The organism is Beggiatoa leptomitoformis (assembly GCF_001305575.3).
GTDB lineage: Bacteria > Pseudomonadota > Gammaproteobacteria > Beggiatoales > Beggiatoaceae > Beggiatoa > Beggiatoa leptomitoformis.
This window is the reverse complement of the sequence record NZ_CP012373.2, coordinates 1,960,833-2,018,503: the sequence shown is the minus strand read 5'-3', so window position 1 is coordinate 2,018,503 and position 57,671 is coordinate 1,960,833. Positions and strand designations below refer to the sequence as shown.

54 protein-coding genes and 1 pseudogene (2 of these 55 cut by a window edge) are annotated in these 57,671 nt (G+C 40.8%); 29 read left to right on the top strand and 26 right to left on the bottom strand.

Annotated features, from left to right (window positions below; translation table 11 throughout):
• A protein-coding gene (locus AL038_RS08475) for an NACHT domain-containing protein (RefSeq protein ID WP_062151737.1) crosses the window boundary here: on the bottom strand, nucleotides 1–1,550 show its 5' portion. It extends 1,465 nt beyond the left edge of the window; 1,550 of the gene's 3,015 nt are visible here — the first part of the coding sequence; its start codon is at nucleotides 1,548–1,550; its stop codon lies off the left edge, out of view.
• Nucleotides 1,551–1,845: 295 nt separating this feature from the next.
• Between AL038_RS08475 and AL038_RS08470 the strand changes: the two genes are divergently transcribed.
• On the top strand, nucleotides 1,846–2,832 hold the full coding sequence (locus AL038_RS08470; protein ID WP_062151734.1) for a vWA domain-containing protein: 987 nt from the start codon (nucleotides 1,846–1,848) through the stop codon (nucleotides 2,830–2,832).
• 103 nt (nucleotides 2,833–2,935) lie between these two features.
• Here the strand turns inward: AL038_RS08470 and AL038_RS08465 are convergent, their stop codons facing one another.
• From AL038_RS08465 to AL038_RS08455, 3 genes are all read right to left on the bottom strand, one after another.
• Nucleotides 2,936–3,535 carry a class II aldolase/adducin family protein gene (locus AL038_RS08465; protein ID WP_062151731.1) on the bottom strand — a complete coding sequence of 200 codons (600 nt, stop codon included), beginning with the start codon at nucleotides 3,533–3,535 and terminating at the stop codon, nucleotides 2,936–2,938.
• Nucleotide 3,536: 1 nt separating this feature from the next.
• Complete coding sequence (locus tag AL038_RS08460; RefSeq protein WP_062151728.1) at nucleotides 3,537–4,091, bottom strand: DJ-1 family glyoxalase III; 555 nt, start codon at nucleotides 4,089–4,091, stop codon at nucleotides 3,537–3,539.
• A gap of 102 nt (nucleotides 4,092–4,193) precedes the next feature.
• Nucleotides 4,194–6,068 (bottom strand): CHASE domain-containing protein, encoded by a 1,875-nt coding sequence (locus tag AL038_RS08455; RefSeq protein WP_062151725.1) that lies wholly within the window; start codon nucleotides 6,066–6,068, stop codon nucleotides 4,194–4,196.
• A gap of 720 nt (nucleotides 6,069–6,788) precedes the next feature.
• Here AL038_RS08455 and AL038_RS08450 point away from each other — a divergent pair.
• The 3 genes from AL038_RS08450 (at nucleotide 6,789) to AL038_RS08440 (ending at nucleotide 8,982) form a co-directional block, all read left to right on the top strand.
• Nucleotides 6,789–7,778 (top strand): PQQ-dependent catabolism-associated beta-propeller protein, encoded by a 990-nt coding sequence (locus AL038_RS08450; protein WP_062151722.1) that lies wholly within the window; start codon nucleotides 6,789–6,791, stop codon nucleotides 7,776–7,778.
• A 137-nt stretch (nucleotides 7,779–7,915) separates the two neighbouring features.
• Nucleotides 7,916–8,266 (top strand): CidA/LrgA family protein, encoded by a 351-nt coding sequence (locus tag AL038_RS08445; protein WP_062151718.1) that lies wholly within the window; start codon nucleotides 7,916–7,918, stop codon nucleotides 8,264–8,266.
• On the top strand, nucleotides 8,266–8,982 hold the full coding sequence (locus AL038_RS08440) for an LrgB family protein (RefSeq protein WP_062151716.1): 717 nt from the start codon (nucleotides 8,266–8,268) through the stop codon (nucleotides 8,980–8,982). Before AL038_RS08445 ends, AL038_RS08440 begins: the two co-directional genes overlap by 1 nt.
• A 102-nt stretch (nucleotides 8,983–9,084) precedes the next feature.
• Here the strand turns inward: AL038_RS08440 and AL038_RS08435 are convergent, their stop codons facing one another.
• Nucleotides 9,085–9,774 (bottom strand): P-loop NTPase family protein, encoded by a 690-nt coding sequence (locus tag AL038_RS08435; protein ID WP_062151713.1) that lies wholly within the window; start codon nucleotides 9,772–9,774, stop codon nucleotides 9,085–9,087.
• A 455-nt stretch (nucleotides 9,775–10,229) separates the two neighbouring features.
• Here AL038_RS08435 and AL038_RS08430 point away from each other — a divergent pair, with 455 nt between their 5' ends.
• Nucleotides 10,230–11,114, top strand: coding sequence for an NAD(P)-dependent oxidoreductase (locus AL038_RS08430; RefSeq protein WP_062151710.1), 885 nt, complete (start codon nucleotides 10,230–10,232; stop codon nucleotides 11,112–11,114).
• Nucleotides 11,115–11,177: 63 nt separating this feature from the next.
• Here the strand turns inward: AL038_RS08430 and AL038_RS08425 are convergent, their stop codons facing one another.
• Nucleotides 11,178–12,818, bottom strand: coding sequence for a CTP synthase (locus tag AL038_RS08425; protein WP_201800145.1), 1,641 nt, complete (start codon nucleotides 12,816–12,818; stop codon nucleotides 11,178–11,180).
• Between the two features lie 149 nt (nucleotides 12,819–12,967).
• Here AL038_RS08425 and AL038_RS08420 point away from each other — a divergent pair, with 149 nt between their 5' ends.
• On the top strand, nucleotides 12,968–13,228 hold the full coding sequence (locus AL038_RS08420) for a hypothetical protein (protein ID WP_145917076.1): 261 nt from the start codon (nucleotides 12,968–12,970) through the stop codon (nucleotides 13,226–13,228).
• Nucleotides 13,229–13,236: 8 nt separating this feature from the next.
• Complete coding sequence (locus AL038_RS08415; protein WP_062151705.1) at nucleotides 13,237–14,838, top strand: tetratricopeptide repeat protein; 1,602 nt, start codon at nucleotides 13,237–13,239, stop codon at nucleotides 14,836–14,838.
• Between the two features lie 381 nt (nucleotides 14,839–15,219).
• On the opposite strand, the gene AL038_RS08410 is transcribed toward AL038_RS08415, so the two are convergent.
• The 3 genes from AL038_RS08410 to AL038_RS08400 form a co-directional block, all read right to left on the bottom strand.
• Entirely contained in the window at nucleotides 15,220–15,597 is a 378-nt protein-coding gene (locus AL038_RS08410) for a hypothetical protein (RefSeq protein ID WP_062151702.1), read from the bottom strand.
• A gap of 131 nt (nucleotides 15,598–15,728) precedes the next feature.
• Nucleotides 15,729–16,952 carry an OmpA family protein gene (locus tag AL038_RS08405; protein ID WP_161575454.1) on the bottom strand — a complete coding sequence of 408 codons (1,224 nt, stop codon included), beginning with the start codon at nucleotides 16,950–16,952 and terminating at the stop codon, nucleotides 15,729–15,731.
• Between the two features lie 103 nt (nucleotides 16,953–17,055).
• Nucleotides 17,056–18,486, bottom strand: a complete 1,431-nt coding sequence (locus tag AL038_RS08400; protein ID WP_062151696.1) for a J domain-containing protein — start codon at nucleotides 18,484–18,486, stop codon at nucleotides 17,056–17,058.
• A gap of 268 nt (nucleotides 18,487–18,754) precedes the next feature.
• Here AL038_RS08400 and AL038_RS08395 point away from each other — a divergent pair, with 268 nt between their 5' ends.
• Nucleotides 18,755–19,225, top strand: a complete 471-nt coding sequence (locus AL038_RS08395; protein WP_062151693.1) for a prepilin-type N-terminal cleavage/methylation domain-containing protein — start codon at nucleotides 18,755–18,757, stop codon at nucleotides 19,223–19,225.
• Between the two features lie 76 nt (nucleotides 19,226–19,301).
• Here the strand turns inward: AL038_RS08395 and AL038_RS08390 are convergent, their stop codons facing one another.
• Nucleotides 19,302–20,066, bottom strand: coding sequence for an SDR family NAD(P)-dependent oxidoreductase (locus tag AL038_RS08390; protein ID WP_062151690.1), 765 nt, complete (start codon nucleotides 20,064–20,066; stop codon nucleotides 19,302–19,304).
• A 369-nt stretch (nucleotides 20,067–20,435) separates the two neighbouring features.
• Between AL038_RS08390 and trxA the strand changes: the two genes are divergently transcribed.
• The 5 genes from trxA (at nucleotide 20,436) to AL038_RS08365 (ending at nucleotide 24,995) form a co-directional block, all read left to right on the top strand.
• Nucleotides 20,436–20,762, top strand: coding sequence for a thioredoxin TrxA (gene trxA, locus AL038_RS08385; RefSeq protein WP_062151689.1), 327 nt, complete (start codon nucleotides 20,436–20,438; stop codon nucleotides 20,760–20,762).
• Nucleotides 20,763–21,174: 412 nt separating this feature from the next.
• The gene (gene rho, locus AL038_RS08380) at nucleotides 21,175–22,431 is read left to right on the top strand and encodes a transcription termination factor Rho (RefSeq protein ID WP_062151686.1); all 1,257 of its coding nucleotides are present in this window, start codon (nucleotides 21,175–21,177) and stop codon (nucleotides 22,429–22,431) included.
• A 33-nt stretch (nucleotides 22,432–22,464) separates the two neighbouring features.
• Nucleotides 22,465–23,376 (top strand): glycosyltransferase family 2 protein, encoded by a 912-nt coding sequence (locus AL038_RS08375; protein WP_062151683.1) that lies wholly within the window; start codon nucleotides 22,465–22,467, stop codon nucleotides 23,374–23,376.
• Nucleotides 23,377–23,444: 68 nt separating this feature from the next.
• Complete coding sequence (locus AL038_RS08370) at nucleotides 23,445–24,128, top strand: hypothetical protein (protein ID WP_062151681.1); 684 nt, start codon at nucleotides 23,445–23,447, stop codon at nucleotides 24,126–24,128.
• 118 nt (nucleotides 24,129–24,246) lie between these two features.
• Nucleotides 24,247–24,995, top strand: a protein-coding gene (locus AL038_RS08365) for an IS5 family transposase (protein ID WP_201800089.1) whose coding sequence is annotated in 2 segments (ribosomal slippage) — nucleotides 24,247–24,661 and nucleotides 24,661–24,995 — 750 coding nt in all. Because the reading frame shifts where the segments join, the coding sequence is not laid out codon by codon here.
• A gap of 212 nt (nucleotides 24,996–25,207) precedes the next feature.
• Here the strand turns inward: AL038_RS08365 and AL038_RS08360 are convergent.
• The gene (locus tag AL038_RS08360; protein WP_062151678.1) at nucleotides 25,208–25,531 is read right to left on the bottom strand and encodes a hypothetical protein; all 324 of its coding nucleotides are present in this window, start codon (nucleotides 25,529–25,531) and stop codon (nucleotides 25,208–25,210) included.
• A gap of 122 nt (nucleotides 25,532–25,653) precedes the next feature.
• On the opposite strand from AL038_RS08360, the gene AL038_RS08355 reads away from it, so the two are divergent.
• On the top strand, nucleotides 25,654–27,231 hold the full coding sequence (locus tag AL038_RS08355) for an RNA-directed DNA polymerase (RefSeq protein WP_062151675.1): 1,578 nt from the start codon (nucleotides 25,654–25,656) through the stop codon (nucleotides 27,229–27,231).
• A gap of 36 nt (nucleotides 27,232–27,267) precedes the next feature.
• Here the strand turns inward: AL038_RS08355 and AL038_RS08350 are convergent, their stop codons facing one another.
• The 9 genes from AL038_RS08350 to AL038_RS08310 form a co-directional block, all read right to left on the bottom strand.
• On the bottom strand, nucleotides 27,268–29,244 hold the full coding sequence (locus AL038_RS08350; RefSeq protein WP_062151672.1) for a ribonuclease catalytic domain-containing protein: 1,977 nt from the start codon (nucleotides 29,242–29,244) through the stop codon (nucleotides 27,268–27,270).
• A gap of 72 nt (nucleotides 29,245–29,316) precedes the next feature.
• On the bottom strand, nucleotides 29,317–30,243 hold the full coding sequence (lpxL, locus tag AL038_RS08345; RefSeq protein WP_062151669.1) for an LpxL/LpxP family Kdo(2)-lipid IV(A) lauroyl/palmitoleoyl acyltransferase: 927 nt from the start codon (nucleotides 30,241–30,243) through the stop codon (nucleotides 29,317–29,319).
• 65 nt (nucleotides 30,244–30,308) lie between these two features.
• Nucleotides 30,309–31,301, bottom strand: a complete 993-nt coding sequence (locus AL038_RS08340; protein WP_062151666.1) for an Rpn family recombination-promoting nuclease/putative transposase — start codon at nucleotides 31,299–31,301, stop codon at nucleotides 30,309–30,311.
• 36 nt (nucleotides 31,302–31,337) lie between these two features.
• The gene (accA, locus tag AL038_RS08335; RefSeq protein WP_062151664.1) at nucleotides 31,338–32,297 is read right to left on the bottom strand and encodes an acetyl-CoA carboxylase carboxyl transferase subunit alpha; all 960 of its coding nucleotides are present in this window, start codon (nucleotides 32,295–32,297) and stop codon (nucleotides 31,338–31,340) included.
• A gap of 8 nt (nucleotides 32,298–32,305) precedes the next feature.
• Entirely contained in the window at nucleotides 32,306–33,010 is a 705-nt protein-coding gene (locus AL038_RS08330) for a HugZ family pyridoxamine 5'-phosphate oxidase (protein WP_066246111.1), read from the bottom strand.
• Between the two features lie 5 nt (nucleotides 33,011–33,015).
• Nucleotides 33,016–34,092: an NAD(P)H-dependent glycerol-3-phosphate dehydrogenase gene (locus AL038_RS08325; protein WP_336603612.1), complete on the bottom strand. Its 1,077-nt coding sequence runs from the start codon at nucleotides 34,090–34,092 to the stop codon at nucleotides 33,016–33,018.
• The gene (gene secB, locus AL038_RS08320; RefSeq protein ID WP_062151658.1) at nucleotides 34,049–34,528 is read right to left on the bottom strand and encodes a protein-export chaperone SecB; all 480 of its coding nucleotides are present in this window, start codon (nucleotides 34,526–34,528) and stop codon (nucleotides 34,049–34,051) included. The genes AL038_RS08325 and secB overlap by 44 nt, the downstream gene beginning before the upstream one ends.
• 60 nt (nucleotides 34,529–34,588) lie before the next feature.
• A complete protein-coding gene (locus tag AL038_RS08315; protein ID WP_062151655.1) occupies nucleotides 34,589–35,059 on the bottom strand; it encodes a rhodanese-like domain-containing protein in 471 nt (156 codons plus the stop codon).
• A gap of 124 nt (nucleotides 35,060–35,183) precedes the next feature.
• Entirely contained in the window at nucleotides 35,184–35,507 is a 324-nt protein-coding gene (locus tag AL038_RS08310; protein ID WP_062155422.1) for an ArsR/SmtB family transcription factor, read from the bottom strand.
• 513 nt (nucleotides 35,508–36,020) lie between these two features.
• Between AL038_RS08310 and gpmA the strand changes: the two genes are divergently transcribed.
• From gpmA to AL038_RS08295, 3 genes are all read left to right on the top strand, one after another.
• Complete coding sequence (gene gpmA / locus AL038_RS08305; RefSeq protein WP_062151652.1) at nucleotides 36,021–36,767, top strand: 2,3-diphosphoglycerate-dependent phosphoglycerate mutase; 747 nt, start codon at nucleotides 36,021–36,023, stop codon at nucleotides 36,765–36,767.
• A 142-nt stretch (nucleotides 36,768–36,909) separates the two neighbouring features.
• The gene (locus AL038_RS08300; RefSeq protein ID WP_161575453.1) at nucleotides 36,910–37,059 is read left to right on the top strand and encodes a hypothetical protein; all 150 of its coding nucleotides are present in this window, start codon (nucleotides 36,910–36,912) and stop codon (nucleotides 37,057–37,059) included.
• A 103-nt stretch (nucleotides 37,060–37,162) separates the two neighbouring features.
• The gene (locus AL038_RS08295) at nucleotides 37,163–37,783 is read left to right on the top strand and encodes an NUDIX domain-containing protein (RefSeq protein ID WP_062151649.1); all 621 of its coding nucleotides are present in this window, start codon (nucleotides 37,163–37,165) and stop codon (nucleotides 37,781–37,783) included.
• 36 nt (nucleotides 37,784–37,819) lie between these two features.
• On the opposite strand, the gene rep is transcribed toward AL038_RS08295, so the two are convergent.
• The 3 genes from rep to gspF form a co-directional block, all read right to left on the bottom strand.
• Nucleotides 37,820–39,856: a DNA helicase Rep gene (gene rep / locus AL038_RS08290; RefSeq protein ID WP_062151646.1), complete on the bottom strand. Its 2,037-nt coding sequence runs from the start codon at nucleotides 39,854–39,856 to the stop codon at nucleotides 37,820–37,822.
• A 209-nt stretch (nucleotides 39,857–40,065) separates the two neighbouring features.
• Nucleotides 40,066–40,860, bottom strand: a complete 795-nt coding sequence (locus AL038_RS08285) for a hypothetical protein (RefSeq protein WP_062151643.1) — start codon at nucleotides 40,858–40,860, stop codon at nucleotides 40,066–40,068.
• Between the two features lie 31 nt (nucleotides 40,861–40,891).
• Nucleotides 40,892–42,100, bottom strand: coding sequence for a type II secretion system inner membrane protein GspF (gene gspF, locus AL038_RS08280; RefSeq protein ID WP_062151640.1), 1,209 nt, complete (start codon nucleotides 42,098–42,100; stop codon nucleotides 40,892–40,894).
• A gap of 729 nt (nucleotides 42,101–42,829) precedes the next feature.
• On the opposite strand from gspF, the gene miaA reads away from it, so the two are divergent.
• The 11 genes and pseudogenes from miaA to AL038_RS08225 all read left to right on the top strand — a co-directional run bounded on the left by miaA (nucleotide 42,830) and on the right by AL038_RS08225 (nucleotide 51,656).
• Nucleotides 42,830–43,762, top strand: coding sequence for a tRNA (adenosine(37)-N6)-dimethylallyltransferase MiaA (gene miaA / locus AL038_RS08275; protein WP_236839501.1), 933 nt, complete (start codon nucleotides 42,830–42,832; stop codon nucleotides 43,760–43,762).
• Nucleotides 43,763–43,834: 72 nt separating this feature from the next.
• Entirely contained in the window at nucleotides 43,835–44,080 is a 246-nt protein-coding gene (hfq, locus tag AL038_RS08270; RefSeq protein ID WP_002683997.1) for an RNA chaperone Hfq, read from the top strand.
• Between the two features lie 86 nt (nucleotides 44,081–44,166).
• Entirely contained in the window at nucleotides 44,167–45,471 is a 1,305-nt protein-coding gene (gene hflX, locus AL038_RS08265; RefSeq protein ID WP_062151634.1) for a ribosome rescue GTPase HflX, read from the top strand.
• Between the two features lie 38 nt (nucleotides 45,472–45,509).
• A pseudogene (locus AL038_RS18875) lies at nucleotides 45,510–45,803 on the top strand (BrnT family toxin).
• Nucleotides 45,800–46,015 carry a hypothetical protein gene (locus AL038_RS08255; RefSeq protein WP_062151631.1) on the top strand — a complete coding sequence of 72 codons (216 nt, stop codon included), beginning with the start codon at nucleotides 45,800–45,802 and terminating at the stop codon, nucleotides 46,013–46,015. The pseudogene AL038_RS18875 and the gene AL038_RS08255 overlap by 4 nt, the downstream one beginning before the upstream one ends.
• 113 nt (nucleotides 46,016–46,128) lie before the next feature.
• Nucleotides 46,129–46,434, top strand: a complete 306-nt coding sequence (locus tag AL038_RS08250; RefSeq protein WP_145917075.1) for a hypothetical protein — start codon at nucleotides 46,129–46,131, stop codon at nucleotides 46,432–46,434.
• Nucleotides 46,435–46,585: 151 nt separating this feature from the next.
• A complete protein-coding gene (gene hflK, locus AL038_RS08245; RefSeq protein ID WP_062151621.1) occupies nucleotides 46,586–47,788 on the top strand; it encodes an FtsH protease activity modulator HflK in 1,203 nt (400 codons plus the stop codon).
• The gene (gene hflC, locus AL038_RS08240) at nucleotides 47,788–48,672 is read left to right on the top strand and encodes a protease modulator HflC (RefSeq protein ID WP_062151620.1); all 885 of its coding nucleotides are present in this window, start codon (nucleotides 47,788–47,790) and stop codon (nucleotides 48,670–48,672) included. The genes hflK and hflC overlap by 1 nt, the downstream gene beginning before the upstream one ends.
• 130 nt (nucleotides 48,673–48,802) lie before the next feature.
• Complete coding sequence (locus AL038_RS08235) at nucleotides 48,803–48,991, top strand: DUF2065 domain-containing protein (protein ID WP_201800144.1); 189 nt, start codon at nucleotides 48,803–48,805, stop codon at nucleotides 48,989–48,991.
• The gene (locus AL038_RS08230; RefSeq protein WP_062151618.1) at nucleotides 48,991–50,163 is read left to right on the top strand and encodes an ATP phosphoribosyltransferase regulatory subunit; all 1,173 of its coding nucleotides are present in this window, start codon (nucleotides 48,991–48,993) and stop codon (nucleotides 50,161–50,163) included. The genes AL038_RS08235 and AL038_RS08230 overlap by 1 nt, the downstream gene beginning before the upstream one ends.
• A gap of 197 nt (nucleotides 50,164–50,360) precedes the next feature.
• On the top strand, nucleotides 50,361–51,656 hold the full coding sequence (locus AL038_RS08225) for an adenylosuccinate synthase (protein WP_062151616.1): 1,296 nt from the start codon (nucleotides 50,361–50,363) through the stop codon (nucleotides 51,654–51,656).
• A 749-nt stretch (nucleotides 51,657–52,405) separates the two neighbouring features.
• On the opposite strand, the gene AL038_RS08220 is transcribed toward AL038_RS08225, so the two are convergent.
• Entirely contained in the window at nucleotides 52,406–53,713 is a 1,308-nt protein-coding gene (locus tag AL038_RS08220) for a DUF58 domain-containing protein (protein ID WP_062151614.1), read from the bottom strand.
• A gap of 3 nt (nucleotides 53,714–53,716) precedes the next feature.
• Entirely contained in the window at nucleotides 53,717–54,424 is a 708-nt protein-coding gene (locus AL038_RS08215; RefSeq protein ID WP_062151612.1) for a DUF3108 domain-containing protein, read from the bottom strand.
• A 136-nt stretch (nucleotides 54,425–54,560) separates the two neighbouring features.
• On the opposite strand from AL038_RS08215, the gene rtcA reads away from it, so the two are divergent.
• Nucleotides 54,561–55,592: an RNA 3'-terminal phosphate cyclase gene (rtcA, locus tag AL038_RS08210; protein WP_062151610.1), complete on the top strand. Its 1,032-nt coding sequence runs from the start codon at nucleotides 54,561–54,563 to the stop codon at nucleotides 55,590–55,592.
• Nucleotides 55,593–55,668: 76 nt separating this feature from the next.
• Here the strand turns inward: rtcA and AL038_RS08205 are convergent, their stop codons facing one another.
• Nucleotides 55,669–57,671, bottom strand: the 3' portion of a protein-coding gene (locus tag AL038_RS08205) for an ExeM/NucH family extracellular endonuclease (RefSeq protein ID WP_062151607.1). The gene runs 4,465 nt beyond the window's last position; 2,003 of the gene's 6,468 nt are visible here — the last part of the coding sequence; the start codon falls outside the window, past its right edge; it ends in the stop codon at nucleotides 55,669–55,671.

Below are 57,671 nucleotides of genomic sequence, written 5' to 3'. Positions count from 1 at the left end.
GTTAAATGCGCAAAATGCCAAGAATTCAACTCTTTTTCTAAGACTAGTCCACTACTTTCTTGAATATCCCGTAAAAAATTCCCCATTGCTTCATCGGTGAGTCCTACTCGTTTTAAGGGCTTATTAATAACCTCTAACGCATCTTGGGAACTAATATCACGAATATTTTTATTCATCATATAGGCGGCCAGCGGTTGTAAGGCAACTCTTTTTTGTGCAGCGGTTAAATTATCATGAATACCAATAGATTGTCGCCAATGTCCCAGAAAAACATCACAAATTTCTGCATATAGCTCTACTCGCCGTCCGGGTAGTTGTCCACGATAACGATGTACCATAGCAATCATCGTCAACAATAAAGGATTAACGGTTAACGCACTCAGGGCAGGAATTTTGTGCAAACGGGTTAATAAATCCTCAGCTTCTTGGCGGGCTTTTTGTTTTACCCCCATGTCTTCTTTACCAAAGCTGATAACTTCATTTGCCAAATACCACGCATGAACAAAGGCGCGTACTTGTTCCATATTAAAGGGTTGCACTTCTAAAATATTTGCCTGTTGCAATGGCGCGCTTCTATACCCGTGTGGGCGAGCCGTGATAATAAAATGACAGCGTGGATAACTATCAATCTGTGCGTCCACCCACTGAGCAATTTTTATCCGTTGTGTCACATCGCCAACCTCGTCTAAGCCGTCAAACAATACAAGACATAGCCCCATTTGAAGTTGACGTGCAAACCAATCTTCAGGTGGTTTTAACTCGGGATACTTTTTAGGATGGCTAAAATGTTTGTAGGCTAACTCGGCTAACGTTGGTGAGGTGTCCACAGAAAACGGTTTTGCAGGGTCAATCGCTTCTTGCAAAATATCTTCAACATGATTACGAAACGCGAGGAAAAGCGGAATTTTTCGTGATAACCGATAACGGTGTTGACGATGATGCGCCAATACCAATGCAATATGTTGTAATAAAGTAGTTTTTCCACAACCGGGTGAGCCTAACACCGCTAACACCAAACGGTTGCGCTGTTTATCACCGTGTTGGAGAAAATCCCAAATAGACCGATTGCCTGCTAACGCTTTGTCAGACAATGGATTAACGTTTGCCTGATTAGGATTAGAAGAAGGTGCAATCCGTAACTCGACAAATACTTTGTCCAACTCAAGCGTAAATGTTCCCATCACCCGTAAGCCACGTACATTAAACACCCGATGTTTATACAAAATATCGCGACAATAACGCATCTCAAAACTAAAATGGGCAAATAATTTCGTTGATAAACCAAACAAGCTATCAAAGGCTTTATCAAATAAACCTGAAAAACGTTCTTCTAACTTCTTACGAATTAGAACCATAAGGACTAGAAATAAGGTTAATAATGCGTAAAAAGGTTTGTCGACAAACCATTCTAATGTTTTCTGTATGGTTTCTACTAAACCGCTGGCTTTTTCCTCCCAACCATCCGTTGTTGCGGTTGCAAACACCGTGTTGATATAGAAATTACAACCTAATAACAAGATAAATAAAGTTTTCTTTAAGAGAGTAACCATAATTGTTTATAGGATTAGTGAGTTTGCAGGGGTATGTCAGGAAGTATAAGGCGGGGAAGAAGCGAAGGGAATTATTCTATCTACATCAGAACTCACCAACATGCAGAATCTTCAGATAGAAAAATGTTATTTTTCCTGTTTTTAAAGGTTAAAAATTCAGCTAATTCTGAAAATTCTGATTCAGACCGTTTTTAAGTAGTCAACAGTGTTACATAACTGTCATTAAACACCTCTTTAATTCCCCTGCAATAACACACATAATTGAGCTGTTTTTCACCCACACTGATAAAATAAAATGCTTGAATTTGAATGGATTTGGCTATTTTTGGTGTTACCACTGCCCTTAATCATCCGTTATGGATTAAAACCTGCGGCTCCTGTGCGCACTGCCGCTATTCGCGTGCCATTTTTAGAGGACTTTAGCAGCTTAACACGCAATGCCCCAATAACGACTAAATATCAACGATGGCAATTAGTTGTTGCTGCGTTAGCGTGGTTATGCCTCGTTATCGCGGCGGCTCGTCCACAATGGTTAGATGAACCGATAGCCTTGCCTGTTAGTGGGCGGGATTTAATGTTAGCGGTTGATTTATCAGGGAGTATGGAAATAGGTGATTTTCAACTGCAAAATCGGATGGTTGACCGTTTAACAGCAACTAAAGCTGTTGCAGGTGATTTTATTGAACGACGAGTTGGCGACCGTGTTGGTTTAATTTTATTTGGTGAACAGGCCTATCTACAAACGCCACTCACGTTTGACCGCACCACTGTACGTGCATTGTTGTTAGAATCGGCGATTGGATTAGCCGGGCAAAAAACGGCCATTGGTGATGCAATTGGTTTAGCCGTAAAACGCTTGCGTGACCAACCTGTACAAAGTCGGATTGTGATTTTACTCACGGATGGTGCAAATACAGCGGGCGCGGTTGAACCATTAAAAGCGGCAGAATTAGCCGCGCAAGCGGGGTTAAAGATTTATACCATTGGAATTGGTGCGGACGAGGTGCTTGTGCAAGATTTATTCGGCACACGACGTGTAAACCCTTCGGTCGATTTGGATGAAAAAACGTTAACTGCGATTGCTGAGAAAACCAACGGGCGGTATTTCCGCGCTAGAGATACACAGGCGTTAGAAGAAATTTATGCTGAGTTGGATAAGTTAGAACCGATAGAAAAAGAAAATCAATATTTTCGTCCTTCAACCGCTTTATTTTACTATCCTTTAGCACTTGCCTTGTTATTAGCAATGTTCTTGTGGATAGTTCGCATTAAATATCGTTAAACTTTTAGTCCCTTCTGATTATCTACGGTTTATACCCTCTCCATTTACGGAGAGGGTTAGAACATCATCAATCTCAATTCTGAGGCTAATCGTTAGCCCTACATTATTTTTTAATTTTCTTCATTTTTTTGTTTTTATTCGCTATGCCTAAAGAACCACTTTGTTGCGCGATAAAATAAGTTTTTGCGGACAATTCTAATGAACATGTCCATTTATAGGCTAGATTGAGGGTTTTAGCGTGTGCATAAACACCATGTCCTTTAACAACCATAATCGGACATTCGGTTAATATCTCTGCAACCATGCGAGGCGAGTCGCTAACATAGCGTTCAAAAGGGATGGTGATAACGGGAACTTTGGGGAAATAAAAAAAACCTTCAAAATCAACTGGTATAAAATCATCACCTGAGAGGGTTATCCCAACCGTATGTGCACCATGACTATGTAATACGGCTGTTGTACTGCTGTTTCTCCGATAAACTTCCAGATGTAAGGGCGCGTCTAAAGATGCACCTGTTGGTGGTGCTTCATTAATATTACATTTAATTAAATCTGAGGTTTGTAATGTATCTGCACATGCTCCCGTAGGCGTTACCCAAACGGTTTCACCATCACGCACAGAAGCATTGCCACTGTGTGAGTCATTGATACCATATTGGCGTAACCAGCGATAATATTGTACTAATTGTTCAGGTAAGTTCATGTCAATGGGGTCTCATTAGGCCAGATTCTACTTGTTCACGGATGGGTTTTCCTGCTAATTTTTCAATTAATATCAATGCAAAATCCATTGCGGTTCCAGGCCCACGCGAGGTAATAACTTTGCCATCAATAACAACAGGAGAGTCTAGGAGTTGAATTGTTGGAAAATGACTTATTTTTAAACTATTTGGATAACAGGTTGCTTGTTTATTATCTAATAATGCGGCCGTTGCTAAGACTATCGGCGCAGCGCAGATGGCGGCAACGTATTTTCCTTGATAAAAGAGGGTTTTGAGGAGTTGATGAATACGAGGGTCACGGTTAAGATTTTCTGCACCTGCCGCACCACCGGGCAAGACTATCATATCAAAGGTTTCTGGTAATACTTGGTCTATGGTGGTATCGGGGATGAGTACAACACCACGACTGGCTTTAACAGGTTTTTCATCTAATCCTGCTGTAATGACAGTGATATTTGCCCGTCGTAGTAAATCAATAATGGTAACTGCTTCTAATTCTTCACACCCTTGGGCAAGGGGTACAAGCACTGTGGACATGACATCCTCCTTACTAAAACAGAAGGTCATTTTAGCCTGTTTTTGTCGCTTGAGAAAACAAAAAGGGCGGTATTATCCGCCCTTTGTTATATTAGCTGGATTTTAAATAGCCGCTTGTGCAGGTAGATAGAGGGTAAAGGTAACACTTCTGCCTAAATCGCTTTTCACATCTACATAGCCACCCATTAAATGCCATAAATGCGCGCTAATAACGAGACCCATCCGAATACCTAAATCTGTTTCTGATGCTGAGGTTTCTGCTTTAGATAGGCGTAAGCGGAGATGTTGACATTGTTCTTCTGTTAACCCACCGCCCATATAACCACTGATATTAAAACAAATCCATTCTTTACCATCTTTGTATTCACGTGTTACATCGACAGTGACCGTTTGATTTTCTGTGGCTTCGGAAACATTATTCAGCAGGTTGAATAATACCTGATGGATACGTGTAACATCGGTTTGCATAGTGCCGACGCTATTTGGACAGTTAATAATCAACGCATTGTTATTTTTCTTTACGAGGGGGGTGGCAATGTCCACAATATCCGTAAGGAGATGTTTAACTTCGGTAATTGCCCAGTTTAGCTCAATCTCACCCGCTTTAATTTTAGATAAATCTAAAATGCCTTCGCTCAAAGAGAGTAAGTAACGCGCAGAAATATATATTTTATCAATATCTTGAATAATAGACTTGTCGTCTAGTTCTTCAGCCTCTTCGCGTAATAACTCGCTATAACCTGTAATAGCATTTAGTGGCGTACGCAGTTGATGACTCATATTGGCTAAGAAACGGGACTGCGCTTGGTTTGCTTCTTCCGCTGCTTCAGCAAGATGATAGGCGTGACGCATGGCGGCATAGAAATAACCCGCCATTAGGAGGGTAACAAGGAAACCCAACGCTAAAACAGTTAATGCCTGCCAACCACTACCCGTTGTAAGGTGATAGCCCACAGATGGGGTGCATTCTACGGACAAATCACGTCCTGCAAAATTAAACTCTTTTACAACTTCTAAAGCGGGTTCATTTTTCTTGGTTAATTGGCTCGCATCCACACTTTCTAATAATTCAGAATCGAGCTGTCCTAAGTAAAGATATAAAAATTGACGGTCTGGCGGTAAGGATTTGTCATAAACACGAATTTCAATAGGACGTTCATCTAAATAAGTCATTGCAACGTCTAAAATACTGCCAATTTCAAAGACACCAATGACAAAACCTTTTAATGCCGCTCTGCGTTCTTCCATACTGTCTAAAGGGGCATCAATTTGATATATAGGTAGAAAAACTGTTAAACCGATTAGATTAGTATTTTCTGCAATGGTCGCATGAGAAATCGCTCGTGATTTTGTATCATCACGCGCTGCATTAAGCACTTCATTAAAGGCTTGTACTGAGGATAAATCTACCCCTTGCGCAATGCTATTTCCCTCTGTAGGGTCAATATATTGCAGGGGAAAATACAAGGGCCTTTGTGCAGCAGGCACTTTTTGCCCATCTGCATTAAAATCACTAATTCGGAAATCAGGAATAGATTGTTTAACGGTTGTTTCAAATGCGTTACGCTCGGCATCATTAACTAAGGGTGCCCATTGTATCGCTTTAATATATTCATAACGTTGTAAAAAAGGTTGGCTATAAGCGTGAAAGGTTTGTGCATCAACACTGTTATTTCTGGATTTAAAAAAGGCTTCAAACGTTTGTAGCAAATCTAAGTTAAAAACGAGAGAACGTTGAATTGCAAAGGTTCTATCTTCTGCTGCTTTTTTAAAGTCGGCTTTAACCCGTTGATGATCCCAAGCAAGTGTTAAATAATACAACACTATCGATAAAGCGATACCGATTGTAACAGTTAAAATAATGGGCAAATAGCGTTGCCACAGCGGTCTTTTATCAAGATGACTGGGATGTCGGTGTTGGTGCGGACTTTCCTCCCCCCCAGTATAGGATTCCACTTCGTTTGCTGGTTTCCCCATGTTATCGCTCTCCATCAAGTTTATGAAAATACAGTACCAGTGCAAAAAATAGACCACTGGTAGGGATTATGTTTGTTTCATGGCATATCTTAACGCTTTTGTTGGATATTAACACAACAACTATTCAGCTTGTTGATACAGTCAGAACAGCAAAATAAAAAAAGCTAAAAAAACCTTGTTATATCAGGAAGAAATTTTTTCCTGTTTCCAGAAAAATACATACATTTCCACACAGTTTAGGACAAACTTATTCACACATACTCGCTGCTTTTTTGGTTATGTTAGAAAAATAAGGATGAGTCATTTTTCTGATAAAAGACCATTTGAATCAAAATTTTTAGAATTACCATAATTCCAATGATTATCAATAAAATAACTTTTATACTTATTCAATATTGAAAACTCTGACTCGGCAGATTATTACATTTATCCTCTAATGTGTTTTAGTACAACTATTTTTTTTAAATGATACAAACCCCGCAAATATCCGATTTAACATTTTTATACGCAACGAAAACTATCATTTAAACAACCCAATACATGTTATAGGGTATTAATATATATTAAGATTATTTTAGTAAATATTCTAAACAGCTACATAACCTTTTATTAACTAAAGAAAACTAGATACAAAATTCTAGGCATGTTTTATTACGCGAAAAGTAATAACATTAAGGCTCATTTTCATATTCATCGTATGTGGTTAAGGAGAGATAAAAAATGTCTATTTTTGGTAAATCGGGATTGGTAGCAGTATCTCTACTAACATGTTTCACTCTTCCTGCTAATGCGGCAACAGGAAACATTTTTGTAAGTTTAGAAAGTGACAGTGCTGTTATTGTGCTAGATGGAAAAACTTATGAAAAACGCCAACTAATTAAAACCAACGAACAACCTCGTCACTTACAATTCAGTCCTGCGCACGACTTGATTTATGTTGCTTGCGGAGATGGTAATCGGATTGATGTGATTGACATTGCCAAACTGGCGGTTGTTGATAGCCTAGATGTGGGGGAAGAACCTGAAATATTTGACCTTAGCCCAGAAGGTAAGTACTTATATGTATCTAATGAAGATGATGGTGCGTTAAGTGTTTATGACATGGTTGCTAAAAAAACGATTGCCCAAGTAGAAGTGGGTGAAGAACCTGAAGGTGTGTTAGTTAGCCATGATGGCAATACAGTTTATGTAACTTCTGAAGTTGCTAATATGGTACATGTTATTGACGTAACAGATAAAACCAAGCCCGTTGTTAAGGCTAACATCATTGTTAATACACGCCCGCGCCGTTTTGCACTCACGGCTGATGGAAAGAGTTTATATGTCTCTAGCGAAATTGGTGGTACTGTCAGCATTATCGATACTGCAAAAAATGCAGTAACAGGCGAAATTAAATTTGCACCTAAAGGCTTTCGTCCTGAAGAAGTGACCCCTGTCGGCTTGGTTTTAAGCAAGGATGGTAAAAGCTTATATGTCACTTTAGGACGGGCGCATCACGTTGCTGTTGTAGATACAACCAGTAATGAAGTAAAAAACTACGTGTTGGTTGGTAATCGCCCATGGGGAGCAACACTGAACAAAGATGGCAGTTTATTATTTGTTACTAACGGCATGAGTGATGATGTTTCTATTATTGACACCGCAACGCTTAAAGTAGAAAAGTCTGTCCCTGTTGGACGTGTACCACATAGCATATTGATTGACGAATAAACCACCGCAATAAAAACGCGACTTGTGAGTAATCTATTCTAAAGTCGCGTTCTTCTCAGCAAATGATGCCAAACTCACGCGAATAATCAATAAAGTAACCGCTTTTCTCTCTCATTTAACGCACTCATCACTTTATCATGCTTAATGCTTTTGCCATTCTTCTCGGTTTACAACTTATTGGGGAAATCACCGTTCGCGCCCTACATCTCCCCATTCCCGGCCCTGTATTAGGAATGCTTCTCCTCTTTTTCTTGTTCATTTGGCACGGTCATGTTCCCCATTTTCTCCAACAAACTGCACAAGGATTACTCCAACATCTTTCTCTTTTTTTCGTCCCTGCTGGTGTTGGCATTATGGTGCATATCGGCTTGCTACAACAGGAATGGCTTTCAATAACCATTACCCTGCTGGGAAGTACGTGGATAACGTTACTCGTTACAGCATGGACATTGAAAACCCTATTAAAAATTTGGGAAGGGAAAACCTAATGAATGATTTAAATACGATTTGGGTATATCTTGCCCAAACGCCACTACTTTGGTTAAGCCTAACTCTTAGCATTTACTGGCTCACACAACGCATTTACCATCATTACGGACAAATTCCCCTGCTTAACCCTGTGTTATTTAGCATGTTGTGTCTTGTTATACTGTTACAACTTACACATACACCTTATCAAACCTATTTTAATGGTGCGCAATTTGTTCATTTCCTGCTAGGGCCTACAACAGTTGCCTTAGCTATTCCACTTTACCAATATTATGACCGTTTAAAACAACACTGGTTTCCCTTGTTATTAACATTAGTCATTGGTTCTACAACCGCTATTCTCTCTGTGTGGGCATTAGGATTCTTAACAGGCTTATCACAAACCAGTCTATTATCCATGTTGCCAAAATCTATCACTACTCCCATTGCAATGGGCATTGCACAAGAAATTGGGGGAGAACCTTCATTAACTGCAGTTTTGGTTATTTTAACGGGCATTGTGGGTGCTGTAACCGCACCTGCCTTACTGCATATTGTCCGCATAGAAGATAACAGCGTACGTGGTTTTGCAATTGGCTTGGCTTCACATGGGATAGGCACAGCACGGGCGTTGCAAATTCATACAGAAATGGGCGCATTTGCAGGCTTAGCGATGGGATTAAATGGAATCAGCACGGCGATTCTTGTGCCGTTATTCGTGTCGGTATTGTTATAACTTTAGGGTACTTAAGCGTTGCGTTTGAACAGTACAGAATATTTTTTCAGTAAAAAAGACGCGAAAAATCGCGTCTTTCTTAATTCTACCTGTCTAAAATCGTTACACGTCTAACAATTTTAATGATTCATAAGCATCGGCGAGCCACACTTTTACACGGCGTTGCTCTACTAATCCTAGCCCATTGGTTTCTTTCAAATGAATCGCATTCCAAAAACTGGCGTTTGCCTTATCAATCTTCTGCATGGTGCTACTTTGTAATGCCCGTAATTCAATCAACTTCGCACCCAACATTAATGCACGTTGTCTGATAGGTGAGGTATTAAAAATATCAAAGGGTTGTCCGCGTCCGTGATTTAAAACCACTACATAACTAACCCCATCACCAAATTTACTTAATAACTCATCCAACAATACAACGGAATCCTTACTTCCATCCATCACATGCCAAAACGTCAGCTTGATTTCTTGTTCAGCGCATAAATCAAGTAATTCACTTTCTTCTATCCAACGTGATAAAGGCTGAATCGTTTGTGCGGCTAAATCCACTAAAATACGATTGTCTTCCGTTGTCAACATCTCTTCAATTAACTGGTCTAACTGCGCATATTCGTCAACGGTCATCGGAGAAGCAAAGTCTGCGTAAAAACGGGTAAACGTTCCATGTGAGCGGTCGCTATCATGCCCGATAAAAGGTAAGTCATTATCAATACAATACTGCGCTAAAATCCGTGCTACGACGGATTTACCAACCCCGCCTTTTTCCCCACCAATAAAATGGATATTCTTCATAGTGTCCTCTTATGTAAGTTGTGATAAAGCGAGATAGTGATAAATAGCGATGTCACCGCAATTATTTGCCTATATAAACTAACAGACATCCTCTTAATAGATACTATCTTTATTTTTACAATAGAAACGTGACGGAATAAGCTAAACGTTCTATTGCCTCATACTGATTGCAAAACAATTCGGCATATTCATCACTAATAATGCCTCAAGGCAAACAACCATTATATTCATCATTATTTGCCCTGCGTGTGACAAAATGTTTAACGTAAAATGGATACTTAGGATAATACTTTATATTACATAATATTAACCACTTTTTTACAATTGAAGAATTAAAGGGTTAAGTAAAATCAACTAACGACTGTAGTTTTCAGATTTAACGGATATAAACGCATTAATTATCAAGGCTTTTTAAGCCTGAATATCCTGATTCAGATAATAAACAAGGAAATAACATGTACGATAAAAATAGCAAAATTGGTTTTATAGGTTTAGGTACAATGGGTTATCCAATGGCGGGACATCTCGCACAACAGGGCTATCAAGTCAGCGTTTACAATCGCACCCCAGCAAAAGCGACACAATGGCAAGCACAATATTCAGGAACAAGCGCGAAAACACCCGCCGAGCTTGCACAGGGAATGGATATTGTATTTTCTTGTGTGGGGAATGATAACGACTTACGAGCGGTGACGATTGGCGAACAAGGCGCGTTTCATACCCTAGCTCCTCATGCGGTTTTTATTGACCATTCAACCACCTCAGCGGATATTGCGCGCGAATTATTCAGCATTGCTCAAGCAAAAGGGTTTCATTTTTTGGACGCGCCTGTATCGGGTGGACAATCAGGGGCAGAAAAAGGGATTTTAACGGTGATGGTGGGAGGAGAAGCCGAGATTTTTGCGCAAGTACAGCCTGTGATTTCTGCGTATGCAAAAGCCGTTACGCTAATGGGAAATGCAGGCATGGGACAACTTACTAAAATGGTTAATCAAATCTGCATCGCGGGGTTATTGCAAGGCTTATCAGAAGCCGTTCATTTTGGCGAGCAGGCGGGGCTGGATATGAAATTGGTATTAGACGTGATTTCTAAAGGCGCGGCGCAATCTTGGCAAATGGAAAATAGGGGCAAAACAATGGTTGATAAAGCATTTAATTTCGGCTTTGCGGTGGATTGGATGCGCAAAGATTTAGGCTTATGTTTAACAGAAGCCCGACAAAATGGTGCAACATTACCCATTACGGCATTGGTCGACCAATTTTATGCCGATGTGCAAGATAAAGGCGGAAATCGGTGGGATACATCCAGTTTAATTACCCGATTGACTCGGAAAATCTAGCCACTTATCTAAAACCTGACAAGATTTAAAAACCTGTCAGGTTTTGGCGTTTTTATCCCTACGTTAGGGCTTTACAGGTGCGAAACTCGCGTGCTGACGTGCTGCATCAATAAAGCCTTTAAATAAAGGATGTCCATAGCGCGGGGTTGAAGTAAATTCAGGGTGGAATTGACACCCCACAAACCAAGGATGATTTGGGTTTTCAATTACTTCAACCAAACGCTGGTCTGCCGACATCCCAACAAATGATAAACCTGCTTTTTCCAGTAAATCTTTATAATGATTATTAAATTCATAACGATGACGATGACGCTCACGAATAACGGCTTTACCATATAAGCGGCGAAGCAAACTATGCTCGGCTAAATGGCAATCTTGCCCGCCTAAGCGCATCGTACCGCCTTTATCACTATTTTCCGTCCGCCGTTCCATTTCGCCTGCATCGTTTAACCATTCGGTGATTAAAGCAATCACAGGATGGGGCGTATGTTGGTCAAACTCGCTACTGTTCGCATTACTCAAACCTGCAACATGACGAGCGAATTCAATCACGGCTACCTGCATTCCTAAACAAATGCCCAAGTAAGGAATCCCATGTTCACGCGCAAATTGCGCCGTTCTGATTTTGCCTTCAATCCCGCGCAAACCAAAACCACCCGGTACTAAAATCGCGCTCATACCACGCAAACATTCCGTGCCTTGCGCTTCAATTTCTTCCGAATCAATATACGTAATATTAACTTGTGTATGTGTATGAATCCCAGCATGTTTTAATGATTCAGATAAAGATTTATACGCATCGGTTAAATTCACATATTTCCCAACCATCGCTACATTCACGCAGGCAACGGGAGAATCTAACGCAGTAACAACCTTAGTCCATTCCGTTAAATCTGCGGGAGGCGTGTTAAGGCGGAATTTATCACAAACAATTCTATCTAACCCTTGCTGTTGCAACTGTTCAGGAATTCTATAAATAGAATCCGCATCGACTAAAGAAATAACGGCCCATTCATCAACATTGGTGAATAAAGCAATTTTTCGTCGTTCATTTTCGGGCAGTGGTTGCGTAGAACGACACAGCAATACATCAGGTTGAATACCGATAGAACGTAATTCTTTAACAGAATGTTGTGTGGGTTTGGTCTTTAACTCGCCCGCTGTTGCGATATAAGGGACTAATGTTAAATGAATAAATAACGCACGTTCACGTCCTAATTCTGCCGCCATTTGGCGCAAGGCTTCTAAAAACGGTAAAGATTCTATATCGCCAACAGTACCGCCAATTTCTACCATTGCGACATCCGCATCGCCCGCGCCTGCGATAATCGAACGTTTGATTTCGTCAGTAATATGGGGAATGACTTGTACTGTCGCGCCTAAATAATCGCCATGTCGTTCTTTATTAATTACATTGGCATAAATGCGCCCTGTGGTGTAATTATTGGCTTGTGACATGGTAGTACGGACAAAGCGTTCATAATGTCCTAAATCTAAATCAGTTTCCGCGCCATCATCGGTAACATAAACCTCGCCATGTTGAAATGGACTCATTGTTCCGGGGTCAACATTAATATAAGGGTCTAGTTTTAATAAAGTTACTTTGATTTTACGGGATTCTAAAATAGCGGCAAGTGATGCGGCGGCAATGCCTTTGCCTAAAGAGGATACGACACCGCCTGTAATAAAGATGAATCGAGTCATGGGGATTTTATTTAGCGAAGCTAATGAGTAGAAGGACAAAAGCAATTAAAAATAGCAAATTTATGGGGGCTTCTCAATGTGAAAAAAACTTAAAAGATAGTATATTAAAATCGTTATGATATTTAGCACTCATTCTAAACACGGGGGATATGATGGACGAGGTTGCCGCATTATTACAGGAAAAATTGGTTTTTTTAGAAAAAGCGTTTGTGTTAGAAACCAGTGCCGCACAAAAATTCGCATTAGGGAAACAAATAGAGGAAATAAAACAAGCCTTAGCGTCGCGTGGAAGTGCAGATAGTGGCGGCAACGAGCCAACAACGCATTTTGGCAATGTCTCGATACAATCCGTCGCTGGCAATGTGAATATTCAACAAGCAGGTCGTGATATTGTTATTAATCGCAAATAGGCACAGTGATGAACGATAAAACCGTTGGTAACATCCATATTGAAGGGGTTTCAGATAGTAATATTACGATTCAGCAGGCGGGACGGAACATTATTATCAATGGCGTTGCTGTTGATACGCACAACGCTTTATTAGAAAATTTTATTATTGCTGACCAAGTGTTACAGCGTATTGCGCGAGATTGTGCCACACAAAAACTTAACGAGACACAACGACTGTTGTTAGTTCAACGTGAAGTTGAGGCGTATTTAACTCATACGCAACAAATTGAAGAATTATTTGCTAATCTCCCCGAGTCAATAAAAGCACAACCTATTATTCAACAATTGCATACAGCTTTAACACAAGCCGCGAATGATGGGAATTATCAACAATTCCCCGACATCATGGAGCGGGCAATTGAATTATTGACAAGTTCATCACTGCGCGAATTACACCCAGATTTTTGGTATATTCTTTATCGATTACATGCCGCTCGCGCAGAACTATTTGACTATCAAGGGTATTATGAAAAATCTGCATGGGAATGGCACAAAGCCTCTGAAGTCTTACCCGTTCCCCCGTATAAAAATGATTTAACCCGTTCGGAAACTCGCTTATTTAGAGCGTTATATAGCACTTGTTTATACGGTGCGGGCGAGGCTTTACGTCAAGCGGGTCATTATTCTCAAGCACAAGAATATCTAGCACCTGCTTTGCAGTGGCGAGAGAAATTATATGCAGATAATCCGAATCATTTAGAAATTGCCCAGAGTTTGAACGGTCTTGCTTTGCTGTATCAAGACCAAGGCGACTACGCACAGGCTTTACCTTTGTCACAACGGACATTAGCCATTGATGAAAAAGTCTTAGGGACTGAACATCCTCATACGGCTCAGAGCCTTAATAATCTTGCTGGACTGTATCAAGCCCAAGGCGACTACGCACAGGCTTTACCTTTGTTGCAACGGGCATTAGCCATTGATGAAAAAGTCTTAGGGACTGAACATCCTCATACGGCTCAGAGCCTTAATAATCTTGCTGGACTGTATCAAGCCCAAGGCGACTACGCACAGGCTTTACCTTTGTTGCAACGGGCATTAGCCATTCGTGAAAAAGTCTTAGGGACTGAACATCCTCATACGGCTAGTAGCCTTAATAATCTTGCCATGCTGTATCAAGACCAAGGCGACTACGCACAGGCTTTGCCTTTGTTGCAACAGGCATTAGCCATTGATGAAAAAGTCTTAGGGGCTGAACATCCTCATACGGCTCATAGCCTTAATAATCTTGCTACGCTGTATGAAGCCCAAGGCGACTACGCACAGGCTTTACCTTTGTTGCAACAGGCTATTGAAATTATTAAGAAAAAACTAGGGGAAGAACATCCAGACTATAAAACGGCTTATCACAATTACCAAATAATTCTCAATAAAATGCAACAGCCTAAAGCTGAACCCATCACTGGGGCAGAACATTCAGACTATGAAATAGGTTATCAAAATTACCAAAAACTCCTCAATGAAATGCAACAGCCTAAAACAGCACCAAAGCCTAAAGCTGAACCCATTATTGAAGAACCTGAAAAACCGCAAACCATCATCGATAAACTAAAAAAATGGTGGAAATAGTTATTTCCATGCGGGGTAACGCATTTTTGTTAAGACCTAGCAGGTCTCGATTTAAAGCGCATAACCCTAACTGGTCGGGGTTTGTAATCCCGACTGGAACATTTGAGAACGTCAGAATAAGCTGAAATGTTACGCTGCAGGTTACAAATCTGCACCAGCGAACTCGTTCCCACGCTTCTCAAGCATCCGCGCCGCTAGAGCGACGCAATAGGCATTCCCACGCAGGAGCGTGGGAACGAGAAAAACATGGGGGAACATGGGGGAAATAGTTATTTTCATGCGGGGTAAAGTATTTTTGTAGGGTGAGCAATACCCGTCTTATGCCATTGAATTTAAAAACTAAAAATAAGTAAGATGGATATCATGGCGTTACTAAAATAATCATTGTGGGGCTGATTTTTCCGCAGGAAGGGCAACTTTGGGGATAAAACAACGTTTTTCTGCACTGGCTTTAATATCAGTCAGTTTTTTTCGTAATACTTTACTTTGTGGTGAATCCCGCAGTAATGCGGCACGCTCTCCCCGTGCTTGTGAAAGACGAATGAGCGTATCTGCTTCAGTATATTCTTGATAAACCATGTTTTCTGCAATATTGTCAATGACGCAGGCACATTGATACATGTTTTCGTAACTTTCTCCGCCATGTAATGCCATACATTCAAATACATAACTTACTTTATCGAGGGTGGGATAATCATTTGCGTGACTAGCAGAGGCGCAAAATAAGAATGGAACGACAGCCATAAAACGATAAAACATAAAAGTATTCTCTTTTGATGGTGGTAAATATTTATTTTATGGAGGACCAACTGATAAAACTCAGCATAGCCCTCTTTTTTTATAACAGACGAAACGAGTATAGAAGCGAAAGAAGAAACTTGTAAAGCCTGTTACTCTGCCGTGAGTTTACTGCAATCAATCATCATAAATTCAACTCGTCGGTCAATTGCATCATGCGCATCATCAGTTCCTGTACCCACCAGATTTTCAGCAAATCCTTTACCAATCGCCTTTGATTTATTTAATAAATCGGGTGTGTCGGTGGCAAGCAAATGGCGCACACTTTCTGCGCGTTGCAAGGATAATTTTAGGTTGTAATCTTGTTTACCTGTTTTACTGCTATGTCCAACAATATGAAAGCAATAGTCATTTTGTTGTAAGAAATGACTAATCATACGTAGCCAATCGGCATATTGTTGACGAATTTTTGTGTTATTAATAAATGCGGTTGAATTGACTTCAAAGAGAAAACGAATATTTAAACTTTTGGTTTCTTGTATGCTGAGTGTGAGCAGCTTTGTAAAGGCTGTTTCTGCTGCTGGCTCAAGTGTTGAACCGCCTTGTCGTGTGGATTCATATAAACCTAAATAGGTTTTCATTACCTGCCCGTCAGTTCGCTCGGCGGCTTTATTAAACAAGGTACGTGATTTTACGTAGTCATTCGCTTCATAAGCGGTTTCTGCTTCTACTAACAAGGCGTTAGTATCTAGGCTGTCGTAATATTCGTCATCCGCATTTTTCCCTGTGGGAGATTCAGTCGTTGTAATTTGGCTTTGTACGCGCTTATCTTTAAGAAAGGTAGGACTTTCTTCATATAAAGGTGTTCGGGAATAGTCGATGTCTGCCTCAGCAATCCAGCTATGTGCATTAGCAATAATCAATCCTGTACTCAAATCAATAACACTGGCAGATAGACGATAATATTTTTCCCCCTGAGTCTCTTCGTCCGTTTTTATTGAATAGTTTTGTAAATCAATCGTGCCATTTAAAACGTAGTTTGCACGACGTAATTCTGTGGGGGTTAAACGGATTAAAGAAAACTGTGGGAAATATTTTTTTCCTTCCGCAATCATAACGGTTTCAATTTCACGACTGATTTTTAATACATCACCACTTTTAGCATCAATAAAAGGGTCTAAAACGATTAAACCCTGACGCGCTGGATAAGTCGTTGCTACATTTTGTAATAAATGGTTGGTTAGTGTTTGAATGGCGGCTTCAAAACTAATCGGATAATCCATTGTTTGTAGCGGCGCAATAGGTACTGTTTGACAAGCACTTAATAATAAATAACTGGTAAATATAAAGAGATAACTTAAACGAGAAATCCGCATTATCAATGCTCCTAAAAATAATAGGTTTGTATTAATCATCGCAAGCCTGTCTTATTTAACAGTGCAGATAATTGATTTATTGCGATAAATATATCAATACACACTAGCAGTTTTTCTTAAAATAGCTATCTTCTTCAGGTGATAAGGTCCCACTCCCATTTACGGATAGTTTGTAGAAAAGTTCTGTACATCTGTTTGCCGTTGTAGAAAATAATAAAGGAGCTGCACGAATTTTATTTTCTAATTCAATAACTTTTAAACGTAACTCTTTAAGCACAGGTAGGCGAGAATCAATGCGCTCTAAACTTCTGATATATGATTTCGCTTTATCAACACGTTGTTCATTTAACACGGTGTCAAAACGCGATAAAAAGCTATTTTTTAAGTTAGCTATCCCTGCTTGTGCAGCGGGGTTATTGGGGTCTATACGCAATATTTCCCGATAACATAATAAAGCACTGTCTTCTCCATACGTTAAACGCTGTTCATTAATACGTGTTCGACACACACTCAAACGCTGGGCAATATCAACCCCTGTTGTTTGTGAAGGGCTTGATGGTAATAGGGATGTCGATTCAACAGCAGGCGATGGTGTAGCGGGTTCTTTTGTAGGAAATATATTCAGCGAAACGGTTAAACTAGATGAATCTTCAGGCAATAAATCATCGGTAACGGTTAAAGGTAATGGCGTTGTTGTTGTTTTCTCGTCAAGACTTGCTGCTGATTCGGGGATTGCTGAAATACTATGTTGTGAGGGTTTTTCAGGTTCAATGGCAACGGTTGCGACCCTTTGCAATCGTTCAGTAATTAACTTATCTTGCGGATATTTAACTTGTAATTTAGTTAATATCTGTAATGCTTGTTCATGAGTCGTAGCGGGATGTTTATCATAATAGCTTAATAATGCAGTTTTAACGTTAGCATCATTAAAAACATCGGTTTGTAATGTTCCATTCAACTGCTCTAACGTGCCTAACATATCAGGGGGTGAGGCGTGTTCTATAAAAAAAATCGCAACCTGATAATTTAATGCTTGTTGTGTTGCTATATTTTTATTATCAGAAGGTGGTGATGGTACGGTGATACTGGTAACACTGGCTGATGATGATTCAGTAGAAAATAAGGAATGTAACCAAATACCACAAACTAAACCCAATAAAAATAATACAATACCAACAATCAACTCGGTTGGTTCGATAGTATCGCTATCTTCTTGTGCATAAGCGCGTTGTTGGGCTGATTTAAGGGCATAATCATTTGCGCGCGCTCGTCGCCACGCATTCAATTGACTGCGAAACCATGCAAAACTATAGGGTCTAATAACTTTACGACTACGATTATATTCAATACGTTGTTCAGGGTCTTTTAGGGTATCGTATGCTTCTTGTACCGCTAGGAAGTGCTGTTTTGCATTTGCTTCCGTACTACGATCGGGGTGATATTTTTGTGCCAACCGTCGATAAGCACGTTTCACCTCTTCCTGATCAGCATCAGGGGTAATTTCTAAAATTTGATAGTAATCGCGCAATGCCATAACAGAATGAACTCTAAAGACAAATAAGAAAAAAGGAGTAGTAAAGATAGGCTAAAACGAGACCAACAGTTTAAGCGGTTTTGTGCTTTATTCAAGTTTATTGAACAGGTAAAGCCTATGCCAAATATTGTGTACCATACCAATTTTTTATATAAATGATAACTAAAAGGGTATAAATACAGCGAATAATCTGTATGCTTTCCATAAAAAATGATACTTTATCAGATTATAGTAATACTCACCTAATTAACTTTTTTATCAAGCCGTTATGCCAAAGCCACTTTTTGTAACACACCAATCTGGTTTTACCTTATTTGAAATTCTTCTTGTTATGGCGATTATTGCATTAGCTGCATCAATTGTGATTCCGAATTTAAATTCGGGTAAAGCGACTTTTCTACAAGCCCAATTGCGTGAAGCAATTGCTGTATTAAATTACGCACGACGTTCTGCAATTGTCGAGGGAACATCCAAAGTTGTCACTTTTTATGAAGGAACGGAGGAAGGACAGGATGAAAAAACTTATAAACCAAGTAGTTGGGTAAGTCGTGGCGCAAAATTACAATGGGGGGGAGAAATTACTGCTAAAGATAAAAATATGTATGAGATTGTTTTTTATCCTGAGGGTGGAAGCAGCGGCGGAGAGATTGTTTTAAGTTATGCAGAAATAAAGGCAAATATAAAAATCAATGCCCTAACAGGTAAAATTGAATCCGATTTTTTGCAGACTAAAAAATGAATATGCGCGAAGCGTATCGCGAACAGACTCACTATACGCTTCACTGAAAAAAACAATTTATATAACTGATATTAACTTATTTAATTTGCAAGCGAATTGCACCATCTAAACGGATGACCTCACCGTTTAACATCTCATTTTGTATGATACATAATGCTAAACTTGCGTATTCATCAGGACGGCATAAACGCGCAGGAAACGGTACAGACGCAGCCAAGCTAGCTTGAGCCTCTTCCGATAACGAACCGAGCATTGGTGTTTCCACCAAACCGGGCGCAATAGTCATGACCCGTATGCCAAATTTGGCAAATTCACGCGCGGCAGGTAAACCTAACGAAACAACTCCCCCTTTAGACGCGCTATAAGCCGCTTGTCCGATTTGTCCTTCAAAGGCAGCGACAGAGGCCGTATTAATAATTATCCCGCGCTCACCACTTGCATTAATGGCTTCGGTTTCCATCAAATTAGCGGCAACCAAACGCATGATATTAAAAGTACCCACCAAATTAATATTAATCACACGACTAAATGTTTCTAAGGGAAGCGCGCCAGTTTTGCCAACAATCCGTGCTGCCAGTAAAATCCCTGCACAATTAACACAAATTCGTGCTACACCAAATGCCTCACGTGCTTGTTGAATGGCATAAACAGCACTGTCAGCACTACTTACATCACAATGAATCGCAATGCCACCAATTTCATCAGCAACCTGTTGGGCTGCCGCGTGATTAATATCTAACAAGGCGACTTTCGCGCCAGCCTGTGCCAAAGCCCGTGCAGTAGCCGCTCCCATCCCCGAGCCTGCGCCTGTAACAATGGCGGTATTTCCTTGAATTTGCATTAAAGACTCCTTTGTAATGGTTTTATTATTTTATAACAAACTAATTATAAAGTATTAATTATGCCCATAGAGCAAAATGTGGAATAAACATAAATTATTGTCCAAATAAAAAACTATTATTCCCTGCTTATTCAGTCCCATCTATTATTCATCTATACTGTTAGCAAGAGAATTGTGAAAAAATAATGCAACCAATCCGTAAAAATATCCGTACAATCCGAGTATCTTCAGTTAAGTTGACCCTTGAGAATTCTTACCGCCTACCCCCATTTATCTACATACCGAACTGTTAGATTAAATAAAGTTTAACTTAACTATTCTTGTGTTATTATACAATTGTTTATTTTCATTCTTTGGAGTGTCTCGCAAATGAGCGATAATATAATTGAAATCAACGATGTCACCTTTGCTGATGAAGTGTTAAATGCAGAATCACCCGTATTGGTTGACTATTGGGCTGAGTGGTGTGGTCCATGCAAAATGATTGCACCCATCATAGAAGAAATTGCCATTGAATATAAAAGTAAATTGAAAATTGTCAAATTGAATATTGATAACAATCCTGAAACGCCCCCAAAATATGGCATTCGTGGTATTCCGACGCTAATGTTATTTAAAGGCGGAAATGTAGAAGCCACAAAGGTCGGTGCGATTTCTAGATCACAATTAACGGCTTTTCTTGATAGCAATCTTTAATCAATATCAATCGCGCTTGTGTGCCACGTTTTGTGTGATGAAAAACTAGACGAAACGTGATTCACGTGTTAGTCTTTACAACTACAGTGTGCAACGCACTACATCGTAGTCATAAAGCATATTCTAACAATATATTTTCGTTGTTCATAAAACCCAGCCCGTTTTAATCCCCTCACCAGCGCACGATACCAAAACGGGCGATAGTTTTCTTATAAACTGAAAAGTTACTCATCTTTAATCACAGCTATTCATAACAGATTGTTAGCGAACTCATCACTATGCTTGACCGTTAGCCCGTGTTTTCCGCACTGATGCCTTGTTGACTACAATGTATCATCCGCGACCCCTAAGCAATCTCCACCAAAACCGTTCTTAATCATTCCTGCAACACATCTCTACCCTACATACAATTATGAATCTAACCGAACTTAAGAAAAAAAATGCTAGTGAACTTATCCAAATGGCGCAGGATTTGGGACTAGAGGGGACAGCCCGCGCCCGTAAGCAAGATATAATCTTTGCCCTCCTCAAAGCCCATGCCAAAAAAGGCGAAGATATTTTTGGTGATGGTGTACTCGAAATTCTACAAGACGGTTTTGGATTTTTGCGCTCCGCCGATAGCTCTTATTTAGCGGGTCCTGATGATATTTACGTTTCCCCCAGCCAAATTCGTCGTTTTAATCTCCATACAGGCGACACCGTCTCAGGTAAAATTCGCCCGCCCAAAGAAGGTGAACGTTATTTTGCCCTGTTAAAAGTAAGTGAAATTAACTTTGAAGCCCCTGAACAAGCTAAAAATAAAGTTCTATTTGAAAATCTTACCCCCTTATTTGCCAATGATCGCTTCCGCCTAGAACTTGGTAACGGCAGTACCGAAGATGTAACCCCCCGCATCATAGACCTCATCGCCCCTATCGGCAAAGGACAACGCGGCATGATAGTTTCCTCACCAAAATCAGGGAAAACTATGATGCTACAAAGTATTGCCCATTCCATCGCTATCAATCACCCAGAATGCTACCTCATCGTATTATTGATTGATGAACGCCCTGAAGAAGTTACCGAAATGATGCGCTCGGTTAAAGGCGAAGTCGTCTCCAGTACCTTTGACGAACCTGCAACCCGTCACGTACAAGTTGCTGAAATGGTTATTGAAAAAGCCAAGCGATTGGTTGAACACAAACGCGATGTTGTTATTTTACTAGACTCCATTACCCGTTTAGCCCGTGCCTACAACACCATTGTGCCTTCCTCTGGTAAAGTCCTTACAGGTGGTGTAGATGCCAATGCACTGCAACGTCCCAAACGCTTTTTTGGTGCAGCACGCAATATAGAAGAAGGCGGCAGTTTAACCATCATCGCTACTGCGCTCGTCGACACAGGCTCACGGATGGACGACGTGATTTATGAAGAATTCAAAGGTACAGGCAATAACGAACTACATTTAGACCGCGAAATTGCCGAAAAACGCATTTATCCTGCCATCAATATCAATCGCTCAGGCACACGCCGTGAAGAACTACTAGTAAGTGCAGAAGACCTACAAAAAACGTGGATACTTCGCAAACTCCTACACCCGATGGACAACATTGCCGCGATGGAATTCCTCATGGATAGACTAAAACTGACTAAAAACAATGCTGAATTCTTTGACTCCATGAAACGCTAACCAACGCCACTCATCTCCTAAAGAGCCTACGCCTTGTCGGATACTACCGTTTTATCCTCTACAACTGCACCTTTTGTCTCTGTCATTATCGTCAACTACAACGGTGGTGACTTACTCACCCGCTGTGTGTTATCTGCACTATCCTCGCAACAAGTTGAGTTTGAAATATTTGTTGTCGATAACGCCTCAGATGACACAAGCCTTGCTACCCTACGCACAGCGGTTGGCACAGATAAACGGGTGCAAATTCTACAAAATACACAAAATGAAGGCTTTGCCAAAGCCTCAAACCGTCCGCTTCCACAAACGCATGGACAATACCTACTATTTCTTAACCCCGACTGCATTATCCAACCAAATACCCTGCACCGTTTCTGTCAAACGCTTGATACCCATCCAGAAGCAGGGATGGCAGGCGCGCTGGTTCGCAACCCCGACGGCACAGAGCAAGCAGGCAGTCGGCGTGGTACACCCAGCCCTTGGCGGTCAGTTGTACGGGTTCTGCACTTAGACAAATTCTTTCCCAACAATCCACGATTTAAAAGTTTCGTCTTAACCCAAGAAGCCATGCCAACAACAGCGGTTCCGATGGAAGGCATTTCTGGCGCGTGCATGTTTGTGCGCCGTCAAGCAATGGAACAAGTCGGAACAATGGACGAAGCCTATTTTCTCCACTGCGAAGATTTAGACTGGTTTATGCGTTTTCGCCAAGCGGGCTGGATTATCCTCTTTGTTCCAACCATTGAAGTACTGCACATCAAAGGCGCGTGTAGTCGTCGCCACCCTATCCGTGTTCTCTGGTACAAACATCGTGGGATGGTACGATACTACCGCAAATTTTTTCGCCAACAATATCCTATCTGGCTACAATGGGGAGTGATTATCGCAGTTTGGACACGTTTTGCTATGCTATTAGTCATTAATAGCGTATTGCGTAAACAATGAGTACAAATGGATTTAAGTAATATGTCATTAATCTAAAAATCTTAAATTTACAAAAGGGGGATACCACAATGGAAGTTCGTTTTAGTCAACGTCCGGGCTGTTGGGAACGGGATTTACAACGCCAATATCAAAATCCCCTGTTTGCCGAACTGCGGGAACATGAAGTTACTCAAACAGAAGTTGACCTTGCTCAAGAACGCGATGAAGCAGAACAAATTAAATTTGCAAATCAGTTTCAAAGCCTTTTAGAAGAAGTTGCTACACTACAATCCGAAGTAGAAGCAGATGTAATCCTCCGCTTACGCACAAAAATTGACAGCCTTTATGAACACTGTGCAGGCTTAGGCGGAAAAGATTATGCGATGGAAAAAAATGCGCTGATGAAACTCAGCCAATTGATTGTAGAATCCATCAACGCCAGCGGTCTTCAAGACCCAGAAACCTTGAAAGAACTAGAAAAAGAAATGGTTGCTCGTCAATTACATTTCAGCTTATTAGAACACGCACTAATAGCGCATCTATTACATCCCGAATCTCCCATTGATGAAGCCAGCATCGTGCCGACATTACTGTCAGAAGACAATAATGTATTACGAGCAGCAATGACGTTATTTGGTGCAGAACAACAACGGGTTATTTGTGCAGCAGCACGGGATTTAATCAAACGATTACAAGTAGATGGGCAACGTATCCCTGCCGTCGTTTGGTTACGTTTAGAAACAATGGAACAGCCAATTTTAAGACTGCATTAGTTGGGCAAAAACAAAATGGGTTTGGTGAAATAGTTGTGTACCACGTTAGGGCGTGTCATCAAATAGTAAAAAATGTTATATTATAATCATATACCCAGATATCGCCAAGGATAAAACAATGAGTCGTCGCTATGCCTTAACCGATGAACAATGGTCAAAACTAGAACCGCTACTCCCTGGGCGTAAAGGACATGTCGGGATGACGGCTAAAGATAACCGCTTGTTTATTGATGCTGTTCTATTCCGTTATCGCAGTGGCATTCCTTGGCGCGACCTCCCCGAACGCTTTGGTGATTTCCGTGTCGTCCATACCCGCTTCAGTCGTTGGTCTAAGAAAGGTGTCTGGGAACGTGTTTTCAAGATACTAAGTGCCGATGCCGATAATGAATATGCCATGATAGACAGCACAATAGTTAGAGCGCATCAACATAGTAGTGGTGGTGGCGCAGATGAAGCCATTGGACGTAGCGCAGGGGGTTTAAGTACCAAGATTAACTCCGTTGTTGACGCACTGGGCAATCCGACCCTTTTTTTTTGACTGCGGGACAGGCAAGCGACCTTGAAGGGGCTGATGCTCTTATTCCTCAGATAAAGGCAAACGCTTTATTGGCTGATAAGGCTTATGATGCAGATGAACGGGTTAGAGATGTTTTAAAACAGCAAGGCATAGAACCTGTGATTCCGTTCAGGAAAAATCGTTTAAATCCACCTGATTATGATAAAGCTCTTTATAAGGCACGTTATTTAATCGAGCATTTCTTTGGTAAATTAAAGCAATATCGTGCAATAGCTACACGATATGATAAACGCGCTAGGAATTTCTTAAGTGGGGTTTATTTGGCTTCTACCTTGATTCTTTTAGCTTGAACCTTTAACCCTTCTTATTTGATGACAGGCTCTAATGCTCATGAAGCTGTTTAGCGTTTTATTGGAGATAAATGAGTATTAAAGTGGGAGAAAGGTAAATATAGATTATGTTAGCGTATAGCATACTGTTAAAAATAATTTATAAAAATTAGTGTATTATGGCGTGAAAACGCACATCAAATATACCCGCCTTATGCGGGCTATTTAATCCGTTATTTTTTGAAAAATAATTGTTTTATTGCAAAAATCATCAACGCAATAATTTGTATTAACAATAAAGTTGCAAAGATTATTTTCGCTTGAGTCTGGTGCGTCGGATTTATGGCGTGTTTATCAGATGCAGCCAAAATTAGACTCGGTGATAAGAACAAGATATTTACTATGTTGATAATTACCGCAGACAAACCAAGCGTTGTTCCTTTTCCAGCAGAAAAAAACGCTAATAAACCCGATAACCCTGCCATAAAATAACCAATGACGGGAACGAAAATGCCTATAATGGACAGAACAAATGCGGAAATCCCAAATGCTTGCATGTTTCACCTTCTTGCTGTAGAAGTATCTAAAAATTATATTCTGTAAAAAAATGAATATTCGTATTCTAAATTTAATAAGCGGAGTTTGGATTTAAGCAGGTTATTTTACGGAAATCAATACAATGAACAAGAGTTATTATGAGTTGATGGATGAAATTACTAAAGAGGAATTGTTAGAGGGTTTAGTAGGATATGGTTTATTTCATGAAAGCATTCCGCCTATTCTTACCTCAAAACCTTTTTATGATTTTTGCCAAAATTTAAACAATGAGGCTTTTTTTGAGACAATAAAAGAAAGAAAATTTATCCAATACGAAAGTATGAGAAATATTAGTATTCCCAGAGTTCTTGCAATTCCTCATCCAATGGCATACTGGAATTTATGCAATGTCTTATCTCAATCTTGGGAAGAGATTAAGGAACGCTTCAAAGAGAAAACGGAAAATAACCCTTTTAAAATAAGCAGGATACATATTAGAAAACTAAAAAATGAAGATAGATTATTTAAAATGAGTTATAAAAATTTTCAGGTAGATAGCTCTCCTGAATTTGATTTATCAATAGGTAAGAAATATCTTGTGAAAGCTGATATTTCTAACTGCTTTCCAAGTTTTTATACACATTCCATTCCTTGGGCACTTGTTGGTAAAGATATAGCTAAACAAAATAAAAACAGTAATAATCTTTATTATAATAAAATAGATAAATTTGCTAGAAATTTGAAAGATGCAGAAACCCATGGAATTTTAATAGGTCCTGATGCGTCAAATATTCTTTCTGAAATCATTTTAACTTCAATAGATAATATTATGACTAGCGATGGCTTTTATTATATTAGAAATATTGATGACTATGCTTTTTATGCACAATCATACGAGGAGGCAGAAAAGTTTTTATTATCTCTTGCCGCTACACTAAAAGAATTTAGCTTATCGCTTAATTATAAAAAAACAGAGATTTTACCATTGCCTTTAGCATCTAATGAGCATTGGATAACAAGACTTAATAGCTTGATTTTACCAGATAAGTTAAACTTCAAAGAAGTCAGAATATATTTAGATATTGCAATAGAATTGATGCAATGTAGTGGTGATAATTTAGCCGTTATTAACTATGTTACTAAAACTTTAGCAAATAAAAAAATGACAATAAATGCTAAAGAATTCTATGTAAAAAGAATTCATCACTTGGTACTACTTTATCCTTATTTAGTACGCATTTTGGAAAAAGATATTTTTTTAGCTCATGAGATAGAACAGAAGGATATTAAATCAATTGCCGATAATTTATTTAAAATTGCTTCTGCAAATAGACAATATGAAGCAGTAAGTTATGCTATTTATTTTGCAATAAAAAATAACTTTAAATTAAATGCAGAGCAAAAGTTATATAACTTTGCTGAAGAGAGCAACGATTGCATATTCATGCTTCTTGCCTATTTATATGACAAAAAGTTTAGTGTTGGTAAGGCTATGGAATATAAAGATTTGGCGAAAAGCTTTATTGTTGTGACTACGAATCAGAATAATCAGAATAAGAAGAAGATTAATATTGATGAGTTTTGGCTATTTATCTACGAAGCTTTATCCCTTTCTGATTTATACGAAAATTTACTCCCTTCTGATTTAGAAAATGAAGCTGAATGGAAAACGCTAAAGGAAAACGATATTTCTTTTTTAAAACCAGAATTTAGGAATTAAAAGCAGTGTACAATATATCCTACACTGCCTTAACTTTTATACCACCTTCAACCTTGCATACCCATCCCGAACCCGTATTTTATCCACCATCACAGTAACCACCTGACCCAATTCTAAACGGTCATTTCCGCCTAAAAAGCCATCAATGCCCCATGGGCGCATCTCAACTTTATAACCCCCTTTTACCGTATCCAATAACATTGCTTGAAAGGGTTGTTCACTCCATGATTCTTGCAAATACTGCATAAAAAAGCGTTTTTTCGCGTCATTTTCTACCGAGCGAGATTCGCGCGAAGTGCGTTCGGCGGTTTCTAAAACTTTGAATAATTCATCTTGGTCATACGGTAACGGCTCACCAACGATGTGGGCGACGAGTTGGCGTTGCATAACTAAATCGGCAAAACGACGGAGTGGCGATGTTAATTGTGTGTAGGCTGATAAGCCTAGTCCGCTGTGTCCTGCGGGTTGTAGCGATAAACTTGAAGGACGTAATAATTTACGTACGCGATAAAAACCTAATGGTTCTGCTAATAATTCGGGCGTAATGGGTTCTAATGGAGATTCTTGTGTACGGTAGATAATCGGCACTTGATGATGTTGTGCGTATTTTGCAGCAATATGGTTTGCTAGAATCATCATTTCTGCAACAAGCAGGCGACTGGGTGAGTCTTTATCTAAAATTTCTACAGAAACTTGCCCGTTGGAAACTTTAATTTTTAATTCAGGACGTTGTAAATTAAACGCACCTTCCGCTAAGCGTTGGGCTTGACGTTGTTTGGCGATGTTTAAGAGTTGTTGTAAAGCAAGGGTGTCGTTGTCGGTTTCTGTACTGGCAAGCATTTTGTCTGCGTCGCTGTAGTGGAGGCGACGGCGGACGATAATCGGTTCTCGACTAATACTGCTGTTTATTAGATTTGCATCTTTGTCTAGCCATGCACGCAGTAGGATAGCGGAGCGGACTTGTTGTGGTGCAAGGCTTGCGATGTTGCAAGAAACGCTTTCGGGGAGCATTAGAACGGTTTGAGTGGGTAAATAAACCGTTGTGCCACGGCGCATGGCTTCGCGGTCTAAGACATCTCCGCGATGGATAACGACAGAGGGGTCAGCAATTGCAATGGTGATTTTCCAGTTGTCGCCATCTGTTTCAATGGTTAATGCGTCGTCAACTTCGCGCGTTTCTTCGTCATCAATGCTGAAAAAAACGTCGGTAATTTTTTGTTCTGCTGGGGGATTCCAATGTGTGATAGCTTGAGCGGCTTCGTTGACTGTTGTCGAAAATTCGGGTTTTAAGCCTGCAACGATGACATCACGGTCAGCATTGGCGGGTAAGCGTCCGCTTTTTTGTAGCACTTCAAAAGCCAATTCGCGGGAATTTAAACGGGCAGATTCTGCAATACGTTCAATAAGTTCGCTTATGTCTTTGTCGGTATCGCCACGTAACCAGCATTCTAGGCGTTCTATGAAGGGTAATATTTCAGGTGTGACGGTTGCACTGTCTTGATAAGCCGCATTTTTTAGCCATTCGTTGGCGAGTAATTGGGCTTTAGCTCGGGCTTGTTCGCGTTCACGTTGTAGTTTTAATTCGGTGATTTGTTCGGTGGTGCGGGCTTCCCAGACTTTGCCACGTCGTTTGAAGTATAAACGGTCATCAGCTAATACGCGCCAAATAGCAACAAAGTGTTCAGCGGTAACATCTCCCCCAAAATAAAGTTCTGCGATGTCATTGATATCCGTCAACTGCATGTCGAGCGCAGTTTCCCAGAGTAGTGCGATGTCGATTTGACTGCGGAGGCTATCAATAATGGTTTGGAGATTGAAGGCGAGATTTTGCCATTCATTCAGGTCGCGGACATCACTGTGATATTGCCAGAGTAATTTTTCTTCAGAGACGCGCGTATCGCGTCCTTTTTCGTTCACAGCTTGGATTTTGTTTTTAACCCGTTTGCTGATGCAAATAAATTGTACGTTGTCATCATCTTGTGCTGCCCACACTTGCCCATCAAAATCAGTCACGACAATTCCTATCTACGGTTGGAGGTGAATGGGGTGATCATACGCAGGTTGTGTTTTTCTGCAAATAGTGTGTTATGCGTCATAAAATGATTTTTCTCCCGCTGGGCGGTCTTTAAAGCGTCGGTGTGTCCATAAATATTGTTCTGGCACTTCACGTATTTGGTTTTCAATGATTTTATTTAAGCGATTGGTATCGGTTAAATAGTCTCCGCTGGGAAAATTATCTAGGGGGGGTAAGTAAATAATTTTGTAGCCTTGTTGGTTGGGGAGTCGTTGGGTAAAAAAAGGGATGATGACAGAATCGCTAAATCCTGCCAAACGGCTAACAACCGTATTGGTAGCAGTGGGAATGCCGAAGAAATTGGCAAATACGCTGTTTTTATGTCCAAAGTTTTGGTCTGTGGCTAACCAAAGAATTTTATTTGCTTTTAAACTACGAAGCATTTCGCGCACGGCATCACGACGAATGGCTTTTTCAGCGTGTTTTTCGCGGCTGTAATGAGTGACGTATTCTAAAACAGGATTTCGGTGGTGTCGGTAAATAGCATGTATTTGTTTAGGAAAGCGTGTGGTGACATAACGCCCCCCCATTTCTAGGGCGGTAAAGTGCGCGCTTAATAAAATTATGCCTTTGTTGCGTTCAAGGGCTTTTATGACGTGTTCTTCGCCAATAACATGCCATTGTACTTTGAGGCGATTGGTGGGCATCCACCATGCGGAGAGGAGTTCTAGCAAGCCTTCGCCCAGTACAAAAAAACTTTCTTTAACGAGTGTAAGACGTTCGCTATCACTGCGTTCAGGGAAACATAGGTTGATGTTGATAGTTGCAATATGACGACGACGCGATGCAAGCAAATAGAGACAATAGCCAATTTGTCGCCCGATAATCAGTTGCCATGGTAGCGGTAAGCGCGTGATAAACCAGAGGATGGCAATGATGAGCCACCAGTGCCAGTATAGGGGAGATAAGGGGGAATGATGGAAAAATTGGGCGAACATTTAGAGGATAGAGTGAGTCATAGATTTTTAAGAAACAATGTCTTGTGTAATTTTATTCTAGTTTATCAATGTTTAATCTGAGCTAATTGTTGAAAAGTAGCCAAAGAATCTGCAAATAGGGCATGTTTCATCAGTTCATCTAAAGTTGCGGTATCTTGTGCATTGTAGATAATCTGTTGAATTTCTAAAGCGGGTTTACCAAAACGGAGGCTTAAACAATTGAGAACAGCATCTTGTTTTCCTTCTATTTTACCCTCTAATTTGCCTTCAAGTATTCCTTCTAATTTGCCTTCTTCTCGTCCTTTTTGAATGCCTTCTGCATACCAAGCCTCTACACGTTCGGCTAACATAACTTTTATCTCCTGTAGTTCTACTAAGTTCGATAACTGACTATCGGGTAAATGTTTAGGTATGTAAACCCGTTTTAGCCATATCACAAAGGTATTTCTGATGCTGAGTTGTTCGGGGGCTTTGAGCCACTCAATCAGTGCGTTTAATACAGCAATAATTTCTGCTTCCGTTTGCCCTTTTTCTATGCGGAATAACGCAGCAACTAGGTTGTGTAAAGAGGATAATTCTGCTGTGGTGTAACTGCCTTCGTCTATTAGTAAATAGTGTAGTTGGGGTTGGTAGTTTTGTAAGGGGGAAGGTTCTATCAAATCTTGTACATTTAGAGGGGCTGTCCACCGTCGACTACCGTTGTACAAAACAATGGGCAAAACAGGCGGCAATTTGTCAGTGGTTATGCCACTTTTTATCAGGTCTTGATAGAGTAAGCCGATGTAAACCATTAGGCGTATTGCCATGTAGTTATCTATACTAGATTGAAATTCCATCAGAATATACACGTACAACCATTTATTTTGCCAACGAATTCGCCAGATAATATCGTTGTCCCGACTGCGTAAGTCTTCACTGGTAAACTGACCACTGACTTTTTCTAATGTGGAAAAATCTAGTTCTTGCACCCAATCTTCATGAACAAAGCCTTGTAATAAGTCTTTGACCATTTCTGGGTGTGAAAAGAATAGTTTATAACTTTGGTCATGGTCAGTCATGCCACTGGCTCGGGGAGTGCGTGGGTGAATCCTAATTTATGCTTCTTCAAACACACCAAATTGCATAAACCGTTGATAGCGAGACTCTAATAGGTCTTCTATGGTTAGTTCGTCTAAGACTTTCAGTGTGCTTTGTAAAATTTGACTCATATTTTCCATCATTTGCGGTACGTCTCGATGCGCCCCACCTAATGGTTCAGGGATAATGATGTCAATTAGCCCCAATTCTTTTAAGCGTTTAGAGGTTAAATTCATTGCTTCTGCCGCTTCTGGGGCTTTATCCGCGCTTTTCCATAAAATAGATGCGCAACCTTCGGGTGAAATCACGGAGTATGTGCTGTATTCCAACATGGCAACTCTATCGCCAACCCCAATGGCTAGCGCACCGCCCGACCCGCCTTCGCCAACCACTGTGCAGATAATAGGTACTGTTAGCCCTATCATTTCGTAGAGGTTACGGGCAATAGCTTCGCTTTGTCCACGTTCTTCTGCGTCCACACCGGGATAAGCACCGGGGGTGTCGATGAAGGTTAAAATGGGTAAGCGAAATCGTTCTGCCATGCGCATTAGTCGTAAGGCTTTACGGTAGCCTTCTGGGCGGGGCATTCCAAAATTGCGTTGAATTTTTTCCCGTGTGCTGCGCCCTTTTTGGTGTCCAATAACCATTACGGAACGACCCGCTAAGCGGGCTAATCCACCGATAATCGCTTCGTCGTCGGCAAACGCTCTATCACCATGTAATTCTTTAAATTCAGTAAAGACATGTTCGATATAGTCTAATAGGTAGGGGCGTTGCGGATGGCGCGCCAGTTGGGCGATTTGCCACGCGCTGAGCGCGCTGAAAATAGAACGGGTTAGTTCTTCACTTTTATTTTTGAGCCGTTCTATTTCATCACTGATGTTGATTTCATTATCTTTACCAACATAGCGTAATTCATCAATTTTTGCTTCAAGTTCTGCGATGGGTTGTTCAAACTCTAAAAAATTCAGATTCATTGATTTTTCTACACCTGCGCCATTGCCACGAGGGCTTGTCTAACCTCGGTTATATCTTTAATCGTTTGGTTGAAAGCAAAACGATGCAATCGTTCTACTGCCCGCACATCAAAGCCATCACTGTCCACACCAACCATTGTGAGTGTTTGCCGTACATCAATCACTACGTGTTGCGACGTTTGGTAATAGTGACGCAACGCGGCTTGATGTTCTGTATTAAAGTGTGTCAGCACTTGCTGTTCTTCTTCTGCACTTAATGGATTGGGTTTGACCAATTCATCACTGGCTAACCATTCTATTCGTCCAAATCCGCCAATATAAAGGGCTTTTTTAATAATGAGGCGATAAAAATGAAAATCCAGTTGTTGGTGATACGCTTCACCTTCAGGATAATAACGATAGTAACGTGTTTTACTGTCTTCATCATCCGTTGCCAGCGAACCGACATCCGCTAAACAGGTTAAACGCGGTGCCATTAGCACATTACCTGTGGTTGCTTGGTTAATGGTGAGCGAAACCTTAGGGTGTGCCAAAATATTTTTACTATGTTGGGCTAATCGGCTAATGAGAATCAGCGGGTTGCCTAGTCTGTCCAAACAGTAAGGGACGATTGAACCGAATGGATATTGTGGGTCGTCTGCTAATAAGGTGGAGAGTACGCCGTGTTTATTTTCCAATAGTAAAGCGCGGGCTTCAATTGATTTATCGCTCATTATTATCACATTTCTGGCTTCGGTTCGCGGGCTAACAGGGCTTGTGCAGCTTCTAATAGCGTGCATTGTCCTGTTAAAACGTGGTTGACATGTTCTACAATCGGCATTTCTACCGCGTGTTTTTGTGCTAGTTGGTGAGTGATAGTCGCGGCGTGTACGCCCTCAACCACTTGTCCAACTTGCGCTTGTGCGCTGGTAATGTCTGTTCCCTGCGCAAGATAGTAGCCAAAACGTCGATTACGCGATTGGTTATCTGTACAGGTTAAAACTAAATCGCCTAATCCCGCTAATCCCATAAAGGTTTCACGCTGTCCACCCAGTGCTGTTCCTAAGCGCACGATTTCACTAAGTCCCCGTGTTATTAGAGCCGCTCGGGTATTTGCACCCATTTTTAGTCCGTCAGCAATACCTGTCGCAATGGCAATTACGTTTTTCACCGCGCCGCCAATTTGCACGCCAACCATATCGTTGCTGGTATAAGCACGAAACGAGGAGTGATGAAACAATTGGGCAAGATGACGTGCATAAGCCGTATCATTTGTCGCAATGGTAACAGCCGTTGGTAACGCTGCGGCGACTTCACTCGCAAATGAAGGACCTGACAATACCGCTAACGGAATATTTTCGCCTAATTCTGCACGGGCAACTTCATGTAATAGTAGCCCTGTTTGATATTCTAGCCCTTTTGTCGCCCAGCATAGGCGGTGTTGAGATGTGACATAGGGTTTAATTTTTTGTAAGGTTTCCCGAAAACCATGACTGGGAACAACGATAATAATATCTTGCACCGCAGGCATAAGCGTAGCGAAATCTGTCACAGCTTGCAGGTTATCAGGAAAAGCCGCATTTGGCAGAAACCGCGCATTACAGCGTTGTTCCTGCATTGTGCGAACATGGTCAGGGTTTTTGCCCCATAAATAAACGGGATAGTGTTGGCGGGCAAGTACAAGGGCTAATGCAGTTCCCCATGACCCTGCCCCGAAAACTAATAAGGCGGACGGCAATAACATGCAACGTGTTTTATCAAGTGATAGGAAATTAGGCAGTTGCTGTTGTTGTGCTTTTAGCAGCAGCTTCGTCACGGAGTTGTTGCATCCGTTGCGCATACATCGCGTCGAAATTCATGATGCCAAGTGTTAAAGGAGGGAATCCGCCACGCATGACGAGGTCGGCAACATTCGCACGGGCGTAAGGAAAGAGGATATTTAGGCAATAGCTGTGCAACATGTAATTTAAGCGTTCAGGAATAAAGCCTTGAACCACAAAAACACCAGCTTGTTGAATTTCAATAATAAATGCAGTGCTGTCTTCTACTTTAACTGTTACATTAATTTTCAGGATGACTTCATAGACATCTTGACGTAGAACATTAATACTACTGCTAATTTCTGTTTCTGGGGCTAATTTCCCTTGTGCATTCCACACGTCGGGAGAGCTGGTGGTTTCAAAAGAGACATCTTTAATATAAATCGTACCAATTTGAAAATTTTCTTGTACTTGTTGATTTTCGTCTGCCACAGTTACACTCCTCAAAAAATAAAAAAACGAATGCGATATTTTACATATAGCGCGTATTTATTAAGCTTTTTCAATAGTCACTTCTGTTCCAAGCTTCTCTTTGCTTTCCTTGCCTTTGGTTACGGGTAAATTTGCGTTTTGCCATGCCATTATTCCGCCGCCCAAATTATACACATTCTCGAAACCATTTTTCTTGAGAATCCCTACGGCACTTGCAGAGCGTTGTCCAGACATGCAACTGACGACGATTGGGCGAGAACGGTATTTTTCTAATCGATTCAATTTGCCTTCCAAACTGCCCAAGGGAATATGCAGTGAGTTAATGATATGCCCTTGAATATATTCACTCTCTTCCCGCACATCAACCACAATGGCATCATCATGATTGATTTTCATGGTTACTTCTTGAGGCTGTAATGAAACCCCACCTTGTAAACTATTTAGTGTGTGCCACGCTAACATCCCCGTAACCACAAACAACGCTATAAATAAAAAAGGATGATTGCCTACAAATTCCATCAATTGTCCCATTCGTTTATTTCTCCACAGTTAATCTATAGAAATGAGGGGCAAATAAATTTGTGCCCACGATACAAAAGAATAATCCCCAACTCAATCCGTTTGAGAGGGGGATCATTATATTTCATGCAAGTCATTAGCTACAAAACGAGCAAAAAACTTCACGCATCATACTGATTAAACGAAGGGTTCGCGCATCACCTACACGATAATAAACACGATTTGCATCTTTACGTGATGTTAAAATACCCTTATCCCGCAAAATGGCTAAATGTTGTGAAATATTACTTTGTGACGTACCGACTTGTTCTACAATGTCTTGTACGCTTAATTCATTCTCACCCAATGTGCATAAAATTTTTAATCGCAAGGGATGAGACATTGCTTTCATCGAACGCGCTGCACGTTCAATATCATCATCGTGGGTAATCAGCGCAATCGGTTGAATGTTCTCTGCCATAAATTCTGTTTCCACACAAAGCCTGCTATTTGCTACTATTAAATATTGCCAAATGCTAGCTATTTCAAGTTATCTGCTATGCAGTCCGTCTTTTTATAAAGCATGTTCGCTATTTTGCTTCTCTACGCTCTTATTATATAACAAACTTGTGTAAATCGTTGGTTTATATTCATGGCTTAATTTTTAATTAATATATTTTAATATTCTAATGTAAAAAAACCACCAAAATGTAGGTAAATATCTGGACATTCTCCTATTTCGGGTTAAAATTAATCGCCTGATTAATTAATCTAACCTACTTACAGGACAAGATATTATTTTAAATCAGAGACCATGATTAAAACCAACTTTTTTCCCTCAGTACACAATATAATATTGCCCTAAAAAGCACTATCTACCTATATAAATTTCATTTTTATACCCAGAAAGCCTTTTTCTCCTAAAAATCGTTAAAAGAATAGACTTTAAACCACTTACTAAATTTGACTTATCAACCTATTAAAAGAGTTTACTATGTACAAAATCGTTTTACTCAGACACGGTGAAAGTGTTTGGAATAAAGAAAACCGCTTCACAGGTTGGACAGATGTTGAACTGTCTGCTAAAGGATTAGAAGAAGCAACACAAGCAGGACAACTTTTGAAAAAAGAAGGCTTTATATTTGATATTGCCTATACTTCCGTGTTGAAAAGAGCCATTCGTACCCTGTGGATTACTTTAGACCAAATGGATTTAATGTGGATTCCTGTCTATCGCAACTGGCGATTAAACGAACGGCATTATGGCGCGTTACAAGGACTAAATAAAACCGAAGTCGCGCAACAACATGGTGAGGAAATGGTTAAGGTATGGCGACGTAGCTATGATGTTCCACCCCCTGCCTTAGAAAAGACGGATGCACGTTATGCAGGTAACGACCCACGTTATCACAGCCTCAGTGAAGCAGAATTGCCCCTGACAGAAAGTTTAAAAGAAACCGTCAGCCGTTTTGTGCCTTATTGGGAAGAAACCATTGTGCCTAATATTAAAGCGGGCAAAAAAATCATTATCGTTGCACATGGCAATAGTATTCGTTCACTAATCAAATATTTGGACAATGTGTCGGAAACAGATATTGTGGGCTTAAATATTCCCACCGCTATTCCTTTAGTCTATGAATTAGACGAAAATTGTAAGCCCATCAAACACTATTACTTGGGCGACCAAGCAGCCGTAGAAGCAGCCGTTAATTCGGTCGCCAATCAAGGACAGGCAAAATAATGACCTGTTACTATTCAATGAATAAAATGAATAGTTAAGCCTTATATACGCATCGGTCTATTAACTATAAAACCCTTGAAAGCCTAGCGATGGATAACCATAATCAGATAACCTTCACAATCGTTTCAGTAGAGGTTCGTTTATGATGATTAAATCACTATTAAGTATGGTTTTTATTGCGGCTTTACTGACCAGTGCAACAACATTTGCACAAACATCTGTTACAGGCATGATTGCAACAGATACCCAAGTTATTGCATGTGGTGATGTTGATAAAAAAGACCCTGAGTAAGTGTTAGATTAAAAAAAGGGGATTTTTCCCCTTTTTTATCGTTTTTACTGTTTCCATCGCTAAAAAAACACCTGCATAAACCGCCTAATATTAGGAATTTTCTGTGTCTCCTCCCTTCCCCAAACAAATAGAATTACTCAATAAAACCATCGCCTATAATGGCTATTTTAAAATTGTTAAATACCAATTGCGCCATACGTTATTTCGCGGCGGTTGGAGTGGTGATATTACCCGCGAAGTATTCGAACGTGGTCACGCGGTCGCCTTACTACCATACGACCCTATTCTTGAACAAGTTGTATTAGTTGAACAATTTAGAACAGGGGCATTAAACTTAGAAAATCCTGAACAATCATGGCTATGGGAAATTATTGCAGGCATTATTGAACCCAACGAAACCCCGCTTGATGTTGCCCACCGTGAGGCAGAAGAAGAAGCAGGCTGTGTCGTTACTAATGTGATTCCCTTACATAATATATTACTAAGTCCGGGCGGAACGACAGAAACATGTCAACTATTTTGCGGACAAGTGGATGCAAGCAAAGTCGGCGGTGTGCATGGTTTAGCTGATGAAAATGAAGATATTCAAGCGCATGTTGTTTCTGTGACTGAGGCACTTGCGTTGATTGATAATGGCGTTATTCGTTCATCACCAGCCATTATTGCCTTGCAATGGCTAGCATTACATCAAGCAGCGGTCAAACAACGCTGGAAAGGGCTGTGAAAATAGGTACAAATTTATTCGCAATCACCTGAATATCTACTTTTTCTCCAGCATCGCCCGCAGATGTGCCATGTGAGCCGCTCCCGTCGCTTTCTTCTCCGCCTCTGTTTTTGGCACGCTTTGGCGTTGATGTGGATGTTTTGTTAATAATGGCATCCCTTCCCAAAGCAAATCTTCTGCGGGTAACTCCTGTAAAAAACGGCTGGGTTCGGTGTCTATCATTTCACCGTAACGACGGCGTTTCTGTGTCAACGTCATGATTAAACTTTTTTGCGCACGGGTGATGCCTACATAGGCTAAACGACGTTCTTCTAAAATACTTGCTTCATCTGTACTATTTTGATGTGGCAATAAATTTTCTTCCATACCGACTATAAATACGTGTGGAAATTCTAAGCCTTTAGCCGCGTGCAAAGTCATCAATGCAACACTATCCATTTCATTTTCTTCGTTTTGTCGTTCTAACATATCCATCAGTGTGATATGTGAGACGATTTCCGTTAAATTTTTTTCTTGTTCGCCTAATTTTGCTAACCAACTCAATAACTCCTCCACGTTTTCCATGCGATTATCTGCCGTTTTTACGTCGTTACAACTATTACGTAACCAATCTTTATAACCAATCAAGGTAACAACTTCGCGGGCGATGGTGGCGGGGGCTTCGCGTTGGGCGCGGTAACCCATATCAATAACCCAGCGGGTGAAGTGGCGAAGATGGAATAAGGCTCTTGAGTTTAAAAGGCTTTCTAATCCCAATTCAAAGCTAGCACTAACTAGGCTAATGCGACGACTATTCGCATAAGTTCCAAGTTTTTCTAAGGTTGTTGTACCAATTTCCCGACGCGGGGTATTAGCAATACGAATAAACGCGGCATCATCATCATGATTCACCAGTAAGCGTAAATACGCCATGATGTCTTTTATCTCGGTACGTGCAAAAAATGAAGTCCCCCCGCTGATATAGTAGGGTATTCGATGAGTACGAAGGACTTCCTCAAATAAACGAGATTGGTGATTACCGCGATATAAAATGGCGTAGTCCTTAAATTGGGTGCGATGTTGGAATTTATGGCGAATGAGTTCGCTTACAACACGTTCTGCTTCATCATTATCATCACGCGCACATAACACACGGATTTCATCACCTAAGCCTTTTTCGCTCCACAATTGCTTGATAATCGTGTGGGGGTTATTGGCAATTAGTCGGTTTGCTGCACGCAATATGCGGTTGCTAGAGCGATAATTTTGCTCAAGTTTTATAATTTTTAATCGTGGATAATCTTTAGTTAGCTGTTGTAAATTTTCAGGTTGCGCGCCACGCCATGCGTAGATAGATTGGTCATCATCACCCACCACGGTTAGCGCACCACGAACACCGGTGATGAGGCGAACAAGTTGATATTGGCTGGTATTAGTGTCTTGGTATTCATCAACCAGTAGATAGCGCAGCTCGTTTTGCCACTGTTCACGAATGTCAGGATGTTCGGTAAATAGTAGAACGGGTAGGGCAATTAGGTCATCAAAGTCAACAGCATTATAGGCTTTAAGCTGTTTTTGGTAGTTAGCGTAGAGTTGGGCTATTTGCAAATGGGTATCATGATTAGCTTGAGCTAATGCCTCTTCAGGCAAGATAAGTGCATTTTTCCAACGGCTGATAGTGTGCTGAGCGGTGTTAATAAAGTCTTTATCGGGTTTATAGTCATCGTCTAACAAATCACGCAAAATGCCTGCACTGTCTTGGGAATCCATAATAGTCATGCCCGTTTTATAGCCTAAGGCTTTGTGTGATTTACGGACGATATTAAGCCCTAAGGTGTGAAAGGTGGACACGGTTAAACCACGTGTTTCTTTGCTATTGAGAAGTTGGCTGACTCGCGCTTTCATTTCACGAGCGGCTTTATTCGTAAAAGTAACGGCAGCAATATTTTTGGGGTTCATCCCAATATCTTGAATAAGATAGGCTATTTTATGAGTAATGACGCGCGTTTTACCGCTCCCAGCCCCTGCTAAAACCAATAAAGGGCTATCTATATAACGAATTGCTTCGCGTTGTGGGGCATTTAACGCTGTCATAACCAACCTCTTGCAAACAAGAAAAAACGTTAATTCTAATACGGGTAGTGTCAAAGAAGCTAAGAATAAGTTACTTTCTTGATTAAGAGACTGTCTGAATAAAAATTATCCTCTTTAAATATGGATTAGTGCTAAAAATCCTGATTTAGATTATTTGCAAAAGTGTAAAGTAAAAATGCGTAATGGATAACAAAACAGCATTGTCTGAGCTACTCTTGCGAGCGGTCTAAGCTCTTATTATCCAACAAGTCAAAAACCCGACTGGGTGAAACCAGCGCGCCCAATAATAAACGACTATAACCCCACATAAACGCAGTGGAACTCAGTAAAAACAATAACCATGCACCGATTGCAATTTGTGGGGATGTGTTTGTGCCTGTTAAATAATGCTGGGCTAACCACCAACTAAGCGTATTTTTTGTAACGGAAAGCCGTGCTAAGGTTGCAAATTCGTCGCAGGCAATTTGTATTTTTGTGGTTTCATAATCAACAGCTAGTTGCCATGTGATTTCGCGATAATCAGCGTGTGGCGTGTAAAAGCTCACGATGGTAAGGATGATTGAAAATAAAACCGTATTAATTATAACAAGATAATGACGACTGATAATGGTGCTGTAAGCAGGGCGGAAATAAATTGCTAAACAATTATTGATTACTCGGTATGCAATGAATATAAAAACAACGTCAATCAATAAAACCAGCCACACCCAAAAATCCCACGAAATCACTTCTACTAGCAAAAATAAGCCAAAAAACAGTGCTTTTATAATTTGCCATGTTGCCATGATAAAACCACCCCGTAACAGGCGATAAAGCCAATTATCTGGATTTAAATAGGTATTTATAAATGCACGCCGATGAACTAAAGCTGATTCCAACATGCTAATGGCGATGATGCCAACAATCGGTAATAAAGCGAGTATCACAAGCCAGCAATCAAGCCATACATGAACCCAATAAAACCCAAGCAATCCCAGCCATGTGAGAAATAGGCGTATTAACATGCAATTTGCTCTTAGAAAAATAAATTATTGATTATTTAACAAGCTGATTTAATTCAAAAATAGGGAGTAATATTGCTAAGACGATAACAAGGACAATTCCACCCATGACTAAAATGAGCAATGGTTCAAACAAGGCTAATAACATACCGATTAAGGTTTCTAACTCACGTTCTTGGGTAATTGCTGCGCGTTCTAACATTTTTTCTAATGCACCGCTGGCTTCGCCACTGGCAATTAAATAAACCGTCATGGGGGGAAATAAACCTGTTGCGGCAAGTGCGGTGTGTAAACTACTACCTTCACGTACTTTATTCGTTACTTCTTCAACCGCTTGGCGCATTTGACGATTCGAAACGACTTGTGCCGTGATGCGTAAGGCATCTAAAACGGGTACGCCGCTTTCTGTCAAAATGCTTAAGGTGCGCGTGAAACGGGCAACATTCATACCCCGTTCTATTCGTGAAATTAAGGGTAGTTTTAATAATAAGCGATGGTATTGAAATAAAAATTTATCATAACGGAGGAGATAACGCCCGCCAGCAATGCTACTGCCTAATAGGATTAATAAAACGATTCCCCATTCTCTGAGAAAATCGCTCACTTGAATCAATGCACGAGTTAAAAAAGGTAATTCTTTTTTAATATTAGCAAATACTTGCACGACTTGTGGTACGACATAGGCTAGTAAACCGATAACGACTAAGAGTGCGACACCTGTTAATAATGCGGGGTAAAATAACGCCATTAATGTCTTTTGGCGCATATATTGGCGATTTTCTGTATATTCTGCTAAACGTTCTAAGACGATATCTAAATGTCCTGATTGTTCGCCTGCTGATACTGTTGCACGAAATAATTCAGGAAAAACATGGGGAAAATCGCTTAACCCTTCGGCTAAACTGTGTCCTTCTAACACACGCGAGCGCACAGCTAATAATAAACTTTTTATACGTTGTTTATCCGTTTGTTCGGCGACCGCACGGAGGGTTTCCTCTAGGGCTAGACCTGAATGAACCAGTGTTGCGAGTTGGCGAGTTATCAACGCTAAGTCTGTCGCACTCACTCGAATTCCCCGTTGTCGTCGTTGTTGTTGACGGGCTTGTATTACCGTTTCAATGACTAACGGTGTTAACCCTTGTTCACGCAATTGTTGACGAATTTGACGTGGGGTATCTCCTTCTAGTACCCCTTTACGGGTACGTCCTTGTTTATCTAAGGCTGTGTAATCAAAGGCAGTCATGGGGTATGGGTTACTGTGGGTATGTTGGGTAAAAACTGTTTAAATCGGACAATCAGGATTAGCAGTATTTACAGAGTTTGGAGCCATTTTATCTGTAATTCCAACAATTGGGTTAGATGTGAAAATTTTGGTTTGGTCGGTCTTAGTGCATATCATTGAAATAACAGGGGCATTAGGCGTAACACCGCTTGACGCGATGTTACGCATATTGTGTTGCAAGTGGTCTGGGCGTTATATCTATTTGGGTATGTATTCGTGTCGAATATAACGATTGTTTAACGTGAGATGGCTCTAAATATAAAATAATTTCAGTCAGATAAATTAGAGGCCTTTTATAGTACCGTTTAGAGCGCAATTGTGTTCGTTGTGGGTTATCGGTATTGTGACGGCTCAAAATAAATTCATGGTCTGGGTTATCAATCCGTAATAGTTGTCGATTTGTGCTGAGAAACTGGCGGATTGTGGTTTCATCACATTTTTTTGCTCAGGAGCTTAGCCCCTTGCGTAATAAGCGTTGAAGCTAAAATTCCCCAGCTGGTTTGTATGGGAGTGCCATTTGTCGCCATTTAATGATGGTGAATCACCCAAATGATGTAACAAACGCATCGTGAGTCCTTTTGAATGAAAGTTAGTTAATTCAGTCTGTTATTTTAGTCACTATCAATATTCTTGCAATACTTAATTTTACAAAAACTTAATTCAATGAACGAAATTCCCTGCATTTTTCTGATGGGCCCCACTGCCGCAGGTAAAACTGACCTTGCAGTAGCCATTATTCAACAATTTCCTTGTGAAATTATTAGTGTGGATTCTGCTCTGGTTTATCGCGGGATGGACATCGGGACGGCGAAACCAACGGCGGATATTTTGTCGATTGCACCGCATCATCTGATTGATATTTGCGACCCCCTAGAGGCTTATTCCACTGCCCGTTTTTGCAAAGAGGCATTAGCACATATTCAACATATTCAGGCTAAGGGGAAAATTCCTTTATTAGTGGGTGGTACAGGCTTGTATTTTCGTAGTTTACAACAGGGATTATCTGATTTACCGCCAGCCGATGCTTGCGTGCGAGAGCGTTTAAATCAAGAACTGGAAACATTTGGATTAGCGGCATTACATGCGCGTCTTGCACAGGTTGACCCAGTCGCGGCGCAACGGATTCACCCCAACGACCCGCAACGGATTCAGCGTGCTTTAGAAGTGTATGAAATTTCTGGCGTTTCAATGACTGAATGGTACGCAAATACGGAGAAAGCATGGTCATTGCCCCATGTGCTTAAATTCGTTATTGCACCTGCGCAGAGAGAAGTATTACATGCTAAAATAGCAAAGCGGTTTAAACTCATGTTGGAACAAGGGCTAGTCAATGAAGTAGAAACCTTGTTTAAACGTGGCGATTTGCACTTGAGTTTGCCCGCCATGCGAGCGGTGGGTTATCGCCAAGTATGGCAGTATCTTGCAGGAGAGTTGGATTACGCGGGTATGGTTGAACAAAGCATTACGGCAACACGTCAGCTTGCTAAACGGCAATTAACGTGGTTACGGGCTGAGGCGGATGCTACTTGGTTTGATAGCCAACAAACCGATATGACCGAACACGTGTTGAAAAGGCTTGTAAAAATCCCCATGCTTTCTCAAAGTACGTCAATAATAAAGTAGCGGGTGGCTCAATTAACCACTCTAAAAAAACGAATGTCCTATTAAGAAGATAATAAGACGGAGAATAAAACTATGAGTAAAGGGCAGTCATTGCAAGACCCTTTTTTGAATGCCTTGCGTAAAGAACGTGTGCCAGTGTCTATTTACTTGGTCAATGGTATTAAACTGCAAGGGCAAATTGAATCTTTTGACCAATTTGTAGTCTTACTCAAAAATGCTGTTAGCCAAATGGTTTATAAACATGCGATTTCTACAATCGTTCCTGCACGCAATGTTAAGATTCCGCATGAAGATTTAATGCAAGATGAGAATGGTTAGATATTAGCGATTTGTGATAATCGCTGATAAATATAATGTGAATGTTCTAGGTGATTATCACAAATTTACAAGGGGTATAAAGTCTCGTGTTTGAACGCCCGCGCACAGGGGAACGTGCCTTATTAGTGCATATCACCATTCATCAATTTACTGAACAAGCCAGTTTGGAAGAATTTACCGAGCTTGCCAGTTCAGCGGGTGCTATTCCTATCCTTCAAATTACAGGCACTCGTCCAATGCCAGACCCTGCCTTATTTGTCGGTAAAGGCAAATTGCAGGAGATTCTTGACGCAATTAAAGCCAATGATATTGAAATTGTTTTGTTTAACCACTCGCTAAGTCCGATTCAAGAACGTAACTTAGAAAAAGCCTTGCAATGTCGTGTATTAGACAGAACAGGACTTATTTTGGATATTTTTGCGCAACGAGCGCGCTCATTTGAAGGTAAATTACAAGTTGAATTGGCGCAGTTACAGCATTTATCCACCCGTTTAATTCGTGGTTGGACACATTTGGAACGGCAAAAAGGGGGGATTGGGTTGCGTGGACCCGGTGAAACCCAATTAGAATTAGACCGTCGTTTAATTGCAGGACGGATTAAAAATATTCATAAACGGTTAGAAAAAGTAAATCAACAGCGAGAAATTAGTCGACGTGCAAGACAACGCGCTGAAATTCCTGTTATTTCTCTTGTAGGTTATACGAATGCAGGAAAGTCCACTTTATTTAATCGCTTAACCAACGCTAATGTTTACGCGGCAAACCAACTGTTTGCAACCCTAGATGCAACCTTGCGACGAATTGATTTACCTGATAAAACGCCACTTATTTTGGCGGATACCGTTGGATTTATTCAACAACTCCCCCATGATTTGGTAGCTGCCTTTCGTGCGACCTTAGATGAAACCCGTTTAGCCACTTTATTATTACATGTTGTAGATGCCAGTGACCCTGAACGACAAGATAGAATTTCTCAAGTTAATCAGGTGCTAACTGATATTGAAGCGCGACATGTCAGCCAAATTTTGGTGTATAACAAGGTTGATAAACTCGGCGATGAACAACCGCATGTAGAGCGTGATGAATCAGGGCGTATCTGCAAGGTATGGCTTTCTGCGGTTACGGGTGCAGGTATTGATCTGTTGTTTATGGCACTTAGCGAACAATTGCATGAAATAAATATTCAACAATGGGTGTGTGTTCCCGCAAATAATGGACAATTACGCTCGCGTTTATACCAAATCAGTACTGTTTTAGAAGAAGAACATGCCGAGAATGGTGATAGTTTGCTAAAAATCCAACTCTTACCCAAGACTTTAACTCAATTACTTGAATCAGAAAAAGATTTACAAGTAGTGGATGAGCCTACAGGTCTGCCTAAAGCTTCCTAGAATAACGATTTTTGATCGTGGAAAGCACTCCATAACGCATGAAATTTGAATGGGATACGACAAAAGAAGCCATTAACATACAAAAACATAGCATTTCGTTTGAGCAAGCCGCTTACGTTTTTGCAGATCCCTTCGCATTAACCTTATATGATAGTGAACATTCTGATCATGAGGACAGGTAGATACTATTAGGCAAATCACTTAATGATGTTATTTTGCTTGTCGTCCATACTTTTAAAAATAATAATGGTGAAGAGGTCGTGCGCATCATCAGTGCTCGCAAAGCGACCAAAAAAGAAAAACAAACCTATCAGCAAAGGTGTCTAAAATGAAAGATAAATATGATTTCAGCAATGCTGAACAAGGAAAGTTTTATAGACCACTAGAAGAATTAGATATCCCCATTTATTTAGATAATGAGGTAAAAGCCTTTTTTATTCAAAAATTACGGGCACGGGCTAAAGATCAATCTTTTTCTTTAAATGAAATGATTAATGCACTTCTTAAAAAAGACATAGAAATTTCAATTCAACTAATAAGCTAGATATGGTTTGATGCTTCGGCTGATGGTTTTGCTACTTACACGGTGCAGATTTCATCAGTATTTCTTGTGTTCAAGCTACGTTTTGACTGTAGGTTCAGTAAAACGAAACCATTATGGGTCGGTTTAGAAAAGCAATTAATACAATTTTTGGCATCGCAATACTGGGTGGAATCTCATATTACACATACAATTTCGCAAGTGCAGAGTCTAGGATACGTGCGGTATGTGCTGAAATTCAGCAGGGAATGACCACAAAAGAACTGCAAGCGTTTGCCTTAACACATGGGCTGTCTTCGTTTAAGTTAAAAGAATCAGGTATTAACTACGTTGTTGAAACCAAAACCTATGGTCGTTTCGGATGCAAAGTTATTACAGAATCAGGCTTTATTAAAGAATCAGAGTACAATTTTGCGGACTAAAAAAAGCATGATAAATACGGGTGTGTAATGGCACATTGCTAAACAAGATTCTGGCACGGCATTGTTTTTGTTAAAGCAGATGCGCTACAAAAACGCTAGTTGTGAGATGATTACTTAACGATTTAATTCAAACAAATACGGAGTAGCATACATGGCTTGGAACGAGCCGGGTAATAACGGTAATAAAGACCCTTGGGGACATCGTAAAAACGAGCAAGGCCCTCCCGATCTGGATGAAATCCTGAAAAAAATACAAGACAAACTGAATAGTTTGTTTGGTGGCGGTTCGGGTGGTTCTGGCATGGGCAATATGGGGGATATGGGCAAAGGTCTTAGTTGGTCATTGCTGGCAATGATTGCAGTTGGATTACTCTTTCTCTGGAGTATGTTTGGCTGGTACGTTGTGCAACCTGCTGAACAAGGGGTAGAAACTCGTTTTGGTCGCTATATCAATACAACAACGCAAGGTTTAAATTGGCACTTCCCTTACCCGATTGAAAGCGTTCAGAAAGTCAATGTTGAACAAGTTCGCGCTATCACTCACCGTGCCTTAATGTTGACTCAGGACGAAAATATTGTTGATATTGAATTGGTTGTGCAATACCGTGTTGCAAATGCACGGGATTATCTATTCAACGTTAATGACCCTGACGGTACGTTACAACAAGCTACCGAAAGTTCTTTGCGTGAAGTGGTTGGCACAAGCGAAATGGAAAAGGTCTTAACCAGTGAACGCGATAAAGTGACACTGAAAACTAAAGACTTAATCCAAGTGATTATCGACCGTTATAAAACGGGTTTGGTTGTCATTAGCGTTAATATGCAAAATGCCCAACCGCCTACCGCCGTACAAGCCGCATTTGCTGATGTTATTAAAGCACGAGAAGATGAAGAACGTGACAAAAACCGTGCGCAAGCCTATGCAAATGGCGTATTACAGCGTGCAACAGGACAATCCGAGCTTTTACGGCAAGAAGCACAAGCCTATAAAGCAGTGGTTATTGCACGGGCAGAAGGTCAAACTCAACGCTTTCTCAGCATCTTAACTGAGTATGAAAAAGCCCCTGAAATTACTCGTAAACGTCTGTATATAGAAACCATAGAGTCTGTATTAAGTAACTCAACAAAAGTAATGGTTGATGTAAAAGGTGGAAATAACGTTATGTTGTTGCCGTTAGATAAGTTATTCGCAGGTCGTACCGTCACGACTGTACCAACGGACACAACACAACCTGCCGTGCCTAGCGCGACAGCACTGCCACCCTTTACCGTATTTCCGCAATCATCCACTTTACAGCCTATTGAGAGACCCTCTCGTGATGATAATCGCACCACTACCAGAGGAAACCCCTAATGTTACAAAATAAAATGGTTCTTGGGGTTATCAGTATTGTTGTTTTATTAATTATGATGATGTCCCTTTTTTATGTACAAGAAACGGAAAAGGCTTTAAAACTCCAATTCGGACGGGTGGTTAAGGCGGATTATAGTCCGGGACTGCATTTTAAAATCCCGTTTTTCCAAACGATTCGTAAGTTTGATGGTCGTATTCAATCGTTTGATTCTAATCCGCAACATTTTTTAACGGGAGAACAAAAAAATCTGATTGTTGACTCCTTTATCAAATGGCGCATTACGGATACAGAAGCCTATTTAAAAAGCGTAGGTGGTAATCCAATCAATGCAGGACGACGCTTGTCAGAATTTATTGCCGATGGTTTACGCAGTGAATTTGGTAAACGCACGATTCAAGAAGTGGTTTCGGGTGATAGAGCGAAAATCATGGACATTATCACGGCTGAGGCAAATCGTCGTGGTAGTGAATTCGGGATTGAAGTTGTTGACGTGCGGATTAAACAAATCAACTTGCCCGATGATGTCAGTACATCTGTTTATCAACGGATGGATGCAGCACGGGAACAAGTCGCAAAAGAATTGCGTTCACGTGGGGAAGCCGCAGCCGTTCGAATTCGTGCAGAGGCAGACAGAGAAAATATGGAAATTATCTCTAAAGCTGAACGTGATGCTGAGCAAATTCGTGGGGAAGGAGACGCAACAGCCACTGAAATTTATGCGCGTGCCTTTAATCGCAATGTTGATTTCTATACGCTGACCCGTAGCTTAAACGCTTACCGTGAAGTTTTTAATTCAAAAGATGATGTATTGGTTATTGAACCAAACTCAGACTTTTTTAAATTCTTTAAAGGCTTAGACCCTATTATAGCCCCGAAAGAATAATAATCTTGATTGATAAACGACGGATACTTTACGCTGTGTCACTAAGCGACCGATACAGCCACAAGTATCCGTTATCATGTCAACTCATGGCACTTCATCACGGTTATCTTAATGCGGTTATTTTTCTTACATGATCTGGACTGAATTTGGTATTGCCTTCGCCCTACTGATGGTTATTGAAGGTATGACACCCTTTCTTAATCCGTCAAGGTTTCGCCAGACGCTCCGTGCGGTGGCTGAATTGAACGATAAAACCCTGCGTATGATGGGTTTTGTTAGCATGTTATTCGGTTTACTCTTACTTTACCTTATCCATTAATGAATCATCAGGATCGCTGGTTACTCCCCGCAGGTATTACCGATGCCCTGCCTGAAGAAGCGGCACATCTGGAACACTTGCGCCGCACACTCTTAGACCTTTATACAACATGGGGTTATGAACTTATCATTCCTCCCATGATTGAATATTTAGATTCCCTCCTCGTTGGCGCAGGTCATGACCTCGATTTACAAACCTTTAAATTGATAGACCAATTAAATGGGCGTTTAATGGGTATTCGAGCAGACATGACCCCACAAGCCGCACGGATTGATGCGCATCGCTTAAAACGTGAGATACCGAGTCGTCTTTGCTATCTTGGCACTGTATTACATACCCGTCCAACAGGGTTTACAGGTACTCGTTCCCTGCTACAAGTCGGTGTAGAACTATACGGACATGCAGGGATAGAAAGCGATGCAGAAATTTTATCCCTCCTGCTGACCACCCTAAAAACAACGGGTGTACAAGCCTTTCATGTGGATGTTGGACATGTGGGGATTTATCGCGCCTTAGTCGAACAAGCCCACTTAAACAGTGAGCAAGAAAGCCAACTTTTTGCCGCCATTCAACGCAAATCGCGCACAGAAATTCATGATTTATTAACGATATGGCAAGTATCACCCCTATTACAACAACAACTCACTGCCTTAATTGAACTTAATGGTGATGTCAGTATTCTTGCAGAAGCGCGTCAAGCCCTTGCCCCAGCACCTGCTGAAGTCCTAGAGGCATTAAATAGCCTAGAACAGCTCAATAAGCACTTAAGCAATTTTACCTTGCATTTTGACCTTGCGGAATTAAGAGGTTACAACTACTACACAGGGTTAGTATTTGCTGCTTATGTGCCTGAACATGGACAAGCTATTGCACTGGGTGGGCGTTACGACAATATTGGTAAAGCCTTTGGCAATGCCCGTCCTGCCACAGGTTTCAGTACCGATTTACGCATTCTGGCAGAACTAACCACCATTCCACCCATCAGAAAAACCGCCATTTTTGCGCCAGCAGGATTAGATGCTGCGTTACAAACCCATATCCAACAACTTCGTCAAGTTGGGGAAAATGTTATTCAAGCCTTACCTAATCAACAGGGTGATGCGCTGGCAATGGGTTGTAACCGCGAATTATGTTGGCAAGCAGGACAATGGCAAGTTCGTAATATTGATTAAATACAATAAAATGTCTGAATCAGGCTGTTCAAAATTAACCGCATTATAAAGACAAATAGCAGGCTACTTTTAACAAAGTTAATTCTGAATATCTTGATTCAGACAGAAATAATAAATTATCCACCGCTCGACTTATTCAATATAAATAACTTCGCAGACTTATTTCACCTACTTCTAAAGTTTAGAGAGTCACTATTATGGGTAAAAATGTCGTAGTCATCGGCACACAATGGGGCGATGAAGGCAAAGGCAAAATCGTGGATTTATTAACCGACCGAGCCGCAGCGGTTATTCGTTTTCAAGGTGGACACAATGCAGGTCACACCCTTGTGATTGACGGCAAAAAAACCGTATTACACTTAATTCCTTCTGGTATTTTACGCGACAAAGTGCTGTGTTTAATTGGCAATGGGGTTGTCCTCTCCTTACAAGCCCTGATGGAAGAAGTCGAGTTTTTAGAAAAGAGCGGTATTCCTGTTCGTGAACGCTTGCGTATTAGCGATGCAGCACCTTTATTAATGCCCTACCATGTTGCCTTAGACCAAGCCCGTGAAAAAGCACGCGGTGAAAGTAAAATCGGCACAACAGGGCGTGGGATTGGTCCTGCGTATGAGGATAAAGTTGCGCGCCGTGCCTTACGGGTTAGCGACTTATTTCATCGTGAACGGTTCGCTGCTAAACTAGGGGAAGTGCTTGATTATCATAATTTTGCCTTACAACACTATTATAAAGTCCCTGTCATCGATTTTCAAAAAACCTTAGATGAAACCCTTGCGTTAGCCGATAAAATCGCACCGATGGTGATGGATGTAACGAGCTTAGTTGGACAACTGCAAAAAGACGGTAAAAACATTATGCTAGAAGGCGCGCAAGGCACGATGTTAGACATAGACCAAGGAACATATCCTTTTGTAACTTCTTCTAACACCACAGCAGGCGGTGCGGCAACAGGCAGTGGCATAGGTCCTAAAGATTTACATTATATTTTGGGCATCACCAAAGCCTACAGCACCCGTGTTGGTGCAGGGCCTTTTCCTACAGAGTTATTTGATGAAATTGGTGAATACCTGACCAAGCAAGGTAATGAATTCGGCGCGACAACTGGCAGACGCAGACGGTGCGGTTGGTTTGATGCGACGGCTTTACGTCGTGCTAAGTTAATTAATAGTTTAACGGGTGTTTGCATCACTAAATTAGATGTTTTGGATGGTTTGGATAGCGTGCGCATAGGCATAGGCTACCGTTGCAATGGACAAGAATTATATCTTGCCCCCACTGGTGCGGATGCTATCGCTAACTGTGAACCGATTTATATCGACATGCCCGGTTGGAAAGAATCCACGATTGGGATTCGTCGTTATGAAGATTTACCCGCGAATGCCAAAGCCTACTTGGAGAAATTGGAAGAGTTGATAGAAGTACCTATTGCCATGATTTCTACAGGGGCAGAGCGTAATGATACGATTATTAAACAACACCCATTTGATTTATAAAGTATTATTTATGTAGAATGCGTGTTAAAAAGACGGATACTATTGTTTAAAGCGGTGGTATCCGTATGACTAAATGGCTTTGTTTGTAATAATATTAGTGCGTTATGGTGCGAAAAATCAGATGTTCGCTTTTATTGACGGAATCGCGATTAGAAGAAAAAACCGATTTTTAAAGTGTGTTTTGAACTAAGCACGACTGAGCAGTTTTCCATAAAATAAGAGGAAATCCTTTAAAATCAAGAAGAGAGTTCTACTTTTCGAGGTGTCGAAAAAGCGATGATTTTTGAAAAAAAGATTGTTATAACTTATTGATTTTATGAATAAAAAATCTATGCAAAAAACGTGCAAAAGAGTTCTACTTTTTAGAGGAAAAAAACGTTCAAAAAAGGGCTTGCAAGCTACGATAAATTATGAGATTATTTTCAGCGTCGGGGTTAACAGCCGGTTCGCCAATGCAGGCGATTGAAACAAGCGTGTAACCAGTCCGTTGTTCAAACTCCCATATGGTTTGTTAACAGCCGGTTCGCCAATGCAGGCGATTGAAACCCTCCAGCAGACGCTGAATATACCGAGTGTACGTTAACAGCCGGTTCGCCAATGCAGGCGATTGAAATGAAAAAACCTCAGCACTTAAAAAGTACTGAGGTTTTTTTATGCCTATCGTCTTATCCCCTGCTGTCCCTCATTGGATACACACCACACAACTTATATACCTGATGCACGCTAATTGCGTTTTTTAACACAAGACCTCATAAAATCCCACCGCGTTTAATATCTAAGTACCGATTAACAATATGAATCGCTAATTGTTCAGGTTCAGTATCTACGAATATAACCCCTTTATTTTTAAAATTTTCTTGTGATTGCGAGCGATGTCCTAAGTATTCATGAATAGCGGCATAACGTAAGGCATCATTAAACTGCATGACGGGAGCATCTAAAACTTCATTTAAGATTTTTTCGCGTAAACTGGCCAGTAGCACCAAATGTTTTGCACGTAATAGTTTGAGTGCAATAGTTAATTCTTCATTATCTTCATCGCGTAAATTAGAAATAAGAATAATTAAAGCGCGTTTTTGATGATGTTTTAGCAATTGTTCAACCGCGTTTAAGTAGTCGCTCGTGCGCAGCGTCGGTTGTAAATCGTACAGCGTATTAAGCACTAAATTAACGGTATTCATGCCTTTACGCGGTGCAATCCAACGTGATTCTGTCCCGCTAAAAGTTAATAATCCCAGTGCATCACCCTGACGTAAGGCAACGTAAGATAACAATAAAACGGCATTTAACGTGTGGTCAAAATGAGATAATGCGCCATCTTGTGTCGCCATCCGCCGTCCGCAATCAATAAGAAAGATAATTTGTTGGTCGCGTTCATCTTGATATTCTTTAGAAATAAGCTTTTTTAAGCGTGAAGTTGCATTCCAATTGATTTGACGCAAAGAATCACCCGCTCGATATTCGCGTAATTGATGAAATTCTAAGCCTTCACCACGTCGGGGACGTTTACGAATGCCTAATTGCCCTAACCGATTTTCTATGGCAAATAGAGCGTATTTAGTCACCGCTGCAAAATTTGGGTAAACTTTAATGGCTTGTGGAATAGCTTGATAATAATAACGTTTCCATAAATGCAGAGAAGAATGCAGCAGTAGGTGTACACCGTTAAAATGTAAATTGCCACGCTGTTGTGGGCAAAATTGATATTGAGTGGCAACCCCTGTATTTGCTTGTAAATAAAGCGTTTGTGGCAAGTTTTCAATATCAGCTTGTGGCGGGTAATCATCTATTATTTCAATTTGTTGGTCAGCTTTATATCGGCTAAAAATTGTTAGCTCAACATCACACCAAACGCCCAAAGCCAATGACCCCGCTGCTTTACGGGTCACGTGTGGAAAAGTCTGCATCCAGAGTTGCAATAAGTCATATAGGGCAATAATTAATAACATACCGCCCATGATTGCCCATAGCATCAACAAACGCGGAAATATGCTGGTGCATATCGCAAACAATAACCAACCAAACAGTAACCAAAGCAGTAAAGGAGCGGGGCGCACAGTTTATAAACCTTCTACCGATTCTAAAACAAGGCTAAAGGTATCTCCCCGTTCTTCATGTTCTACACGCACGGGTAAGTAGTGAAGTTTAGGGGCTGACCAGATAGTTGTTTTACGCTTGCCGTTTTCTGATAGGCGTTCATATTTAAGGGCATTTAACTCGCCTAAGCCTGTATCAATGATGTCGTCCCCCAAATACTTGGGAATGTAGGTTTTAACTTCTCCTTTGTCCACAATGGCGTATTGTAAATCTCGTTTGCCTGCTTGCAATTCTTGCATCAGGATAATTTGATACAACATCATATCCACTACGCCATCTTCAATATGAATGTCCCAAGGTTTTTCAGGGGCAATATTTTGCGCGGTGTGTTTTTCCCAGTCAAAAATAATATGAATAAACTTTTGTTTTTTAGAGCCTTGTTGGCTATAAATATATTCTAGCGGACGCGCATTATTGTTGATTAAGTCAAAAATGCTCTTTTCTTCAATCACATCATCCCGAAATAAGGCAGCAACCCCCACAGTATTACTTTTTGCTTCAAAGACATAACGTCCATCAGCTTGGCGATATAAACGCCGTGTACCTTCCCCAACGGTAACGCCTTTAGCATAAACCGTGTAGTGGGCAGTAAACGGGGGCGGAAAGGCATCATCAGCCCATAAAGGGGCAATGCAACCAAGGTGTAAAACCAAAATAAAAAATCTGAACATGACAACAATCCTTATGCCTACAATGAAATTAAAATTTGTATCAGTGTGAATAAATTGGCACTGATGACAACACAGTCTATTGTTACATATTAGATTATAAGTGGCGATGACTGCTCACTCTACTGGCAGAAAATATATGTTACAAACCCGTTATTTATCTATTGATGGTTCGCAAGGTGAGGGCGGTGGGCAAGTTTTACGGTCTTCACTGGCATTATCTATTTATACGCAACAAGCATTTCATATTCATCATATTCGCGCCAAACGCAAAAATCCCGGTTTACAGGCGCAACACTTAACGGCTGTGCGAGCTGCAAAAATGGTCAGTAATGCCCATGTTGAGGGGGATGTTATTGGCTCTGGTGAACTGTGGTTTACACCGAATTTGGCACAAGGGGGGCGGTATCGTTTTAATATCGGGACAGCGGGTAGTACAACATTGGTTTTACAAACGGTTTTGTATCCTTTGTTGTTAGCAGAACATCCTTCGCATTTGGTTTTATCGGGTGGCACGCATAACACCGCCGCACCGCCATTTGAATATTTAACAACGGTTTTATTTCCGTTATTACAAAAAATGGGTTGTCAGGTGACAGCAACATTAGATAATTATGGGTTTTATCCAAAAGGCGGTGGACAAATAACCGTAGATATTCAACCAACAAGGGTATTGCAGGGACTAACATTATTACAGCGGGGAGAATTATTACAACAAGAAGCGCAAGCGTTGATTACGGGCATTCCCGCACATGTTGCCGAGCGTGAATTAGCACAGGTGAAAAAGAAATTACGCTGGGCGGATAGTTGCCTTAAATTTATGCCAGTTGCATCGGGTTATGGGACTGGGAATATCTTATTGTTATTTTTGCATTATGCGCAGGTAAGCGAGTTATTTAGTGGTGTAGCGCAACGGGGATTAAAGGCAGAAGCGGTGGCAGAACATGCCATTGTGGCATTACAAGCGTATCAAGCGGCGGATGTCCCTGTAGGCGAGCATTTGGCTGACCAATTGTTATTACCGTTGGCATTTGCAGGCAAAGGGCAATTTTTAACGGTAGCCCCCAGTCAACACACATTGACGCATTGCGAAATTATTCAGCAGTTTTTAGGGCTTAAGATTCAAATAGAGCAGGTTACATCCAGTCAGTATTTAATTACCGTAGGATAAGTTTGTAACTCAGGCTGTTTTTTAACTTGATAATAAAGGCGCGACGAATCGCGCCCTTAGCGTCAGGTGTAAAAAGCTATGGTTGGATTTCTATGTGTATCGTGCTGGGTTCATTGTGCATAACCAGCGTTCCGTCAGATAAACGATAACCAAAAACCACTTTTAACGTGCCGATTGCTACAAAGTGTCCTGTGTATAAATCCATTTCTTGAATGGGTTCTAAAACCACACTTTGTTTAAAAGGGATTAGGTTTAAGGGTTTTTCGTCCCACGCAAAGATTTGTCCTTTGCTATCTGTCATAAAGTAGCTAATAAAGCGATTATCGGCATACCAGTAGGGTGAATATACAAATAAATCAGCGGTTTTTCCCACATGTTCAGGGGCAACGAATATACGTCCTCTGATGTTGACCGTATCCGCTAATTTTTGGGTTGTTTTGATAACATAGGCCTGATTAAGCACGGAAATACCACCAACAAATTGGCTGTCGACGGTTATCACTTTTCCTGTTGCATCATAAGCGGTAAGGGTATCTAAACGGGGTAATATGATGTTTTTATCGATGATAACATTGTCTTCAACTATCACATTTTCGCCTAAAATCACACCGCTTAAATGACTACCCGTTTTAATGCGAACATTGTTAAGCATGGCTGGCGCATTTGGGTTGCCATAAATTCGCCCTTGTAAAATCCCGCCTGTCAGTGTGGCATTTTCCATAAAGCGGACATTGGCAATATAACCATCAACTAAACTACTATTCAAAATAACCCCTGCTAAAATCCCACCTTGTAAATACCCACCCTTAAAGTCTATGTCTGTCAAGATGCCTTGATTATGGACATAACCCGTTAAAATCCCGCCTGTTATACGTCCTGTTGTTTTAACGAGAATATTGCTTAACCAGCCTTGATTAAGAACGGTTGTTGCAATTACTAGATTGCTGATATTTCCTTGTGGTAACACGGTAAGTGCTTGGGTTATTTCACGCAATTGGGCATTGCACAGGGTGTTTACTGTACCTGTCAGTGGACATAGTGGCGTTGTCGCTGTTGTGGTAGTAATGGGCATGAACACCGCTTCGCAATGGATATTAGTTGTCATATTTACCGTTTGACCGCAGCTTGCATCACCCGTCCAATGGATAAATTGATAACCTGTATTAGCAATCGCGTTGAGCGATAGTATCGTGCCACTGTCTACGATAACACTGCAGTCATCAGGACACGTCACGCTTGCCATTTGCACTGTTCCAAAAGGAGAAGGTGTAACTGTTAGGGTGTAAGTGAGCGGTGTTGTAGGGAGTAATTTATCAAATTGTGCAATACAGTTTGTATCAGCGGTTAAAGTAAACGGACTTGCACACAGTGCATTATTCCAAGTGATAAATTGCGAATCAGAATTTGCAATCGCGTTCAGATTAATAAGCGTTTCGTTGGGGTACATGCCTGCACCAGTGCCATTAATCATCCCTGTTCCTGTCCCTGTAGTCTGTAAATAAAGGGTATAGCTTAATGTTGTTGGTGGCGGTGGGGTTACGGGGTTACTTTCAAATTGTGCAATACATACTGTGTCAGCAGTCAAATTAAATGGACTCGCACACAGTGCATTATTCCAAGCGATAAATTGCGAATCAGAATTTGCAATCGCGCTTAGATTAATAAGTGTTCCACTGGGATATGTACCCGCATTGGCACCACTGATGACACCTGAACCTGTCCCTGTTGTTGTTAAACTCAGGGTGTATTGTTGCGGTATAACTTTTAAATCAAACGTAGCGGTGCAAGTTGTGTTTACGTCTAACACAAATGTAGCTGCGCAAGTGCTGGGTGACCAGCCGATAAAGTCTGAATCAGCATTAGCTAGGGCGGTTAAGCTGATACGAGTACCACTAGGATAATTGCCCGCACTTGTCCCACTGATCGTGCCACTGCCTGTTCCGACGACCTTAATAGCCAAGCTGTAGTCACCTGATGTGGGCGGTGTAACTGGCGTAACAACCGCTGCCGTAAACGTTGCAGCACAAATGGTGTTAGCCGTTAATGTATTACCTGATACAAATGTTGGTGTACATGACC

Coding starts and splice junctions, on each gene's coding strand:
- AL038_RS08330 (WP_066246111.1), bottom strand. CDS start 33,010: ATGAGCGATAAATCAATTGAAGCCCGCGCTTTACTATTGGAAAATAAA.
- miaA (WP_236839501.1), top strand. CDS start 42,830: ATGGGCCCCACTGCCGCAGGTAAAACTGACCTTGCAGTAGCCATTATT.
- AL038_RS08435 (WP_062151713.1), bottom strand. CDS start 9,774: ATGAAGAATATCCATTTTATTGGTGGGGAAAAAGGCGGGGTTGGTAAA.
- AL038_RS08405 (WP_161575454.1), bottom strand. CDS start 16,952: ATGCGGATTTCTCGTTTAAGTTATCTCTTTATATTTACCAGTTATTTA.
- hfq (WP_002683997.1), top strand. CDS start 43,835: ATGAGTAAAGGGCAGTCATTGCAAGACCCTTTTTTGAATGCCTTGCGT.
- AL038_RS08445 (WP_062151718.1), top strand. CDS start 7,916: ATGCTTAATGCTTTTGCCATTCTTCTCGGTTTACAACTTATTGGGGAA.
- rep (WP_062151646.1), bottom strand. CDS start 39,856: ATGACAGCGTTAAATGCCCCACAACGCGAAGCAATTCGTTATATAGAT.
- AL038_RS08340 (WP_062151666.1), bottom strand. CDS start 31,301: ATGACTGACCATGACCAAAGTTATAAACTATTCTTTTCACACCCAGAA.
- AL038_RS08470 (WP_062151734.1), top strand. CDS start 1,846: ATGCTTGAATTTGAATGGATTTGGCTATTTTTGGTGTTACCACTGCCC.
- AL038_RS08460 (WP_062151728.1), bottom strand. CDS start 4,091: ATGTCCACAGTGCTTGTACCCCTTGCCCAAGGGTGTGAAGAATTAGAA.
- AL038_RS08230 (WP_062151618.1), top strand. CDS start 48,991: ATGAATCATCAGGATCGCTGGTTACTCCCCGCAGGTATTACCGATGCC.
- AL038_RS08315 (WP_062151655.1), bottom strand. CDS start 35,059: ATGGGACAATTGATGGAATTTGTAGGCAATCATCCTTTTTTATTTATA.
- trxA (WP_062151689.1), top strand. CDS start 20,436: ATGAGCGATAATATAATTGAAATCAACGATGTCACCTTTGCTGATGAA.
- AL038_RS08425 (WP_201800145.1), bottom strand. CDS start 12,818: ATGACTCGATTCATCTTTATTACAGGCGGTGTCGTATCCTCTTTAGGC.
- AL038_RS08395 (WP_062151693.1), top strand. CDS start 18,755: ATGCCAAAGCCACTTTTTGTAACACACCAATCTGGTTTTACCTTATTT.
- AL038_RS08410 (WP_062151702.1), bottom strand. CDS start 15,597: ATGTTTTATCGTTTTATGGCTGTCGTTCCATTCTTATTTTGCGCCTCT.
- AL038_RS08455 (WP_062151725.1), bottom strand. CDS start 6,068: ATGGGGAAACCAGCAAACGAAGTGGAATCCTATACTGGGGGGGAGGAA.
- AL038_RS08355 (WP_062151675.1), top strand. CDS start 25,654: ATGAACAAGAGTTATTATGAGTTGATGGATGAAATTACTAAAGAGGAA.
- AL038_RS08250 (WP_145917075.1), top strand. CDS start 46,129: ATGGGTCGGTTTAGAAAAGCAATTAATACAATTTTTGGCATCGCAATA.
- lpxL (WP_062151669.1), bottom strand. CDS start 30,243: ATGTTCGCCCAATTTTTCCATCATTCCCCCTTATCTCCCCTATACTGG.
- AL038_RS08285 (WP_062151643.1), bottom strand. CDS start 40,860: ATGTTAATACGCCTATTTCTCACATGGCTGGGATTGCTTGGGTTTTAT.
- hflK (WP_062151621.1), top strand. CDS start 46,586: ATGGCTTGGAACGAGCCGGGTAATAACGGTAATAAAGACCCTTGGGGA.
- gspF (WP_062151640.1), bottom strand. CDS start 42,100: ATGACTGCCTTTGATTACACAGCCTTAGATAAACAAGGACGTACCCGT.
- AL038_RS08440 (WP_062151716.1), top strand. CDS start 8,266: ATGAATGATTTAAATACGATTTGGGTATATCTTGCCCAAACGCCACTA.
- rho (WP_062151686.1), top strand. CDS start 21,175: ATGAATCTAACCGAACTTAAGAAAAAAAATGCTAGTGAACTTATCCAA.
- AL038_RS08450 (WP_062151722.1), top strand. CDS start 6,789: ATGTCTATTTTTGGTAAATCGGGATTGGTAGCAGTATCTCTACTAACA.
- AL038_RS08420 (WP_145917076.1), top strand. CDS start 12,968: ATGATGGACGAGGTTGCCGCATTATTACAGGAAAAATTGGTTTTTTTA.
- AL038_RS08390 (WP_062151690.1), bottom strand. CDS start 20,066: ATGCAAATTCAAGGAAATACCGCCATTGTTACAGGCGCAGGCTCGGGG.
- accA (WP_062151664.1), bottom strand. CDS start 32,297: ATGAATCTGAATTTTTTAGAGTTTGAACAACCCATCGCAGAACTTGAA.
- AL038_RS08370 (WP_062151681.1), top strand. CDS start 23,445: ATGGAAGTTCGTTTTAGTCAACGTCCGGGCTGTTGGGAACGGGATTTA.
- AL038_RS08310 (WP_062155422.1), bottom strand. CDS start 35,507: ATGGCAGAGAACATTCAACCGATTGCGCTGATTACCCACGATGATGAT.
- AL038_RS08235 (WP_201800144.1), top strand. CDS start 48,803: ATGATCTGGACTGAATTTGGTATTGCCTTCGCCCTACTGATGGTTATT.
- AL038_RS08430 (WP_062151710.1), top strand. CDS start 10,230: ATGTACGATAAAAATAGCAAAATTGGTTTTATAGGTTTAGGTACAATG.
- gpmA (WP_062151652.1), top strand. CDS start 36,021: ATGTACAAAATCGTTTTACTCAGACACGGTGAAAGTGTTTGGAATAAA.
- hflC (WP_062151620.1), top strand. CDS start 47,788: ATGTTACAAAATAAAATGGTTCTTGGGGTTATCAGTATTGTTGTTTTA.
- AL038_RS08400 (WP_062151696.1), bottom strand. CDS start 18,486: ATGGCATTGCGCGATTACTATCAAATTTTAGAAATTACCCCTGATGCT.
- rtcA (WP_062151610.1), top strand. CDS start 54,561: ATGTTACAAACCCGTTATTTATCTATTGATGGTTCGCAAGGTGAGGGC.
- AL038_RS08360 (WP_062151678.1), bottom strand. CDS start 25,531: ATGCAAGCATTTGGGATTTCCGCATTTGTTCTGTCCATTATAGGCATT.
- AL038_RS08465 (WP_062151731.1), bottom strand. CDS start 3,535: ATGAACTTACCTGAACAATTAGTACAATATTATCGCTGGTTACGCCAA.
- AL038_RS08300 (WP_161575453.1), top strand. CDS start 36,910: ATGATGATTAAATCACTATTAAGTATGGTTTTTATTGCGGCTTTACTG.
- AL038_RS08225 (WP_062151616.1), top strand. CDS start 50,361: ATGGGTAAAAATGTCGTAGTCATCGGCACACAATGGGGCGATGAAGGC.
- AL038_RS08255 (WP_062151631.1), top strand. CDS start 45,800: ATGAAAGATAAATATGATTTCAGCAATGCTGAACAAGGAAAGTTTTAT.
- AL038_RS08415 (WP_062151705.1), top strand. CDS start 13,237: ATGAACGATAAAACCGTTGGTAACATCCATATTGAAGGGGTTTCAGAT.
- AL038_RS08215 (WP_062151612.1), bottom strand. CDS start 54,424: ATGTTCAGATTTTTTATTTTGGTTTTACACCTTGGTTGCATTGCCCCT.